The sequence below is a fragment of the uncultured Ruegeria sp. genome, from assembly GCF_947489545.1.
Lineage (GTDB): Bacteria > Pseudomonadota > Alphaproteobacteria > Rhodobacterales > Rhodobacteraceae > Ruegeria.
Genome location: NZ_CANLDZ010000004.1, coordinates 168,102 through 223,254, shown reverse-complemented (window position 1 = coordinate 223,254; position 55,153 = coordinate 168,102). Strand labels below are relative to the sequence as shown.

The 55,153-nt window shown below is 57.2% G+C and carries 61 protein-coding genes (2 of these 61 only partly in view); 37 read left to right on the top strand and 24 right to left on the bottom strand.

Annotated elements, in window-relative coordinates; genetic code table 11:
• From Q1B13_RS08190 to smpB, 5 genes are all read left to right on the top strand, one after another.
• On the top strand, positions 1-306 hold the 3' end of the coding sequence (locus tag Q1B13_RS08190) for an SDR family oxidoreductase (RefSeq protein ID WP_299079310.1). The gene continues 441 nt to the left of window position 1, outside the view; the window shows 306 of its 747 coding nt (coding positions 442-747); its start codon lies off the left edge, out of view; the stop codon is at positions 304-306.
• Positions 307-330: 24 nt separating this feature from the next.
• Positions 331-1,347: a P1 family peptidase gene (locus Q1B13_RS08185; RefSeq protein ID WP_299079307.1), complete on the top strand. Its 1,017-nt coding sequence runs from the start codon at positions 331-333 to the stop codon at positions 1,345-1,347.
• A 113-nt stretch (positions 1,348-1,460) separates the two neighbouring features.
• Positions 1,461-1,874: a c-type cytochrome gene (locus tag Q1B13_RS08180; RefSeq protein ID WP_298934220.1), complete on the top strand. Its 414-nt coding sequence runs from the start codon at positions 1,461-1,463 to the stop codon at positions 1,872-1,874.
• A gap of 206 nt (positions 1,875-2,080) precedes the next feature.
• Positions 2,081-2,623, top strand: coding sequence for an isopentenyl-diphosphate delta-isomerase (locus Q1B13_RS08175; RefSeq protein ID WP_299079304.1), 543 nt, complete (start codon positions 2,081-2,083; stop codon positions 2,621-2,623).
• Positions 2,624-2,681: 58 nt separating this feature from the next.
• On the top strand, positions 2,682-3,158 hold the full coding sequence (gene smpB / locus Q1B13_RS08170) for an SsrA-binding protein SmpB (RefSeq protein ID WP_299079301.1): 477 nt from the start codon (positions 2,682-2,684) through the stop codon (positions 3,156-3,158).
• Positions 3,159-3,188: 30 nt separating this feature from the next.
• On the opposite strand, the gene glpK is transcribed toward smpB, so the two are convergent.
• The 3 genes from glpK to panB all read right to left on the bottom strand — a co-directional run bounded on the left by glpK (position 3,189) and on the right by panB (position 6,426).
• The gene (gene glpK / locus Q1B13_RS08165) at positions 3,189-4,667 is read right to left on the bottom strand and encodes a glycerol kinase GlpK (protein WP_299079298.1); all 1,479 of its coding nucleotides are present in this window, start codon (positions 4,665-4,667) and stop codon (positions 3,189-3,191) included.
• Between the two features lie 71 nt (positions 4,668-4,738).
• Entirely contained in the window at positions 4,739-5,590 is an 852-nt protein-coding gene (panC, locus tag Q1B13_RS08160; protein WP_299079295.1) for a pantoate--beta-alanine ligase, read from the bottom strand.
• On the bottom strand, positions 5,587-6,426 hold the full coding sequence (gene panB / locus Q1B13_RS08155; RefSeq protein WP_299079292.1) for a 3-methyl-2-oxobutanoate hydroxymethyltransferase: 840 nt from the start codon (positions 6,424-6,426) through the stop codon (positions 5,587-5,589). The genes panC and panB overlap by 4 nt, the downstream gene beginning before the upstream one ends.
• A gap of 170 nt (positions 6,427-6,596) precedes the next feature.
• On the opposite strand from panB, the gene Q1B13_RS08150 reads away from it, so the two are divergent.
• The 6 genes from Q1B13_RS08150 to Q1B13_RS08125 are packed head-to-tail and all read left to right on the top strand — an operon-like array spanning position 6,597 to position 14,008.
• Positions 6,597-8,084 carry an ABC transporter substrate-binding protein gene (locus tag Q1B13_RS08150; protein ID WP_299079289.1) on the top strand — a complete coding sequence of 496 codons (1,488 nt, stop codon included), beginning with the start codon at positions 6,597-6,599 and terminating at the stop codon, positions 8,082-8,084.
• A gap of 29 nt (positions 8,085-8,113) precedes the next feature.
• Positions 8,114-9,133: a hypothetical protein gene (locus Q1B13_RS08145; RefSeq protein ID WP_299079286.1), complete on the top strand. Its 1,020-nt coding sequence runs from the start codon at positions 8,114-8,116 to the stop codon at positions 9,131-9,133.
• Between the two features lie 40 nt (positions 9,134-9,173).
• Positions 9,174-10,121, top strand: coding sequence for an ABC transporter permease (locus Q1B13_RS08140; RefSeq protein ID WP_299079283.1), 948 nt, complete (start codon positions 9,174-9,176; stop codon positions 10,119-10,121).
• Positions 10,118-10,933: an ABC transporter permease gene (locus Q1B13_RS08135; RefSeq protein WP_298934238.1), complete on the top strand. Its 816-nt coding sequence runs from the start codon at positions 10,118-10,120 to the stop codon at positions 10,931-10,933. Before Q1B13_RS08140 ends, Q1B13_RS08135 begins: the two co-directional genes overlap by 4 nt.
• Entirely contained in the window at positions 10,930-12,522 is a 1,593-nt protein-coding gene (locus Q1B13_RS08130) for an ABC transporter ATP-binding protein (protein ID WP_299079281.1), read from the top strand. Before Q1B13_RS08135 ends, Q1B13_RS08130 begins: the two co-directional genes overlap by 4 nt.
• A 34-nt stretch (positions 12,523-12,556) precedes the next feature.
• Entirely contained in the window at positions 12,557-14,008 is a 1,452-nt protein-coding gene (locus Q1B13_RS08125; RefSeq protein ID WP_299079278.1) for an aldehyde dehydrogenase family protein, read from the top strand.
• Here the strand turns inward: Q1B13_RS08125 and pncB are convergent.
• Entirely contained in the window at positions 14,005-15,297 is a 1,293-nt protein-coding gene (gene pncB, locus Q1B13_RS08120) for a nicotinate phosphoribosyltransferase (RefSeq protein WP_299079275.1), read from the bottom strand. The two genes, Q1B13_RS08125 and pncB, sit on opposite strands and share 4 nt — an antisense overlap.
• Before the next feature lie 165 nt (positions 15,298-15,462).
• Between pncB and Q1B13_RS08115 the strand changes: the two genes are divergently transcribed.
• Entirely contained in the window at positions 15,463-15,993 is a 531-nt protein-coding gene (locus Q1B13_RS08115) for a hypothetical protein (protein WP_298934244.1), read from the top strand.
• Here the strand turns inward: Q1B13_RS08115 and pncA are convergent.
• Positions 15,990-16,583 carry a bifunctional nicotinamidase/pyrazinamidase gene (gene pncA, locus Q1B13_RS08110; protein WP_299079272.1) on the bottom strand — a complete coding sequence of 198 codons (594 nt, stop codon included), beginning with the start codon at positions 16,581-16,583 and terminating at the stop codon, positions 15,990-15,992. The two genes, Q1B13_RS08115 and pncA, sit on opposite strands and share 4 nt — an antisense overlap.
• A 96-nt stretch (positions 16,584-16,679) precedes the next feature.
• On the opposite strand from pncA, the gene Q1B13_RS08105 reads away from it, so the two are divergent.
• Both Q1B13_RS08105 and Q1B13_RS08100 read left to right on the top strand, forming a co-directional pair.
• A complete protein-coding gene (locus Q1B13_RS08105) occupies positions 16,680-17,585 on the top strand; it encodes a rhodanese-related sulfurtransferase (protein ID WP_299079269.1) in 906 nt (301 codons plus the stop codon).
• A gap of 65 nt (positions 17,586-17,650) precedes the next feature.
• Entirely contained in the window at positions 17,651-18,154 is a 504-nt protein-coding gene (locus Q1B13_RS08100; protein WP_299079266.1) for a potassium channel family protein, read from the top strand.
• Between the two features lie 5 nt (positions 18,155-18,159).
• Here the strand turns inward: Q1B13_RS08100 and Q1B13_RS08095 are convergent, their stop codons facing one another.
• Positions 18,160-18,489: a hypothetical protein gene (locus Q1B13_RS08095; RefSeq protein WP_299079263.1), complete on the bottom strand. Its 330-nt coding sequence runs from the start codon at positions 18,487-18,489 to the stop codon at positions 18,160-18,162.
• A gap of 194 nt (positions 18,490-18,683) precedes the next feature.
• Here Q1B13_RS08095 and betB point away from each other — a divergent pair, with 194 nt between their 5' ends.
• The 3 genes from betB (at position 18,684) to Q1B13_RS08080 (ending at position 24,081) form a co-directional block, all read left to right on the top strand.
• The gene (gene betB, locus Q1B13_RS08090) at positions 18,684-20,138 is read left to right on the top strand and encodes a betaine-aldehyde dehydrogenase (protein ID WP_299079260.1); all 1,455 of its coding nucleotides are present in this window, start codon (positions 18,684-18,686) and stop codon (positions 20,136-20,138) included.
• 149 nt (positions 20,139-20,287) lie between these two features.
• Positions 20,288-22,732: an FAD-dependent oxidoreductase gene (locus Q1B13_RS08085; RefSeq protein ID WP_299079257.1), complete on the top strand. Its 2,445-nt coding sequence runs from the start codon at positions 20,288-20,290 to the stop codon at positions 22,730-22,732.
• Positions 22,729-24,081: an MmgE/PrpD family protein gene (locus Q1B13_RS08080; protein WP_299079254.1), complete on the top strand. Its 1,353-nt coding sequence runs from the start codon at positions 22,729-22,731 to the stop codon at positions 24,079-24,081. The genes Q1B13_RS08085 and Q1B13_RS08080 overlap by 4 nt, the downstream gene beginning before the upstream one ends.
• A gap of 78 nt (positions 24,082-24,159) precedes the next feature.
• On the opposite strand, the gene Q1B13_RS08075 is transcribed toward Q1B13_RS08080, so the two are convergent.
• The 5 genes from Q1B13_RS08075 to fliL all read right to left on the bottom strand — a co-directional run bounded on the left by Q1B13_RS08075 (position 24,160) and on the right by fliL (position 28,803).
• On the bottom strand, positions 24,160-26,304 hold the full coding sequence (locus Q1B13_RS08075) for a hypothetical protein (protein ID WP_299079251.1): 2,145 nt from the start codon (positions 26,302-26,304) through the stop codon (positions 24,160-24,162).
• Positions 26,301-27,170, bottom strand: coding sequence for a flagellar motor stator protein MotA (gene motA / locus Q1B13_RS08070; protein WP_299079248.1), 870 nt, complete (start codon positions 27,168-27,170; stop codon positions 26,301-26,303). The genes Q1B13_RS08075 and motA overlap by 4 nt, the downstream gene beginning before the upstream one ends.
• Before the next feature lie 47 nt (positions 27,171-27,217).
• A complete protein-coding gene (locus Q1B13_RS08065) occupies positions 27,218-27,730 on the bottom strand; it encodes a hypothetical protein (protein ID WP_299799764.1) in 513 nt (170 codons plus the stop codon).
• Between the two features lie 68 nt (positions 27,731-27,798).
• The gene (locus Q1B13_RS08060) at positions 27,799-28,296 is read right to left on the bottom strand and encodes a hypothetical protein (RefSeq protein ID WP_299079242.1); all 498 of its coding nucleotides are present in this window, start codon (positions 28,294-28,296) and stop codon (positions 27,799-27,801) included.
• Between the two features lie 9 nt (positions 28,297-28,305).
• Complete coding sequence (gene fliL / locus Q1B13_RS08055; protein WP_299079239.1) at positions 28,306-28,803, bottom strand: flagellar basal body-associated FliL family protein; 498 nt, start codon at positions 28,801-28,803, stop codon at positions 28,306-28,308.
• 119 nt (positions 28,804-28,922) lie between these two features.
• Between fliL and fliF the strand changes: the two genes are divergently transcribed.
• Genes fliF through fliP form a run of 4 tightly spaced genes read left to right on the top strand, consistent with a single transcriptional unit; the run spans position 28,923 to position 32,116 of the window.
• Entirely contained in the window at positions 28,923-30,509 is a 1,587-nt protein-coding gene (gene fliF, locus Q1B13_RS08050; protein WP_299079236.1) for a flagellar basal-body MS-ring/collar protein FliF, read from the top strand.
• Positions 30,509-31,105 (top strand): ABC transporter ATP-binding protein, encoded by a 597-nt coding sequence (locus Q1B13_RS08045; protein ID WP_299079233.1) that lies wholly within the window; start codon positions 30,509-30,511, stop codon positions 31,103-31,105. Before fliF ends, Q1B13_RS08045 begins: the two co-directional genes overlap by 1 nt.
• Positions 31,098-31,385: a FliM/FliN family flagellar motor C-terminal domain-containing protein gene (locus tag Q1B13_RS08040; protein ID WP_298934270.1), complete on the top strand. Its 288-nt coding sequence runs from the start codon at positions 31,098-31,100 to the stop codon at positions 31,383-31,385. Before Q1B13_RS08045 ends, Q1B13_RS08040 begins: the two co-directional genes overlap by 8 nt.
• Positions 31,385-32,116 (top strand): flagellar type III secretion system pore protein FliP, encoded by a 732-nt coding sequence (fliP, locus tag Q1B13_RS08035; RefSeq protein WP_299079230.1) that lies wholly within the window; start codon positions 31,385-31,387, stop codon positions 32,114-32,116. Before Q1B13_RS08040 ends, fliP begins: the two co-directional genes overlap by 1 nt.
• A 106-nt stretch (positions 32,117-32,222) precedes the next feature.
• On the opposite strand, the gene Q1B13_RS08030 is transcribed toward fliP, so the two are convergent.
• Positions 32,223-32,831, bottom strand: coding sequence for a phospholipid-binding protein MlaC (locus tag Q1B13_RS08030; protein WP_299079227.1), 609 nt, complete (start codon positions 32,829-32,831; stop codon positions 32,223-32,225).
• The gene (locus Q1B13_RS08025) at positions 32,821-33,591 is read right to left on the bottom strand and encodes a VacJ family lipoprotein (RefSeq protein ID WP_298934276.1); all 771 of its coding nucleotides are present in this window, start codon (positions 33,589-33,591) and stop codon (positions 32,821-32,823) included. Before Q1B13_RS08025 ends, Q1B13_RS08030 begins: the two co-directional genes overlap by 11 nt.
• A 335-nt stretch (positions 33,592-33,926) precedes the next feature.
• Here Q1B13_RS08025 and Q1B13_RS08020 point away from each other — a divergent pair, with 335 nt between their 5' ends.
• From Q1B13_RS08020 to Q1B13_RS08005, 4 genes are read left to right on the top strand one after another with little or no spacing between them, the layout of a single operon-like run.
• Positions 33,927-34,382, top strand: a complete 456-nt coding sequence (locus tag Q1B13_RS08020; RefSeq protein ID WP_299079221.1) for a RidA family protein — start codon at positions 33,927-33,929, stop codon at positions 34,380-34,382.
• Entirely contained in the window at positions 34,379-35,146 is a 768-nt protein-coding gene (locus tag Q1B13_RS08015; RefSeq protein ID WP_299079218.1) for a glycerophosphodiester phosphodiesterase family protein, read from the top strand. Before Q1B13_RS08020 ends, Q1B13_RS08015 begins: the two co-directional genes overlap by 4 nt.
• A 45-nt stretch (positions 35,147-35,191) precedes the next feature.
• The gene (locus tag Q1B13_RS08010; protein ID WP_299079215.1) at positions 35,192-36,379 is read left to right on the top strand and encodes a GNAT family N-acetyltransferase; all 1,188 of its coding nucleotides are present in this window, start codon (positions 35,192-35,194) and stop codon (positions 36,377-36,379) included.
• Positions 36,376-36,669 (top strand): 4a-hydroxytetrahydrobiopterin dehydratase, encoded by a 294-nt coding sequence (locus Q1B13_RS08005; RefSeq protein WP_120634715.1) that lies wholly within the window; start codon positions 36,376-36,378, stop codon positions 36,667-36,669. The genes Q1B13_RS08010 and Q1B13_RS08005 overlap by 4 nt, the downstream gene beginning before the upstream one ends.
• Here the strand turns inward: Q1B13_RS08005 and Q1B13_RS08000 are convergent.
• From Q1B13_RS08000 to Q1B13_RS07985, 4 genes are all read right to left on the bottom strand, one after another.
• The gene (locus Q1B13_RS08000) at positions 36,666-36,977 is read right to left on the bottom strand and encodes a hypothetical protein (RefSeq protein WP_298934287.1); all 312 of its coding nucleotides are present in this window, start codon (positions 36,975-36,977) and stop codon (positions 36,666-36,668) included. The genes Q1B13_RS08005 and Q1B13_RS08000 overlap by 4 nt on opposite strands.
• 23 nt (positions 36,978-37,000) lie before the next feature.
• Positions 37,001-37,348, bottom strand: a complete 348-nt coding sequence (locus Q1B13_RS07995) for a hypothetical protein (protein WP_299079212.1) — start codon at positions 37,346-37,348, stop codon at positions 37,001-37,003.
• An 11-nt stretch (positions 37,349-37,359) separates the two neighbouring features.
• Positions 37,360-37,605: a glycine zipper 2TM domain-containing protein gene (locus Q1B13_RS07990; RefSeq protein ID WP_298934289.1), complete on the bottom strand. Its 246-nt coding sequence runs from the start codon at positions 37,603-37,605 to the stop codon at positions 37,360-37,362.
• Between the two features lie 103 nt (positions 37,606-37,708).
• Positions 37,709-38,194 carry a peroxiredoxin gene (locus Q1B13_RS07985; RefSeq protein ID WP_299079209.1) on the bottom strand — a complete coding sequence of 162 codons (486 nt, stop codon included), beginning with the start codon at positions 38,192-38,194 and terminating at the stop codon, positions 37,709-37,711.
• A 98-nt stretch (positions 38,195-38,292) separates the two neighbouring features.
• On the opposite strand from Q1B13_RS07985, the gene Q1B13_RS07980 reads away from it, so the two are divergent.
• From Q1B13_RS07980 to Q1B13_RS07965, 4 genes are read left to right on the top strand one after another with little or no spacing between them, the layout of a single operon-like run.
• The gene (locus Q1B13_RS07980; protein ID WP_299079206.1) at positions 38,293-39,504 is read left to right on the top strand and encodes an FAD-dependent oxidoreductase; all 1,212 of its coding nucleotides are present in this window, start codon (positions 38,293-38,295) and stop codon (positions 39,502-39,504) included.
• The gene (gene rsmD, locus Q1B13_RS07975) at positions 39,501-40,058 is read left to right on the top strand and encodes a 16S rRNA (guanine(966)-N(2))-methyltransferase RsmD (RefSeq protein WP_299079203.1); all 558 of its coding nucleotides are present in this window, start codon (positions 39,501-39,503) and stop codon (positions 40,056-40,058) included. The genes Q1B13_RS07980 and rsmD overlap by 4 nt, the downstream gene beginning before the upstream one ends.
• 1 nt (position 40,059) lies before the next feature.
• Positions 40,060-40,695, top strand: coding sequence for an HAD family phosphatase (locus Q1B13_RS07970; protein WP_299079201.1), 636 nt, complete (start codon positions 40,060-40,062; stop codon positions 40,693-40,695).
• Positions 40,696-40,718: 23 nt separating this feature from the next.
• A complete protein-coding gene (locus Q1B13_RS07965; protein WP_298934296.1) occupies positions 40,719-40,898 on the top strand; it encodes a hypothetical protein in 180 nt (59 codons plus the stop codon).
• Here the strand turns inward: Q1B13_RS07965 and map are convergent.
• Complete coding sequence (map, locus tag Q1B13_RS07960; RefSeq protein WP_299079198.1) at positions 40,886-41,698, bottom strand: type I methionyl aminopeptidase; 813 nt, start codon at positions 41,696-41,698, stop codon at positions 40,886-40,888. The two genes, Q1B13_RS07965 and map, sit on opposite strands and share 13 nt — an antisense overlap.
• Before the next feature lie 191 nt (positions 41,699-41,889).
• Here map and Q1B13_RS07955 point away from each other — a divergent pair, with 191 nt between their 5' ends.
• Complete coding sequence (locus Q1B13_RS07955) at positions 41,890-43,554, top strand: tetratricopeptide repeat-containing sulfotransferase family protein (RefSeq protein WP_299079196.1); 1,665 nt, start codon at positions 41,890-41,892, stop codon at positions 43,552-43,554.
• Positions 43,555-43,919: 365 nt separating this feature from the next.
• Here the strand turns inward: Q1B13_RS07955 and sfsA are convergent, their stop codons facing one another.
• Positions 43,920-44,630 (bottom strand): DNA/RNA nuclease SfsA, encoded by a 711-nt coding sequence (gene sfsA / locus Q1B13_RS07950; RefSeq protein WP_299079194.1) that lies wholly within the window; start codon positions 44,628-44,630, stop codon positions 43,920-43,922.
• A gap of 39 nt (positions 44,631-44,669) precedes the next feature.
• The gene (locus tag Q1B13_RS07945; RefSeq protein ID WP_299079193.1) at positions 44,670-45,425 is read right to left on the bottom strand and encodes an SDR family NAD(P)-dependent oxidoreductase; all 756 of its coding nucleotides are present in this window, start codon (positions 45,423-45,425) and stop codon (positions 44,670-44,672) included.
• A 100-nt stretch (positions 45,426-45,525) separates the two neighbouring features.
• Between Q1B13_RS07945 and Q1B13_RS07940 the strand changes: the two genes are divergently transcribed.
• From Q1B13_RS07940 to Q1B13_RS07920, 5 genes are all read left to right on the top strand, one after another.
• A complete protein-coding gene (locus tag Q1B13_RS07940) occupies positions 45,526-46,089 on the top strand; it encodes a TetR/AcrR family transcriptional regulator (protein WP_299079192.1) in 564 nt (187 codons plus the stop codon).
• Positions 46,090-46,158: 69 nt separating this feature from the next.
• A complete protein-coding gene (locus Q1B13_RS07935) occupies positions 46,159-46,881 on the top strand; it encodes a molybdopterin-binding protein (RefSeq protein ID WP_299079191.1) in 723 nt (240 codons plus the stop codon).
• Positions 46,878-47,684, top strand: coding sequence for a GNAT family N-acetyltransferase (locus Q1B13_RS07930; RefSeq protein ID WP_299079190.1), 807 nt, complete (start codon positions 46,878-46,880; stop codon positions 47,682-47,684). The genes Q1B13_RS07935 and Q1B13_RS07930 overlap by 4 nt, the downstream gene beginning before the upstream one ends.
• Positions 47,605-48,177 (top strand): peroxidase-related enzyme, encoded by a 573-nt coding sequence (locus tag Q1B13_RS07925; protein ID WP_299079189.1) that lies wholly within the window; start codon positions 47,605-47,607, stop codon positions 48,175-48,177. Before Q1B13_RS07930 ends, Q1B13_RS07925 begins: the two co-directional genes overlap by 80 nt.
• Entirely contained in the window at positions 48,174-49,076 is a 903-nt protein-coding gene (locus tag Q1B13_RS07920) for an OmpA family protein (protein ID WP_299079188.1), read from the top strand. Before Q1B13_RS07925 ends, Q1B13_RS07920 begins: the two co-directional genes overlap by 4 nt.
• Before the next feature lie 66 nt (positions 49,077-49,142).
• Here the strand turns inward: Q1B13_RS07920 and Q1B13_RS07915 are convergent, their stop codons facing one another.
• A complete protein-coding gene (locus Q1B13_RS07915) occupies positions 49,143-50,048 on the bottom strand; it encodes a LysR family transcriptional regulator (protein ID WP_120634856.1) in 906 nt (301 codons plus the stop codon).
• 227 nt (positions 50,049-50,275) lie between these two features.
• On the opposite strand from Q1B13_RS07915, the gene Q1B13_RS07910 reads away from it, so the two are divergent.
• Positions 50,276-50,716, top strand: coding sequence for a DUF4399 domain-containing protein (locus Q1B13_RS07910; protein ID WP_299079187.1), 441 nt, complete (start codon positions 50,276-50,278; stop codon positions 50,714-50,716).
• 3 nt (positions 50,717-50,719) lie between these two features.
• On the opposite strand, the gene Q1B13_RS07905 is transcribed toward Q1B13_RS07910, so the two are convergent.
• Positions 50,720-51,400, bottom strand: a complete 681-nt coding sequence (locus Q1B13_RS07905; protein WP_299079186.1) for a helix-turn-helix transcriptional regulator — start codon at positions 51,398-51,400, stop codon at positions 50,720-50,722.
• Positions 51,401-51,472: 72 nt separating this feature from the next.
• Between Q1B13_RS07905 and Q1B13_RS07900 the strand changes: the two genes are divergently transcribed.
• On the top strand, positions 51,473-51,796 hold the full coding sequence (locus Q1B13_RS07900; RefSeq protein WP_299079185.1) for an NIPSNAP family protein: 324 nt from the start codon (positions 51,473-51,475) through the stop codon (positions 51,794-51,796).
• Positions 51,797-51,805: 9 nt separating this feature from the next.
• Here the strand turns inward: Q1B13_RS07900 and Q1B13_RS07895 are convergent, their stop codons facing one another.
• Entirely contained in the window at positions 51,806-53,155 is a 1,350-nt protein-coding gene (locus tag Q1B13_RS07895; protein WP_299799761.1) for an MFS transporter, read from the bottom strand.
• A 66-nt stretch (positions 53,156-53,221) separates the two neighbouring features.
• Positions 53,222-55,153, bottom strand: the 3' portion of a protein-coding gene (locus tag Q1B13_RS07890) for an NADPH-dependent 2,4-dienoyl-CoA reductase (protein WP_299079182.1). The gene runs 96 nt beyond the window's last position; 1,932 of the gene's 2,028 nt are visible here — the last part of the coding sequence; its start codon lies beyond the right edge, outside the window; the stop codon is at positions 53,222-53,224.

Here is a 55,153-nt window from a genome sequence, read left to right as displayed (position 1 = left end):
AGCCTGAACTGGTACAACGCCTCCAAAGGCTGGATGATCACCGCGACCAAAACAATGGCCGTGGAACTGGCCCCGTCTGGTGTTCGTGTGAACGCGATCTGCCCGGTGGCAGGCGAAACGCCTTTGCTGAAGTCATTCATGGGGGAAGACACACCCGAGATACGGGCCAAATTCCTGTCCACTATTCCACTGGGCCGTTTTTCAACACCCGAAGACATGGCCAATTCCGCCTGTTTTCTATGCTCGGACGAGGCCAGTATGATCACGGGCACCGCGCTGGAAGTGGATGGTGGACGGTGCATCTGATTTGAACAAACGGACGACACTCCTATGACACCCGGACCCCGAAATCTGATCACCGATGTGCCTGGCCTGAAGGTTGGGAATGCAAAGGATGACGCGCTGAAATCCGGTGTCACTGTTCTGACCGCTGATCAGTCCTTCGCTGCGTCTGTTCACGTGATGGGGGGCGCCCCTGGCACGCGGGAAACCGATCTGCTGGCGCCAGATAAATTTGTTACACAAATCGATGCAATCGCCCTGTCAGGTGGGTCCGCTTTCGGGCTGGACGCCTGTTCCGGGGTGTCAGACGCGCTGCGATCGCGGGGCCGAGGCTACCCGGTCGGTAACACCCGGGTGCCAATCGTACCCGGCGCAATTCTGTTCGACTTGCTGAACGGAGGAGACAAGGATTGGGATGAAAACCCCTATCGTGCCTTGGGACGTGCCGCATTTGAAAACGCCACAGACACCTTTACTTTGGGCACTGCGGGTGCGGGAACCGGGGCCTTGGCGGCGATGCAGAAGGGCGGGCTTGGATCAGCTTCGCTGATGCTGGACACCGGTGTCACCGTGGGTGCACTGGTTGCCGCCAATCCGTTGGGCAGTGTGACAACACCCAGCGACCGCCACTTTTGGGCTGCGCCGTTTGAGATTGGTGGCGAGTTTGGCGGGTTGGGGCCCGATCCCTCAACCGGGTTGGGGCAGCCTTTGGTCAGTCGCAAGGCCTTGGCAATGCGACCCGCTGCTCCGGACAAAGCCAACACGACCATTGCAATCGTCGCAACCGACGCCGCCCTTTCAAAACCGCAGTGCTACCGGCTTGCGGTGGCGGCGCATGACGGTATCGCCCGTGCCATCCTTCCTGCGCATACTCCGGGCGATGGTGACCTGGTGTTTGGCATTAGTAGGGGTGCCCGACCGTTGGAAACCGAGGCAGAATTGGGCGCGATTGGACATGCGGCATCGCTGTGTCTATCGCGGGCCATTGCAAGGGCTGTCTATCTTGCCTCGCCCGCAAAGGGCGATCTTTTGCCGTGTTGGTCTAGGTTACATGACATAAGTTAAGGACGATGCCTAAACGGCAGTGACACAGTGTCCTCGCGCGGCAATCTGCGCGTTGACTCTCACCTGCACCAGCGGTCCATTCGGTGCAGCCAAATGTATCGGAGCAAAAAGCAATGAATCGCATCCTCGCTACCGCAATTGTCGGCCTTTTGGCCGTACCTGCCTACGCCGAAGGCGACGCAGAAGCCGGAAAAAAAACGTTCAACAAATGCAAATCCTGTCACATGATTGCTGACCCAGCCGGCGAAACGATTGTCAAAGGCGGAAAGACCGGCCCGAACTTGTATGGAATCGCAGGTCGCACCGCCGGAACCTACGAAGGGTTCAAATATGGCGACAGCATTGTTGCCGCAGGCGAAAACGGTCTGGTCTGGGACGAAGCAACATTTGTTGCATACTCACAGGATCCCAAAGCCTTTCTGAAAGATTACCTTGGGGAGACTTCGGCCAAGTCCAAAATGACCTTCAAACTGAAAAAAGGCGGTGAAGACGTTTACGCCTATATCGTAAGCGTGTCTGGTGAGTAACGCCTGATTGCCGCCGCGTGATACAATGAACGAAAGGCCGCAGCCCCTGCGGCCTTTCGTGCGATTGATAACCAGTTGGATCCTCGTCACTTTGGGAACAAGTGATGTGGGCTGCAATGGTGGTCGCGTCACAACGCCAAGCCGATCGGGCCGCAGCTAATATTAGAACCCCGTCGGGAAGGCGGATCGGCAGCAGGAGACGACAGATGGGAATCATGATCCCGGCTTGGGTTGATGGTGAATTGGCCCCCGTGGACAAGCTTGAGGCGCACGAAAAGGGGCTCAAGCACAAGGCGGTGTCCGTCTTCGTCGTACGGGGAACCGAGATTTTGCTACAGCGCCGTGCGATGGGAAAATACCATACGCCGGGTCTTTGGGCGAATACCTGTTGCACTCATCCGGACTGGAACGAAAAGTCATCGGTCTGTGCTGTGCGCCGCTTGCGCGAGGAACTCGGGATTACTGGTCTTTATCCGGAATATCGCCATCGGTTGGAATACCACGCCGACGTCGGCAACAATATGGTCGAAAACGAAGTGGTCGACGTGTTCCTGGCCCATGTACGTGGACCGCTGAAGATCGAGCCTAATCCGGACGAAGTCTTGGATATTCGCTGGATCGACTATCACGATCTGCTGGCCGAAGTGCAGCGGCACCCTGATCGTTTCACCCCGTGGCTCAAGATCTATCTGCACAACCACGCAGACACGATTTTTGGTCCGGACCTGATCATTTCGGCTAAATCCTGACACCCAAGGCGAAACCCTGCCTTGCATGGTCGGGGCAAGCCGCCTAAATCAACGCGTCATGGCCAAGCAAAAGACAGACCCGAATTACAAAGTGATTGCCGAAAACCGGCGTGCCCGCTTCGATTACGCAATCGAAGAGGATATCGAGTGCGGCATCATGCTGGAAGGGTCCGAGGTCAAGTCGCTGCGCTCAGGTGGCTCGAACATCGCCGAAAGCTATGCATCGGTTGATGACGGAGAGTTGTGGCTCGTCAACAGCTACATCGCGCCATACGATCAGGCAAAATCATTCAAACACGAAGAGCGTCGCCGCCGCAAACTGTTGGTCTCGCGCAAGGAATTGTCGAACCTGTGGAACGCGACCCAGCGCAAGGGCATGACGCTGGTACCGCTGGTTCTGTATTTCAATCACAAAGGTCTGGCCAAGATTAAGATCGGCATTGCCAAGGGCAAGAAGACCCATGACAAGCGTGAAACTCAAGCCAAGCGGGATTGGTCACGCCAGAAACAGCGGCTTCTGAAAGATCACAGTTAAAACGGTTCAGTTTTTTCCTAACCAACCCGGTCAAAACGCCATTGTTGCCTGAACCGCGCGCTGCCAGCGCGCATAAGCAGCGTCGCGCTCGGATTCGGGCAAGGCAGGGTCGAAGCGCTGATCCAGGCGCCACGTCTCGGCAAAGCCATCCTGATCAGGATAGATCCCGGCTTTCATTCCGGCCAGCCATGCGGCGCCCAGCGCAGTGGTTTCCTGCATTACCGGCCGGTCAACGGGCGCGCCAAGATAGTTGGCCAAGCCCTGCATGGCCCAGTCAGATGCACTCATCCCGCCGTCGACGCGCAGGATGACATTCGCATCGGCGCCCCAGTCGCCTTGCATGGCATGCCACAGATCGCGGGTCTGGAAGGCGATGCTTTCCAGCGTTGCGCGGGCAATTTCGGCCCGGCCCGAGTTTCGGCTAAGCCCGAACATGGCGCCGCGGCAATCCGGCTTCCAGTATGGCGCCCCAAGGCCGGTGAAGGCCGGAACCAGCACCACATGCTGGTTTGGATCGGCCTTGGCGGCAAGATCACCACTTTGCGGCGCTGATTCGATGATTTCCAATGCATCACGCAGCCATTGCACCGCTGCACCTGCAATAAAGATAGACCCCTCCAGCGCGTAAGTCCGCTGTCCATCCAGCTGATACCCGATGGTCGTGAGCAGGCGATTTTTGGAGGCAACCGGAGTTGCCCCCGTATTCAGCAGCGCAAAGCACCCGGTGCCATAGGTCGATTTCATCATACCCGGTTGGAAACAGGCCTGACCGATGGTGGCTGCTTGCTGGTCGCCTGCGACGCCCAGAATGGGAATGTCACCGCCCAAAAGAGATGTGCTGCCGAAATCGGTCGCACAGTCGCGCACCTCGGGCAGCATGTCCAAGGGTACATCCAGTAGATCGCAGATTTCGGGGCTCCATACGCCTTTGTGAATATCGAACAGCAGGGTTCGGGCCGCGTTGGTAGCGTCTGTAACATGGCTGCGCCCTTCGGTAAGCCGCCAGATCAGAAAACTGTCGATCGTGCCGAACATCAGCTCGCCAGCCTCGGCGCGCGCGCGGGCACCTGGCACTGTGTCCAGCAGCCATTTGACTTTGGTGCCCGAGAAATAGGGGTCCAACAGCAAACCTGTTTGCGCGGTGACGTCATCCTCGCACCCCGCCTGACGGTAGCGCGCGCAGATATCGGCGGTCCGCCGGTCCTGCCAGACGATGGCGTTGTGGATGGCCTTACCGGTCGCGCGATCCCAAACGACGGTGGTCTCACGTTGGTTGGTGATGCCGATCCCTGCGATCTGAGCGGCAGAGGCTCCGACGGTTGCCATAACCTCGCGGCAGACCGTCAGAACACTGTTCCAAATGTCTTCCACATCATGTTCGACCCAGCCTTCCTGAGGGAAATGCTGCGGGAATTCGCGTTGCGCGGTGCCGACACGCTGCATCTGCGCGTCGAACAAAATCGCGCGTGAGGACGTGGTGCCCTGATCGATTGCCAGAATATAGGTCATGCCTGCGCTTCTCCCCCGCTTCGTTTTGCGGGACTTTAGCGCAAACAGTTGCGGTCCTGCCAGAGCAGAAATCAGGCTGGCGTGACCGGGATATTGTCGATCAGCCGAACCCCATCCGCCCAGGCAGTGATGAACAACCGGGCTGGGCGCGAGGCGCGAGGCAATTCTTCCAAACTGTCAGCACAGCGCAGGTCGATATATTCGACCTCGGTGAAACCGGCGTCGATCAGTTTGGCCTTTGCCTTTTGCACCAGCGGTGCAAAGGCTTGCCCGTTTGCCAACTCGGCAGCCAGCGCCTGCATGATTCCGCTTTTCTTCGCGGCAATGCTAAGCCCCTCGGGCGACAGCATCAGATTGCGCGATGACATGGCCAGACCCGACGGTTCTCGGATTGTCGGGCAGCCAATGACTTTGATTGGAATATCCAGATCACGCGCCATGCGGCGAACAACCAGCAGCTGTTGATAGTCTTTTTCCCCGAAATAGGCTCGATCTGCCTGGGTTTGCAGGAACAGCTTGGCCACAACTGTGGCCACCCCTTCAAAATGCCCGGGCCGGAATGGCCCCTCCATGACATCGGTCAGCCCCGAGACTGTCACCGTTGTCGAAAACCCTTCGGGATAGATCTGATCCGGGTCGGGAACATAGATCGCATCCACACCGTAAGGCGCCAGTTTTTCGGCATCTTCAATTTCAGTGCGCGGATACTTGGCCAGATCTTCGGGGTTGTTGAATTGTCTTGGGTTCACAAAGATCGTGACGATCACCCGTTCGCAGTCGGCCTTTGCGGCCTCGACCAATGACAAATGCCCCTGATGCAGCGCGCCCATTGTTGGGACAACACCAATAACCTGGCCGTTTTGGTGCCATTCGGACGTTAATACGCGCAGATCTGCCTGACGGCGCAGGATTGGTGCGGTCATGCTTTCGAGCCCTTGGACGGGGCCTGATCTGCAAAGACGTGTTCCTGAGCCGGGAAACTGCGCGCCCGAACCTCGGCCGCGTAGTCTGCAATGGCCTGTTCCGCCAATGGGCCAAGCTCGGCGTAACGTTTGACGAATTTCGGTTTGAACGCGGTGAAGAAGCCCAGCATGTCGTCGACCACCAGAATTTGCCCGTCACATCCGGCAGACGCGCCGATCCCAATCGTCGGGATTGCAATTTCAGCGGTGATCCGATCGGCGAGTGCTTGCGGAACCTTCTCTAACACGACAGAAAACGCCCCTGCATCCGCGACAGCCTGAGCATCGGCCAACACCGCCTCGGCCTGCTCATCGCGGCCCTGCACTTTGTAGCCGCCCAACGTGTTGATCGATTGCGGCGTCAAACCGATATGGGCCATCACCGGGATACCGCGCTTGACCAGAAAGCGGATGGTTTCGGCCATCTCGACGCCGCCCTCCAGCTTCACTGCGCCTGCTCCGGTTTGTGCCATCAGCCGTGCCGCGTTTTGAAAGGCTTGGGCCGGGTTTTCTTCGTAGCTGGCAAAAGGCACGTCGATGACCATCATGGCCTTTTGCAGCCCGCGGGCGACGGCCTGCCCATGCAAGATCATCATCTCCATGGTCACACCAAGGGTCGAGGGCAGACCGTGCAGCACCATGCCGACGCTGTCACCCACCAGAACAAAGTCGCAATGGTCGTCCATCAGCTGCGCCATGGGCGTCGTATAGGCAGTCAGACTAACCAGAGGTTCGCCGCCTTTTCGGGCTCGAATATCCTCGGCGTTCGGGGCTTTTTTGCGGGCGGTGGCGCTCATGCTCGCTCCTGCGGGGTTCATGTTGCAGTGCGGCATAACAGATTGAATGAGGTTATAGAAACCCCGGTTGCACGAACATTTCCTTGAATGACCTTAGGTTTAAAGGGACATTGTGGGTACGGTGACCCGCAATTCGACGGGTTAACGCGTATTAGTGGGTGGAGAATTTTATGACAAAGCAGATGTTTCGAACCGTAAGCTCAGTGTTGGCAATGAGTGTCAGCGTTCTCGCGGGCCAGGCTTTGGCAAAATCGGATATCACGATTGCCATGCAATTGGAGCCGCCGCATTTAGACCCGACAAGCGCCGCAGCGCAGGCCATCGATTCGGTTGTTTACACAAATGTATTCGAAGGGCTGACCCGATTCATGGGCGATGGATCAGTCGTGCCCGGCCTGGCCGAAATGTGGGAGATTTCCGATGACGGGACCGTCTACACATTCACGCTGAGGGATGGTGTGACCTTTCACGATGGCACCACGATGGACGCCGAAGATGTCAAATTCAGCCTTGACCGTGCCACGGCCGAAGACAGCGCGAACGCGCAGAAAGCGCTGTTTGCCGGAATTGAAACTGTCGAAGTCGTCGATTCTTTGACTGTCAAGGTCACCTTGTCAGAGCCGAATGGGAGTTTCCTGTTCAACATGGCCTGGGGAGATGCGGTCATCGTTGCGCCGGAGAGCATTGATGACATCAAGACCAACCCGGTCGGGACCGGGGCTTTCGCGTTTGGTGAATGGGTTCAGGGCGACAGCATCACGTTGAACCGGAACCCCAACTATTGGGGCAATGAGCCCGCGTTAGAGACTGCGACATTCAAGTTCATCTCGGATCCAACCGCCGCCTTTGCGGCTATGATGGCCGAGGATGTGGATGCGTTCGACAACTTCCCGGCGCCGGAAAACCTGCCTCAGTTCGAGGCTGACCCGCGTTTTAGAGTTCTTGTCGGTTCGACCGAGGGTGAGACGATTCTGTCCACCAACAACAAGCAGCCGCCATTTGACGACATTCGTGTACGCCAGGCGCTGGCCCATGCCATCGACCGGCAGGCAATCATTGATGGGGCGATGTTTGGGTATGGCACACCGATTGGATCCCATTTCGCACCACATAACCCGGCTTACGTCGATCTGACGGGCAATTCAGCCTACGACCTGGAAAAGGCCAAAGCGCTGCTGGCTGAGGCAGGTTTTGCCGATGGGTTCGAAACCACTCTGCATCTGCCGCCGCCGTCTTACGCCCGTCGTGGCGGAGAGATCATCGCCGCACAGCTGGCCGAGATTGGGATCACCGCCGAGATCATCAATGTCGAATGGGCGCAATGGCTGGAATCGGTATTCAACGGCAAAGACTTTGGACTGACCATCGTCAGCCATACCGAGCCGATGGATATCGGAATCTACGCCCGGCCTGAATATTATTTCCAGTATGAGAGTACGGACTTCCAAACCTTGATGGCGACGCTGAATTCGACCACGGCCCCTGAAGAACGGGCAAAGATTCTGGGAGAGGCGCAGCGATTGATCGCAAATGACTATGTAAACGGTTATCTCTTCCAACTGGCTAAACTGGGCGTCGCCAAGGCCGGTGTCCAAGGACTTTGGGAAAATGCCCCTACCGCTGCAATAGATTTGACGGCAATAAGCTGGAATGAATAAAAGCATCTAGCACTGAAGAGGGTCAGCGCATGTTTAGAATAGTTGTTGCCGCCCTTTTCATTGTGGCTCAGGCTGTGATCGGCTCAGCCGTTTCGGCGCAAACACCGCTTGAGAGGGCCGTTGCGCTTTGGCTGGATGGTGATGACGCAAGGGCTTTGCCGATGCTGGCTGAATTGGCGGCTAAGGGCGATGCCGAGGCCCGCTTGCTGTTGGCACGGATCGAAACCACGGATCTGGGTCCGTCACCGTTTCGGCTTGGGCTTGAGCCTGCGCAGTCTCGTGCGCTGTTCCGACAGAAGGATCTTTCGGCGTTCGGACGGTCCTGGTTGGTGGTCGAGGCGGCGGCCGGCAACGAATTGGCGCAAGCCTTGCTGCGCGCTAAACGCCCCGAACCAGATCTCGCTCTGATCTCTCGCCTGAATGCACTGGGCGAACACCAGGCGACGGACTATCCAACCAGGATAATAGCGCTGTACGGCAATGAAGACATGCGCCTTAGCCTGCTGGAAGATGATGGGCTTATGGATGACCTCAAACCGTATCTGTCCTACCTCACCCTTGATCCTGAACCGCGGGGAGACGGCCTTGCCGCCCTGCGTCACATTCAATCGGACGGCGTTGAGGCAGGTTCTGCACCTGCGCTGGGTATGGCTGGAACCTTGGCGCTTGGGCTGGGATACGGGGACCTTTCACCAGACAATCCATGGCGGCCTGCTGTAGAAAGCTGGCTGATGACCGCCCAGTCAACCGTGCCGATTGCGCAACTCTGCTCGACAAGCTGCGGAACCGAGGCACCAGCTTGCGCCTTTGCGTTCATGGCGTTGTCCGGCGGGTATTTTGAGGTCATCCGAACCGACAGCCCGCTTGAGACGGTTATTCCTCAGGACAGGTTTCTGAACAGCCCGCGCGCGCGACTGATGGTGTTGCGCCGGGCGGTTCTGGCCCGAACCGAGACCAATGTTGAATGGCTTGCCGAATCCGCACCCGTAGCAGAGTTGTCGGCCTGCGCCATAGGCCTGATCCAGGCAGAACGTCAGGCGTACCAGTAGCCGCTGGACCCGGGCGGCAAGCGCACTTAACCTGTTGCCAATGCTACGCTATGCCCTCAAACGTCTGCTCTCGCTTATCCTGAGTCTTGCCGTTGCCTCGGTTGTCATTTTCGCGGTGATCGAGATCGCGCCGGGGGATCCGGCGTCTTTCATGCTTGGGGTGAATGCGCAGGCTGACACGCTGGCCGCTTTGCGCGCGGAACTTGGCTTGGATGTGTCCAAGGTGCAGCGATACTTCAACTGGGTCAGCGGGATGCTGGTTGGCGATTTCGGCACGTCCTACACCTATCGCACCCCAGTGTCGCAGATGATTACCGACCGTCTTTGGGTGTCGCTGCCGTTGGCCCTTTATGCGCTGACCCTGTCCACCCTGATTGCCTTTCCGGCGGGCATTTACGCGGCAGCACGTCGGGGCAAGCCCGGTGATTTGGCGGTGATGGGCGCCACCCAATTGGGTGTTGCCGTGCCCAATTTCTGGTTCGCAATGATGCTGGTGCTGATCTTTGCCATCAATCTGCGATGGTTCAATGCCGGCGGGTTTTCGGGTTGGGACACAGGGATTTTGGCAGGGCTGCATTCTCTTACGTTGCCGGCCATTGCGCTGGCCTTGCCACAAGCGGCAATTCTGGCGCGTGTCATGCGGTCGGCCTTGCTAGACATTCTGGGCGAAGATTTCATGCGGACGGCGCGCGCCAAGGGGCTTAACCCCCGTCAGGCGCTCTGGCGTCATGGGGTGAGGAATGCGCTGATCCCGGTTCTGACCATCATCGGGCTGCAGTTTTCCTTCCTTCTGGCCGGATCCATCATCATCGAGCAGGTCTTCTACTTGCCGGGTTTGGGGCGATTGGTGTTCCAGGCGATTTCTGCCCGTGACCTGATCGTGGTCGAATCCGTCGTCATGCTGCTGGTTTTCGCGGTGATCACCGTGAACTTTCTTGTCGATCTCGCCTATGCCGCCGTTGACCCAAGGCTAAGGAGCAGGACATGAGCCGCAACCTGATCCTTGGCGCATGTTTGTCTTCGCTGGTTCTTTTGGCGGCTTTGGTGTCTTTTGTCTGGACGCCATACAACTATGCTGCGCTGAACATTCCCGACAAACTGCAATCGCCCAATACGCAGCATTGGTTCGGCACGGATCATTTCGGGCGCGACATATTCTCGATGATCATGGTTGGGGCGCGGACGTCGATTGCCGTCGCGTTGGTCGCCGTCGGCATCGGTATGGCGCTGGGCGTGCCCCTTGGCTTGGCGGCGGCGGCGCGAAAGGGATCTTGGCTGGACGAAGTGATCATGCGCGGCAACGATTTGGTCTTTGCCTTCCCGTCTTTGGTGATCGCCATCCTGATCACAGCGGTGTTTGGCGCAGGCGCGGTCAATGCCATAATAGCGATCGGTATCTTCAACATCCCCGTTTTCGCGCGCATTACCCGCGGCGCCGCGTTGTCCTTATGGGAGCGTGAGTTCATCCTTGCCGCCCGCGTCGCTGGCAAGGGCGCCGCGCGTATTTCAACCGAGCATATCCTACCAAATGTTGCCAACCTGCTGATCGTTCAGGGCACGATCCAGTTCAGCCTTGGTATTCTTGCCGAGGCGGGCTTGTCCTATGTTGGTTTGGGGGCACAACCTCCGACGCCCAGTTGGGGGCGGATGCTGGCCGATGCGCAGACAATGGTCAGTTTTGCCCCGCATTTGGCTCTAATTCCGGGGTTCGCCATCATCGTAACGGTGTTAGGCCTGAACCTGCTGGGGGATGGGTTGCGCGACTGGCTGGACCCTCGGATTCGGGTGGCGCGCGTATGACGTTGTTGCAGATCAAAGATCTCACGCTGGGGATCCACGGGACGAACATCCTGAGCCATATCAACCTGTCCATTGCGCCAGGGGAAATCGTGGCGGTGACCGGCGAAAGTGGCTCGGGCAAGTCGATGACTGCTTTGGCTGTGATGCAATTGTTGCCAAATGGCGCCATAGCCGAAGGGTCCATTTTGCTGGACGGGCAAGAGGTATTGAACCGCCCCGAACCAGAGATGTGTCAACTGCGCGGATCCTCCATCGGTATGGTGTTTCAGGAACCGATGACGGCCCTGAACCCGGTGAAAACAATCGGTGATCAGGTGATGGAAACCATCCTGATCCACAAAGCCATGCCCCCTAATGGCGCGCGCGAACGGGCAAAGGAGGTTTTGAACCGGGTTGGTTTACCGCCCGATAAATTTCCCCTGTCGCGCTATCCGCACGAGTTGTCCGGCGGCCAGCGGCAAAGGGTTGTGATCGCAATGGCCATCGCCTTGCGCCCCCGACTGCTGATTGCAGATGAGCCAACAACAGCGCTGGATGTCACAACGCAAGCGCAAATTCTCGACCTGCTTAAGGGGTTGGTCACGGAATACGATATGGGCCTGCTGATGATCACCCACGATCTGGCCGTTGTCGCCGATCTGGCCGACCAGATTGTGGTGATGCGCCACGGTAAGGTGGTCGAAACCGGTGCAACCGGGCATTTGCTAGAACACATGCAGCACCCGTATACCCGAATGCTGTTCGACGCGTCCGGCCATACGGTGACGCTGCCTGAACCAGTGTCATCCACGCCGCTGCTTGAGGTTACAGATGTGGTTCGAGAATACCGTCTGCCACGGCATCATCTGTTCGCGGCTCCGGCGCAGCAGCGTGCTGTGGATCACGTGAGTTTCACGCTGAACAAAGGGGAGCGATTGGGACTTGTAGGCGAATCCGGTTGCGGAAAATCGACCCTAACAAGGGCGATTTTGGGTCTTGAAGAGGTGCAACAGGGGCGAATTCTGCTAGATGGCCAACCTGTTTTTGCAGGCCACAAACCCAATTTGGCGGTGCGTCGGAAGATGCAGGTGGTGTTTCAGGACCCTTATGGCAGTTTCAATCCCCGTCACCGCGTCGCCCGATTGATCACCGAGCCGTTTCATTTACTGGATCATCCTCCTGCCGGATCCGAGCGGCAGGATCGTACTGCGGAGATCCTGACGGCCGTTGGCCTCGGCCCCGATGACGCAAACAAGTATGTACACGAGTTCTCTGGCGGCCAGCGACAGCGCATTGCGATTGCCCGAGCCTTGATCATCCGGCCCGCGCTGATCGTGTTTGACGAGGCTGTCTCGGCGCTCGACGTTTCGGTCCGGGCGCAGATTCTGGATCTTCTGGCCGAGCTTTGTGCGGCCTATGACCTGACCTATTTGTTCATCAGTCACGATCTGAGCGTCGTTCGGACAATCACAGATAGGGTGATGGTGATGCGTGCGGGTAAAATCGTGGAGCAGGGTGAGACAGAATCTGTCTTTGCGGATCCGCAGCATGGCTATACCCAAAAATTGATCGCGGCAGCACCGCGACTGCCTGAACTGAGTATCACATGAAGTCCCCTAGTTAGAGCCTAAATTGGAGTCCGACATGATCCTTCCCCTCTGGTTCGATCCCAGCCTTTGCCTGATTGGTGGGGTCTGGAGCACCCCAACGTCCCGAGATACTTTGCCTCTGATCAACCCATCGGATGGGTCCGAGATTTGCCGGATTGCGCGCGGGACGTCAGCAGACATTGATAAGGCTGTAGTGGCTGCACGGACTGCGCGAGACGGGGCGTGGGGTCGGATGACAGCATTGGAGCGTGGCCGTATCCTAAACCGGTTGGGGCAACTGGTGTTGGACCGGGTCGAAGACCTGACTCTGCTCGAGGCCATGGATGTTGGCAAACCGCTGACTCAGGCACGCGCAGATGCGGTGGCTCTGGCACGATATTGCGAGTTCTATGGGGGCGCAGCAGACAAGGTGATGGGTGAGACCATCCCGTATCTGGATGGCTATACCGTATACACTTTGCGCGAACCGTACGGTGTCACAGGCCATATCGTGCCGTGGAACTACCCGATGCAGATCATCGGGCGATCTGTTGGCGCGGCATTGGCAATGGGCAATGCCTGTGTGCTGAAGCCAGCAGAAGAGGCCTGTTTGACCGCCCTGGCCTTTGCCCATTTGGCGCAAGAGGCAGGTTTGCCAGACGGGGCGCTGAATGTGGTTCCGGGGCTGGGCGCCGAGGCAGGTGCGGCTTTGTCGGAACATCCGGGCATCAATCACATCTCGTTCACCGGATCGGTGGCGACGGGCGCGTTGGTACAGCAGACGGCTGGGCGAAACGTTGTACCAGTCACACTGGAGCTGGGCGGGAAATCTCCGCAACTTGTCTTTGATGATGCTGATCTTGATGCGGCGCTGCCCTTTCTGGTGAACGCGGGCATTCAGAATGCGGGTCAGACCTGCTCGGCCTCGTCGCGTATTCTGGTACAGCGTGGCGTCTATAGTCAGGTGAAAGAACGCATGGCAGACGCCTATGCGCAGCTGAGTGTTGGCCCGGCGCAAGACGATTTGCGAGTCGGACCGTTGATCTCTGCGCGCCAGAAAGAGGTTGTGACCGGGTTTCTGGCCAAGGGCGCAGATCTTAACATCGCGGCGCAAGGCAATATCGTCGATACGGCGCCGAAAGGCGGGGCTTATGTGCGACCCACCGTGTTCTCGGATGTGCCGCCTGACCACGTTCTGGCGCAGCAGGAAATTTTCGGTCCGGTTCAGGTTCTGATCCCGTTTGACACGGAGAGTGAGGCTCTAACTATAGCAAACAGTACCGATTATGGCCTTGTTGCCAGCGTCTGGACCCGCGATGGCGCGCGCCAGATGCGTCTGGCCAAGCGGCTAAACTCGGGGCAGGTGTTCATCAACAATTACGGGGCCGGAGGCGGGGTCGAGTTGCCCTTCGGAGGGGTCGGAAAATCGGGCCACGGCCGCGAAAAGGGGTTCGAAGCCCTGTATGGGTTTTCGCAGCTTAAGACGGTGGCGGCCTTTCACGGTTAGACGATCACCTCGATGGGCTGTTGAGCACCAACACCAAAAACCCGCTTGTAGCGGTCGATCTGATCCGCTGGGCCCATTGCCTTTTCCGGGTTGTCCGACAGCTTCACCGTCGGTCGACCATTGGCCGAGACCGCTTTGCAAACCAGCGAAAACGGGGCAAGCGCGTCATTGGGCACAAGCCCACGGAAATCATTGGTCAGTAACGTTCCCCAGCCAAAGGACACCGTTGTGCGATGGGCAAACTGGCTGTGCAATTCCTGAATTTTGTCCACGTCCAGCCCGTCGGAGAATATGATGCGCTTTTCTTGCGGATCCTCACCCCGTGACTGCCACCAGTCTATTGCGATTTCAGCGCCGGCCGCAGGGTCGCCGCTGTCAATGCGAATTCCGGTCCAGCCAGCCAGCCAGTCAGGCGCGCGATCCAGAAAGCCTTTGGTTCCATAGGTGTCCGGCAAGATGATGCGCAGGTTCCCGTCATGTTCATCATGCCAATCGCTCAGCACGTCATAAGGGGCCTGGGCCAGATCGTCATCTTTGTCGGCCAAAGCGGAATACACCATCGGAAGTTCATGGGCGTTGGTCCCAATCGCCTCAACCTCGCGACGCATTGCGATCAGACAGTTCGAGGTTCCGGTAAAGGAGTCGCCCAGCCCCTCCATCATTGCCTGAACACACCAATCCTGCCAAAGGAATGAATGCCTGCGGCGGGTCCCAAAATCTGCGATGCTCAGCCCGTTGATCGTGCTGAGCGGCTCGATCTTTTCCCAAACACGGGTCATTGCGCGGGCATAAAGCACCTGCAATTCAAAACGGCGCATGCTGTTCAGAACGGCGCGGGACCGCAGCTCCATCAACACGGCTAGCGCAGGGATTTCCCACAACATGACCTCGTGCCATTTGCCTTCGAAGGTCAGCTCGTATTGGTCGCCCTTGCGCTCCAGATGATAAGGCGGCAAGCGCAGGTTCTCGAACCATTCCATGAAATCCGAACGGAACATCTGGCGTTTGCCATAGAACATATTGCCCCGCAGCCATGTGCTTTCACCACGGCTAAGGCTAAGTGAGCGGATATGATCCAGCTGCTCGCGCAGCTCTCCTTCGTCGATCAGCCGGGCCAGCGGCACATGAAGCGATCGGTTGATCAGCGAGAACGTGACATCTGTTTGTGGTTTGTTACGAAATACGGATTGGCACATCAGAAGTTTGTAGAAATCCGTATCGATCAAAGACCGCACAATCGGGTCGATCTGCCATTTGTGATTGTAGACACGGGTCGCGATGTCGACCATGGGGAACTCCTGCGATTTCCGTTGTTAGATCAATCGTCACGCTGATTGGCAAGAGTCGCTGATTTGATGACAATGCCCGTATGACGTCACAATGCGGGCATATTCTGCGTTGTTTTCACCGATTAGTGAGGGGTCGAAACAAACTCAGAAGGCTGAACTTGGTGAATGGGTCTTAAGTACGACTTTGATATTGTCAAAAAGGCATCGGACGATTTTGATCCTGAACTGAACACCGCAGGCAGTAATCAAGGCGCCAAGGTGCGTGCGCTGTTTCGGGATATCAAAACGACAGATGCCTTGCGTGGCGCGTCCCCCAAGATCCGCGGCATGTTTTTGGACGCGGGGTTCGGGCTTGAAGCCCATGACAGCGGGATTGCGCCCGACGTTTACCCGCCTGCCGATGAGCTTGATCGGGAACGCATTCTGCGTGACCTGTTCGCAAACATCAAATCCAGAGGGATTCAGGGCGAGTATTCTGGGGAATTCGATTTCCGGCAGTTTCTGCATCATGTCAGACATGCACAACCGGTGAGCGGCGTCATCAGCGCCTCAGCTGTGTCGCAGGGCAAAGCGCATAATCCGCCTGCCGAAGTTCAAAGACGCAGTGTGCCGGGGCGAATTGGCCTGGCCCTTGGCCTGTCAGTAATTCTGATCGCTTTGTTAAAATACTTGGCCGCCGCTGGCGCGTCGCCCTAAGCCAGCACAACGCCCGACGCGCGCATTGCGTTCTCGGCCGCCGCCCGTGACCCGTCCATGTCTATTGCTTTGCAGGCTTTCATCAACACCGTGACGTCAAACCCCAGTTTCGCTGCATCCACTGCCGAGTAGTGAACGCAGAAATCTGTGGCGAGTCCCACCAGTGTCAGCCGGTCGATCCCGCGTGTGTCCAGATACCCTTTCAACCCCGTTGGCGTTTTGTGATCATTCTCAAAAAAGGCAGAATAGCTATCGATTGCAGGGCGGAACCCTTTGCGCAGGATCAGATCACCATCTGTCCGCAATGCCGGATGGAAGGCTGCGCCATGCGATCCCTGAATGCAATGATCGGGCCACAGAACCTGAGGGCCATAAAGCATCTCGATCATCTCGAACGGTGCTTTGCCCGTGTGCGAGCTTGCGAACGAAGAATGCGCGGCCGGGTGCCAGTCCTGTGTGAGGATCACGGCGTCAAATTCATCCATCATGGCATTGATCGGCGCGACGATCTCGTCCCCTCCGGCCACAGCCAAAGCCCCGCCCGGGCAAAAGTCGTTCTGGACGTCTATTACGATCAGGGCATGGGTCATGGTGGCCTCCGTTGACTGCAATATGGGTAAGGGGCCATGTGCGGGGCGTCAATCCGATCCCTTGCGACTCTGGCCCAGCGGGTTTAGACCGCGCGCATGTACACGATCGCTGCCCTATACCACTTTACCCGTTTCGCTGATCACGCCGCCCTGCGTGACCCGTTGGCAGAGCTGTGCCGTGCCAAATCGGTCAAAGGCACGCTGTTGCTGGCACGCGAAGGGATTAACGGCACCATCGCCGGACCCCGTGACGGCATCGACGCGGTGCTGGCCCACATCAAGGCTTTGCCGGGCTGCGCCGATCTGGAGTGGAAAGAGGCCGCTGCCGATCACCCGCCGTTTGGCAAAATGAAGGTGCGTCTTAAAAAAGAGATCGTCACCATGGGGCAGCCGGATGTGGACCCGCGCGCCCGCGTCGGTAACTATGTTGAACCAGACGAGTGGAACGATCTGATCCGTTCCGACGACGTGGTCGTGATCGACACCCGCAACGACTACGAAGTAGCGATTGGTACGTTTGAAGGAGCAATAGACCCTGAAACGACCAGTTTTCGTGAATTTCCAGCCTGGTGGGAAGAGAATAAGGAACGGTTCAACAACAAACGGGTCGCGATGTTCTGTACCGGCGGCATCCGCTGCGAGAAATCCACCAACTATCTGCTGGGTCAGGGGTTAGAGGATGTCTATCACCTGAAAGGTGGCATCCTGCGTTATCTTGAGGAAATGCCAGCGGAAGACAGTACCTGGCAGGGCGATTGTTTTGTTTTCGACAACCGCGTCTCAGTTGGGCACGGGCTGGTTGAAGGCCCACACAAATTGTGCCACGGGTGTCGGCGACCAATCCTGCCCGAAGACGTGAAACGCCCAGAATACGAGCACGGGGTGTCTTGCCATCGATGCATCAACGAGACGTCTGAGGCGGACAAGATGCGCTTTCGCGAGCGGCAAAAGCAGATCGTTTTGGCCCGAGCGCGTGGCGTTGAACATTTGGGTGCGGACTGAATTCGGGTTGCGTCGGCCGGTGTGACGCCGGATGGTTGTCTGACTGTCATCAAAGCGGAGTGGCCATGTCCCGCGAACCCAAAACTCTGGATGAATGGAAATCGACACTGTTTGCGGCGGCGGGGCTGGTGGTTGCAAGCTTTCTGGCCTGGTACGGGCTGTCCCGCCTCAGCGAATCTGCTGCGGGTGACACCATTGGCACATTTGCCTCGATCGGCCTTGTCATCTGGCTGATTTCGCAATCCTGGTTCTACATGACGCAGGTTAAATCGCCCCGCAGGCTTTTGTTTCTGATGGGCGTGTCGTTTATCCAGGTGGTGCCGTTCCTTTTTGCTGCCGTTTATGGCGCGTTTGGATACAGCGATCTATGCGTCGTCGGCGCCAAAGGACCTGCGGATGTGCTGTATTTCTCCTACGTGACCTTTACCACAGTAGGATACGGCGATCTGTCCCCGGCAGGGCTGTGCCGGGGTCTGGCTGCGGCCGAGGCCGTCACAGGGTATATCCTGTTGGGCCTGTTTGTAGCAGCAGCAGTCACCATATACTCACATAACCACAGCCGCAGTTGATCAACTTATTTGTTCTCGTCGATCCAGCTGGACATCCGGTGTTTATCGCGGAAACACTCGGATGGGATCGGGCGGCGTTTGCTGCGTGAAATCCGCTCGGCAAAGGCGACCTGCTTTCCGGTCGGGTAGTTGTCAAAAGGGGATGCAGCCCGGGGCTTATGTGTCGAGATCCAATCAGACAGCATCCGCCGGTCGCGCTGCGCCTCAACAGGAATTTCAAGCGCCGATTGTTCGGCAATCGCGCGGGCATAGCGCATCTGGCGGTCTGTTACCGGCAGCAGGTGGTAATCATTTGTAGGGCCGCTAGGCGCTAAAGTTCGAGCAGACTGTGCCATCGGTGTATCCTCTGACTGTGTAGAACATATATAGAACATTCGGTTAACTTTTCAAGCCTGCGCACACTGCCGAGCCCGCACTTCAGGCTGTTTGGTGAGGTTATTGACTGACCAATCAATAACCGGTAGGGGCGAATTAAGCTGCCCTTTGTGACCGAACGAGGGGCTGCGCTTGCAAAAAAGAGGACTCGGTTATGAAGTTTCAGCCCAAGGCCAGCCATTTCATCGACGGCGCCTATGTCGAGGATACCAGCGGCGCACCCATCGACGTGATCTATCCCGCAACCGGAGAAGTGATCGCACGGCTGCATTCGGCGACGCCTGCGATCGTTGATCAGGCTCTAAACAGCGCAAAAACTGCTCAGAAGGCCTGGGCTGCCATGTCTGGAACCGAGCGCGGCCGCATTCTGCGCCGTGCGTCAGACATCATGCGTGACCGCAATCGCGAGCTGTCGATCCTGGAAACCCATGACACCGGAAAACCCTTGCAGGAAACGCTGGTGGCAGACGCGACCAGCGGCGCGGACGCGTTGGAATACTTCGGAGGATTGGCCGCATCCCTGACCGGGGAACACATTCCTCTGGGCGGTGGCGATTTCGTCTATACCATCCGCGAGGCGTTGGGCGTGTGTGTTGGTATCGGTGCGTGGAACTACCCGACCCAGATCGCTTGCTGGAAAGGCGCCCCGGCGCTGGCCTGTGGCAATACGATGATCTTCAAGCCATCTGAAACCACGCCGTTGTCGGCGCTGCAGGTTGCCGAGATCCTAATCGAAGCCGGGGCGCCCAAGGGGGTCTACAATGTGCTTCAAGGCTATGGTGACGTGGGCGCATCGTTGGTCACCGATCCGCGCGTTGCCAAAGTGTCGCTGACCGGATCGGTTCCGACGGGTCGTAAGGTCTATGCCGCGGCAGCAGATGGCATGAAGCACGTGACGATGGAATTGGGCGGCAAGTCCCCGATGATCGTGTTCGACGATGCTGACATTGAAAACGCGGTATCCGGTTCGATTTTGGGCAACTTCTATTCCTCGGGGCAGGTCTGTTCGAATGGCACTCGTGTTTTTGTTCAGAAAGACATCAAAGAGGCGTTCTTGAACCGACTGTCTGAACGTCTGGCTACGACAAAAATCGGCGATCCACTGGATGAGCAAGTCAACTTTGGCCCGATGGTCAGCGAAAACCAAATGAACATCGCGTTGAGCTATGTCGAAAAAGGCAAATCCGAAGGCGCACGGCTGGTCTATGGCGGCGCACAGATTGAAGGCGAAGGCTACTACATGCAGCCAACGGTCTTTGCCGATGTCACCGACGATATGGCCATCGCGCGCGAGGAAATCTTTGGCCCGGTCATGTCAGTTCTGGATTTCGACACCGAAGAAGAGGTTTTAGCGCGCGCCAATGACACCGAGTTCGGCTTGGCAGCGGGCGTGTTCACCAACGATCTGACCCGTGCCCATCGCATCGTCGCAGGGTTTGAAGCCGGTACGTGCTATATCAACACCTACAACCTTGCCCCGGTCGAAGCGCCGTTTGGTGGATCAAAAATGTCCGGCGTCGGGCGCGAGAATTCCAAGCTGGCGATCAACCATTTCAGCGAGATGAAGACGGTTTACGTTTCGATGAACGACGTCGACGCACCATACTGATTCAACTCTGGTTGAGAATTATTCGAGCCATGAGATATCTGTTCCCGACATTTCGCGTCGGGAACAGAGCATAAGCCCATCCCGACCTGTGGCTGACTTTCCTGCAACGGAGCCGATCTGGCGGCGCCCGAAACGCAGGAGACTATCCCATGAAAACCCACGCGCAGGCCGTCGTTATCGGAGGGGGCCTTGTCGGTTGTTCGATTCTTTACCATTTGGCCAAGCTCGGTTGGACCGACGTGGTCCTGCTGGAACGGGATGAGTTGACCAGCGGTTCAACCTGGCACGCGGCGGCGAATATTCACGGGCTGCACGACAACAACAGTATCACCCGCATCCAGCATTATACCATGAATCTGTATAAAGAGCTGGAGAAGGAAACCGGGCAGGGCTGTGGTGTGTTCCAATCCGGATCGCTCTACCTGGCGCAGACTGAAGACCGGGAACACCAATTGCGACTGCAAGAGGCCAAAGCTAAGTTCTACGGTCTGAATTTTCACGAAATCAGCCGCGAACAGGCGATGGAACTGCACCCGTTGGCGCAATTTGACGATGTTCGGTGCATCATGTTCGAACCCGATGGCGGCAATGTCGATCCCTCGGGCGTGACCCATGCCTATGCTGCTGGCGCGCGGGCAATGGGGGCCACGATCGAGCGGTTTTGCCCCGTAACAGGCACTGAACAGCAACCAGATGGGTCCTGGATCGTGCGCACCAAAAAGGGTGATATCCATACACAATGGGTGGTCAATGCCGGTGGTCTTTGGGGGCGCGAAGTCGCTGCGCTTGCGGGTGTAGAACTGCCCTTGCAACCGACTGAGCATCAGTATTTTGTAACCGAGGCGATTGATGAGGTTGCCGAGCTGGGCCGCCGCCTACCGTCCATCGCCGACCGGGATGGCGAGTATTACTTCCGTCAGGAAGGCAATGGCCTGCTGATCGGGGCCTATGAGAAAGACATGCGGTTCTGGGCGGAAAACGGCACGCCATTGGATTTTGCCCACGAGCTGTTCCCCGATGATCTGGACCGGATCATGGAGAATGTGATCCGCGCGACGGAACGTGTTCCCGTCGCCGCCACCGCTGGGGTGAAACGTGTGATCAACGGGCCAATGATTTGGTCTCCGGATGCCAATGCGATCTGGGGGCCGGTGCCCGAGTTGAAGAACTATTTTTGTTGTACAGGGATTATCCCAGGTTTCTCTCAATCCGGCGGGCTGGGGCTGTTGTCCGCGCAATGGATGATCGACGGGGAGCCAGAATACGACATGTTCGCCTGGGACTTGGCCCGTTTCGGCGATTGGGCGGACAAGAAATTCACTAAAGCGCGGGTTGAAGACCAGTATTCGCATCGTTTCGCGATCCACTTCCCAAACGAAGAGCGCAGCGCCGGTCGTCCTGCCCGCACTCGTCCTGCGTATGAGATGCAACAAGAGATGGGCTGCGTCTTTGGTCTCAATTGTGGCTGGGAGCACCCGCTATGGTTCGCGGATCAGCCGGGAGCCATCGAAACTAACGGCTTCACCCGTCAAAACTGGTGGGAGCCGGTCGGTCGCGAAGCGAAGATGCTACGTGAGACTGTCGGTGTCATCGATATCTCGAACTTCGCCAATTACGTGATCAAAGGTCCAGGGGCCTACGATTGGCTGGACCGCCTGGTGGCCAACCGGGTCCCGACTGACGTAGGGCGGTCCTGTCTGACTCCACTGATCTCGGTTCGGGGCGGCGTCGCTGGCGATTTCACAATCACAAAAGTCGCAGATGATGAGTACATGATGATCGGCTCTGGCATGGCCGAGCGTTACCACCAGCGTTTCTTCAACATGGTCGATCTGCCTGAGGGCACCACGCTCGAGGTTGCAACAGATCGTATCGCGGGTTTCAACGTGGCAGGACCAAAGTCGCGCGACATGCTGCAGCGCCTGACAAATGCGGATCTGTCAAGCGAGGCCTTCCGGTTCATGCGCTCGCAGACCGTTGACGTGGGAGGGGTTACATGTCTGGCCATTCGCATCAGCTTTACCGGCGATCTAGGATGGGAGCTGCATTGCGCGGAAGAGGATCAAATCAGGCTCTATTCAGCGCTTTTGGACGCGGCAAAAGAAATGGATGGCGGCCCGGTGGGCGGCCGTGCGTTGGGCTCTCTGCGCATCGAAAAAGGTTATGGTTCGTGGGGTCGGGAGTATTCTCAGGAATACTGGCCACAAGAGGTCGGGCTGGCAGGGTTGATCAAGCTGGACAAGGAGTTTTTGCACAAAGACGCCTACCTGGCCGTCAAGGACAACGCCCCGCGTGAGGTGCTCTCGATTTTTGAGGTTGATGCGGTCGACGCCGACGCAGCGGGAGGTGAGCCGATCTTTACCCCCGATGGGAGACCAGTAGGTCGTGTGACGTCCGGCGCTTACGGCTATTCGGTCGGCAAATCACTGGCGCTCGGGTATGCCGATCCGAATGTGGCGCGGCCCGGCGAAACGGTCGAGATCTTTGTTCTCGGCAAACCTCATACTGCCCAGTTGTTGGCGAAACCGCCATTCGATCCCGACGGCCTGCGCCTGCGTGATGCTAGACCGCTCGTGATGGAAGCGGTCAAATGACAGACACCTTCGCCTGCGTTGCCAAATTTGCCCTGGGCCGTTCGGCACAGGACATGCCCATCAGCGCGCGCGAGGCTGCCGCGTTGTTGATGCTGGACACGATGGGCATTCTGATCGCATCGGGCCCAATGGAGGCCGGAGTGATCGCGCGCGATACGGCGGCGTTGCTCTATGCCAGTTCAGACCCGTCCTACAGCGCGCGCATGATGTTTGACGGGCGACAGGTCAGTATGGCCGGGGCCACCTATGCCGCTGCAACCCAGACCGACAATCTGGACGGTCATGACGGCTATAACCCGGTCAAAGGCCATATAGGCGTCGTCGTTTTGCCTGCCCTCGCGGCCCTTGCGGAACACTGTCCAGATCTGACGGGACCCGAGGCTTTGGCCGCGGTGATTATCGGTTACGAGGTCGCGGGACGTGCCGGTTTGTCGCTGCACGCAAGTGTCAGCGATTATCACACCTCTGGGGCCTGGAATGCGCTGGGCGTAGCGGCAATGGCTGCGCGCTTGCGCAGGCATACACCCGAACAATTGCGACAAGCGATGGGGATCGCTGAATTCCACGGCCCCCGCAGCCAGATGATGCGCGAGATTGCAAACCCTACGATGTTACATGACGGATCAGGCTGGGGCGCGATGGTCGGAATGTCAGCAGCAATCCTGGCCGAGCGTGGCTTTACCGGCGCCCCTGCGATCACAATCGAAGCAGCCGTGGCCGCGCCGCATTGGGCGGATCTGGGCGCGTTCTGGGTGGTCGAAAATCAATACATAAAACCTTACCCGATCTGCCGATGGGCCCATGCCGCAATCGACGGGGTAAGAGCGATACTGTCCGAGCATGATCTGACCCATGAGCAAATCGAAAGGTTGGACATCCGTAGCTTCCACGAAGCGGTTTGCCTGTTTTCCGGCCTGCCTGAAACGACGTCACAGGCGCAGTATTCCCTGGCATTTGCAGTGGCTAGCTACGCGGTGCATGGTCCGATCGGAGTGGAACAGATCACAGGCACCAGTTTGTCCGATCCGGGTGTCGCCGCTTTGATGGCGCGTATTCATGTGGCCGAAAGCGATCATCACAACGCAGGTTTCCCGCAAGGTCGCAGCGCCGATGTCCGTATCACCACCACAGACGGGCGCGTCCTGGTGTCAGGCCACGTTGACGCCCGCGGAGGCACCGAAGCACCGCTGACCAAGACTGAAGTGATCGAAAAATTCATGCAATTCGCCTCTCCCGTCGTTGGGCATGCGCGTGCCGAGGCCATTCGCCAGGCTGTTTTGGGCTGGATCGACTCAAAGACTTCCTACGCGGATGTGGCGGACCTTATTTATGACCCGCCGACGACCTGAGACCAACTGTCGAGCGCGGCCATAGCCCCTCAGGCGAACAAACTGGTTGGACCTAAGATGGCTGCCGCAACCGACGCGCTATTCGTTCTTCACCGAGTCGAGAAGCTCAGCGATCTGCTGACGCGCCTTTGCGCTGTCATCCAGTAAATTGGCCGCATCCGCCAGTGGTCTGGCTGGCAATCTGATTGGCGGTTCGGACAATGCTGTTGCCGCTGCATTTATGTCCGCGAATTTCCCTGCCGGCTCTGAACCGACCGCGGGCGGTAGTCCGGCCAGCCACAAATAGCGGTTCGCCGTCATTGTTTCTCCGAGTTCCCGCGACATCTCGCCAGCCGCCGCATAGTCTTCAACGGCGCTCATGGCCTGAACCCGCAGCGCAAATGCATTTCTCGATGCATCACTTTCCAACTCTAGCATCGCCTGATGTGGGCGACCATCCATCAGGGCAGCGCGGGCCCGTAACCGCGCCCGTTCAGATCGTCTGGTGCTGTCTTGTTGTCTGTTGGCCAAAGCAAAAGTCTGTGCCGCAAACCCAAGCGAAGCGAGGCGCCTCGATAGGACTATGGCGGTATCTGTCGACAATAGATCGGTGAGCTCTGATGGCATTGCTAATGTCTGACGTAGAAAAGTCACGTCGTCCGATCGCTCTGCGAGCAATTGAAGGTGCCGATTCAAGGTGACTGGCACCTCTTCTCCATCTGGCAAAGTCTTGATCAGATCCAGTGCGCTGTCGAATTCATGGTTCAAGCCAAGAGCGACTGCATGAGTTCGCGCCATCATAGGTCCAATTTCGGATCGTCGGAATTCCATCGCATAAGACGCGGCAAGCCCAAGCTCTTGCGATGTTACCGCACCCCGATCAACCCAGCGTTTGTCAACCAACCGGGCCAGTGCCAATGGTGCTTCCGTCAAAGCGCCCGGGCTGGAGGCGACCTCGCTGAGCAACGTTTCAGCGCGCTCGTCGTCACCTGCTGCCTCGGCGACCTTGGCCTTTACTCGCGTCACGCTGGAGTGTTCGGTCAGTTCGATGCGATTAACCGAGCGCAACACGCGCCGCGCGGCCTCTAGCTCCTGAGCATCGACCAAGATGGACGACACCCTTGGCCCGAGCGTGCGACGAAGATGTTCAGGCAGCCTGGCAAAGGCTTGTTCAATCGCCTCAACATCGGCTTCGGGTGCCAGCTCACTTTCCGATAGAACCGCCCATAGCGCCGCGTCGCTGTCACATCGCTGTAGTTTTCTGAATGGGTTTGGTCCGGACATCTGTCGATCGTCCATGATATATGCGATGGCGGAAACCCTCGTCAGTTCGGGGGTTTGCGTCTCCATCAACCCCAATACTCTGATCGCCTCTGCCCCAAATCCATAAAACGCGTAGAGCTCGGCGAGACTGACAGCGCGCTCGTCGTCCAGATGATCAAACTCCTGATACAGCCCAACCCTTAGGTCCGCCAACTGGCTGTGGAATGGGCGCGCTTCAGACCAGTGATCAAAGCCCAATTCGGTGGTCGAGAAACAGGTCGGCCTATCCCCGATCTGCAGCAATTCTGCACCAAGCAACCCGTTCAGATCGTCAAGTACACTCGACAGATGAATATTCGAACTCAGACCGGGCGGCACTGCCGTTCTCGAAACACTGGACGAATTACGAGGCGCGACAGGTGCCAGGTTCAGGTCAAGCAGGCTCCTATCCGCGCCTTGCAGCAGACGCGCAGACAACTGGTCCCTAAACTCCTGCTCGTTCATGTTCAGAGGCGGCAGCTTCAAATCCACTTTCAGACCCAGTCTTTTGGGGTGAGATTCACGGTCTGGTTCGCGCGTCGAAACTGGCGGAGGGATGTAAGTGGTCAGCGGTGGCAATGAAATGCCAGGTGCGATGTCGACCACGATCATCGAGTTTCTAAACAAAAAGGCCGACGCGCCGCAATCGCATCCGAACTCCATGTTCAATGCGGCCCCGGGCTGGGATTGCGACAGGGACGACAGACGATTGGTTGTCAGGCGTCCAAAGACCGATCTGGTTTGAAAGGTGACGTCATCCACCTCCACGGTCAGCGTTGCGCCATTTTTCTGCTGCGCCAAAACCCAACCGGTGTCTGGGGGCACGTTGAACACAAGGCGTGTGTACCCGTCATGCTCGCCAGATCGTACCGTCACTTCCTTCGACGCTGCGCCCGATGCGACCGCAATCAGGATGGAAACCACTGCACAAAATCGTGTCATGCCGCCGCCTGCTTAAGTTCCTTCAGCGCGTCCTCAAGCTCGGTAAAGCCGGGGCGGTTGTGGGTCGGTGTGTTTTGACGCCCGACTTCAATGCACATCGCCGCGTTGTGATTGTGCAGGTTGGCAACCAGAACCTCTTTGATCAGCTGGTAAAAGTGGTTGTCCTCCTCCACCACGGATTTCAACTTACCTGAAAATGGGCCGACCAACCCATACGCCAAAAAAACCCCCAGGAATGTACCGACCAAAGCGCCACCGATCAGTTTTCCCAAAACTTCGGGCGGCTGATCGATCGACCCCATTGTCTTGATCACACCCAGAACCGCGGCAACAATCCCCAGCGCAGGCAGGCCGTCTGCCACGGTCTGCAGCGCGTGGCTGGAGTGCATCGCATGGTGAAAATTAGCCTCCATCCGTTTCTCCAGAACCTCTTCGACCTGATGCGGATCGTCATAGTTCATCGAAGCCGATCGCATGGTGTCGCAAATAAGATCAACAGCTTCCTTATCAGCCTGTATCTTAGGGTACGCGGAAAAGATGCTGGAACTTTCGGGCTCTTCAATATGTTGTTCAACCTCTACCGGATTTGCACGCGCGATGCGGATTAACGAAAACAAAAGGCACAACAGGTCGCGATAATCCTCCGGTTTCCATTTTGGCCCTTTGAAGACTTTTCCCATGTCTTTGAGTGTGTGTTTTACGCCGCTCATATCGTTACTGATCAGGAACGCACCGATTGCGGCGCCGCCGATCATCATCATCTCGAACGGTAGGGACTTCATAATGATGGTCATCTTGCCGCCTGCGGCGAGATAACCGCCGAACACCATCACGAAAATGACGACAATTCCAACAATTCCAATCATTTGCGGTCTCCAGCAATATCCAGTGCAGGGTTAGGGGACACGGGCATCTACTCCTGCGGGGCGTTGGCGTTGCGCCCCGCCATCACAACACTGATCGTGTACGCCACTTCGGGGCTGAGACCGGCAAGGACTCCAGCTGCAGCGTCAGGCGGCATGCGCGACAGAAAACCTGCCGCAAAAGTCGGGTCCATGGTCTCGAACAGCGCAGCGGCATCTTTGGGCTTCATGTTCTGGTACACGTCTGTCAGGCGCGTCAGATCAGTTTCCGCAGCCTTGTCCGCCACGGCCAGCGTCGCGCGCAGGGAAGCTTCGGCCTCTTGCATCGCAATTAATCTGGTCTCAATTGCCCGGTCTGCTATCTCCAGCGCTTTTTCCCTTTCGACCAAGGCATCTTCGCGCTCCTGCACGCGTTCCTCGCGACGCAAAAGTTCGGTCAATACAACCTGAACATCCCGTGTATCTGCCGAGGCAGACTTACTTTCGATGGGCTGAGGTTCTGTCGATTTGGCCAGGGCTGGCCCGGCTTCCAACCCCACCCGAATCGCAGCTGAGCCAATCATCAAAAAAGAAATCACCGCAAGAACACCACCTCGTGGATGCCCGCGCGTCTCATTTGCCGGGCGACTTCTCATTTTGGGGTCTCGTTCTGCTTGCGGTCATGCCGGAAAAACATCACGCCTTCAGGGACTTTTGCAGAGGCATCAAGGGCTGAGGCATCTCCGGATTCAGACGAGAGAGCGAGCTCTTGCGCCGCGACCTTGATGTCCTGCGTCATTGAATCAGAAGGCAGGTCGTCTCTGGGGGAGGCATCCGATTTGGTAGCAGTTTCGACATTCTCCTCTGGGATAAGGTCATGCATAGACGCCATCATGAGTTCCAGCCGCTGAGCTACTGTCTCCGCACGTTGAGTGAGGTCTTTAAGCACATCGCCCGATTGGTCAGAGGCCGACCGCGCGCTCTCCAGCGATGTCTTCAGCTCATCCGCCTGAGAAGACAGTACGGCAACAGCGCCGCCTACGCCCTTTTCGAGATTTGTGAACCGCTTGAGCCGTCGTGACAGCACAAAGCAATAAAGACCCGCGCCCAGCGCCCCCGCAACCAGCAAAATATCCGCAACCAGCTCCAATTTCGCCTCCTAATTCAGTACAAATTCCATGACCAGAACGTCACGCACCCGGCCTTCGCCGACGACAATTCCGATGCGCCGCAGCAGGTGCCCGCGAATGCGTATCAGGGCTAGAGAATCCTCAAGATCCGAGATTTCAACGGCCCGCAGATACCCGTTCAGGACATCCATGATTCGTGGCTGCATTTTTTCCACATCGGCGATGTACGGTGCGTTAACTTCGAGCTGCGCATGAAATTTCAGATGGCGCGACTCGCCCGTATTCACAGATACGATGACAGGCGGAAGATCGACGAATCCCACATCTGCAAGTGCCTTAGCGGGCATGTCTTCCTGGGTTTTATCAATGGCGGCCTTTTCTGCCTTGGCGCCGAAGGGCAACACCCCGGACGAAGTCAGAAAATACCCAGCGGCCGCGCCTGAGATCGCCAGAATCAACCCGACAATCAACCCCATTTTCCCCTTTCTTACGGGGGCCTCCGCCTGTTCTGCAGTTGCGTCGGTCATGACGTCCTCATTCATCCAATCTGCAACTGTCATAACCCTGTATGGACTAACCGATTGTTAAGGGCATTCGGCCAAACAAGAGGGGTGCCGGGCAGAATGTCGGCGAGTCGGAGGTGAGTGTGCAGCAGATCGGAACCGTCTGGGCGGGTTTGGACAGGCGAAAACAAATTGTCGTCGCTGGTGCGGTTGTGCTGGTCTTTCTTGGTGTATTGGGGATGTCACGGCTTGTGTCCGCGCCGTCGATGACACTGCTATATGCAGGGCTGGAAAGCGGTGCCGCAGGGGACATCGTCCGTTCGCTGGATCAGCGTGGTGTGCCATACGAGATTCGTGGCGGGTCCATCTATGTTCCAGGCGCAAAGCGGGACGAATTGCGCATGATGTTGGCCAGCGAAGGCTTGCCGGCAAACAGTAACCGTGGGTACGAACTTCTAGATACACTCAGCGGTTTTGGTACCACGTCGCAGATGTTCGATGCCGCCTATTGGCGCGCGAAAGAGGGTGAGTTGGCGCGCACGATCGTCGGCGGTCGCCATATCAGCCAAGCTCGGGTTCATATTGCAAATGCATCGGCGAACCCGTTTCAGCGAAGCGTCGCTCCAACCGCCTCGGTCTATCTGGTTCCATCGGGGTCAGATATCACTGGCGATCAGGCCAAGGCGGTTCGCTTTCTTGTGTCATCCGCCGTCAGTGGTCTGGCGCCCGAGAACGTGGCTGTTATTGATTCCAACGGATCCGTAATCGGAGGGCAGGAGACGGCGGTGGCCGCTGATACGGCCGATGATAAGTCCCGCCAATTGCGCGAACGGGTTTTGCGCCTGGTCGAGGCTCGGGTTGGCACTGGCAACGCTGTGGTCGAGGTTAGCGTCGATACCGTGACCAAAACGGAATCGATCCGCGAACGGCGCTTTGATCCCAAAGGTCGCGTTGCGATTAGCACGGATGTTGAAGAGAAATCGGATAGCGCCCGCAACCAGCCGTCTGATGTAACTGTTGCGTCGAACCTGCCTGATGGTGATGGTGCAGGGGGTGATGAATCGAATTCGACGGCGACGCAAACCCGCGAACGTGTGAACTATGAAGTGTCCGAGACCGAGCTTGAGGTCCATAATGCACCTGGCGCAATCAAACGGCTGACCGTTGCCGTATTGGTCAATGGCATGCGCGCAGTTGACGCCGCCGGTGCCGAAACCTTTACACCGCTGCCGCAGACCGAGCTCGACGCGTTGGAAGAGCTTGTTGCATCTGCCGTCGGGTTTGATCCCGAACGTGGGGATGTAATCACATTGAAATCTCTGGATCTGCCAGCTGTTGAACCTCAGGGGACGTTGGTCTCGGCGTCGATGTGGCAGAAGATCCATCTGGATGCGATGTCGCTCATCCAAATGGCCGTTCTGGCGATTGTCGCTCTGGTTCTGGCGTTGTTTGTCATCCGACCGATCTTGATGAAACCCGCAATGGCCCAGGCCTTACTGCCAGCCGGCGCAGCACCTGTAGCGGACGATGCCCCGCTGCTAACGGGCGAAATTGCGGCGGCTGACGGATCGGACTTTTTGCAACTTCCGGCGCAAGCCAATGTACCGGCGCTCGGCTCCGCTGTGTCAGAAGATCCGGTGGATCGGCTTCGGTCCATGATCGGTGACAAGCAGGAGGAGACAGTGGAGATCCTTCGCAGTTGGCTTGAAGAAGGCGAGGAGCGTGCGTGATGCCCATTACCCATCTTCTTGAAGACTTCACGGTGCAGTCCGGCGGCGGCAAGATTCATTTGCTGGATGACGAAGCATTGGAAGAACAAAACCTTGCGGCCTTTGAAAAGGGGTATGGCGCCGGGTGGGAAGACGCGATGCAGGCGCAAGAACAAAGCCAAGGGCAGGTCTCGGCCGAGCTTGGCAATGCATTGCAGGACATGTCGTTCACCTACCACGAGGCAATCAACCGCATGACGCTGTCGCTGGAACCGATGTTCCAGAGCCTGACCCGCATCGTTCTGCCGGACACTATGGAGCGCGGCTTTGCGGCCCGGATGGTCGAGCAATTGTGTGGCATGGCTGGTGAACAGATTGAACAGCCGATGCAGATCAGGGTGCCCAAAGGGTGTGCCAAAGACGTCGAGGCGATGATTCCATCCGACTTATCGCCGACCCCGCGCGTGATTGAGGATGCGTCGCTGGACCCGGGCCAAGCGCGGTTGCAAGTGGGCGTTTCCCGACGCGAGATCGATTGCAGCGCTCTGCTGGCTTCGGTCGCGCACGCATTCGATTCCTATGTGTTTGAGGCAAGAGAGGCTTTGTCAAATGAGTGATACTCAGACCCCGAAATCAGATAAGCCGAACCCGTTTGATTCTGTTCCGATCGAAGTAACCGTGTCGGTTGGCCGTGCACGCCCTTTGATCAAGGACCTGTTGAACATGGGCGAGAACGCTGTGTTGACCTTGGACAAGCGGATTGAGGATCCGGTTGACCTGTATGTCGGAGACCAATTGGTTGCACGCGGTTTGCTCGAGGAAATGGAGGGCGATCAAGCCGGTCAACTGGCTGTGCGATTGACGGAAATTGCCGATCTGCAAAATGGGATCGGGTAATGCGCGCCCTGATCTGTTTGGTTTGTGCGGCTGTATTTCTAAGCCCGTCGCTTGCCGTGGCACAGGAGCTGACGCTTTCGCTGGGCGAGGGCGGGTCAATCTCGGCCCGGACCATCCAGCTGATTCTGCTGATCACCGTGCTGAGCCTTGCGCCTGGATTAGCGATCATGATCACTTGTTTTCCGTTTTTGATCACCGTTCTGGCCATCCTGAGACAAGGTATCGGGCTGCAGCAATCACCACCAAACATGTTGATCGTAAGCCTGGCTCTGTTTCTGACTTACTTTATCATGGAGCCCGTGTTTACAGAGGCTTGGACCGATGGAATCCGCCCACTGGTTGAAGAAACGATGGGTGTTGAAACAGCATTAGAACGAGCATTGGAGCCATTCAGGGTATTTATGGCCAACCGTTTGGACGTGGACACGTTCTATGCCATGGCGGCATTACGACCCGGAGGCGACGCGCTGGAACTGTCGGCCCAGGCCCCGCTTTCGGTTCTGATGCCGTCTTTTATGCTTTCCGAGATTGCCCGGGCCTTTCAGATCGGCTTTCTGATCTTTCTGCCGTTTTTGATCATCGATCTGGTGGTAGCTGCTGTTCTTATGTCCATGGGTATGATGATGGTGCCGCCCGCGATTGTTTCACTGCCGTTCAAACTGGCGTTCTTTGTGATCGCCGACGGATGGGCACTGATCGCCAGCGCCTTGGTGCGCAGTTACATGCCATGACACCTGTCAGGGTGTTCCATCAAAGGGCGCGTTTGCGGCATAACCGCCAGTTCTCAAGGACTGTGTTGAGGAACCGCAAAATAGGCAGGTTCGAACACACTCAGTCTTAACCCGTCCGGTCAAGGTCCTTGATCAGCTGGTTCAGGTTGCCTTTTCTTGCATCCAGCATTGCGCCGATTTCGGTTCGTTCGGTCAGCAGCAGGTTCACGCCTTCGATGAACATGTTGTAGAACTTGTCACGCCCCGATTTGTCGGACACAAGAAAAGTCACATCAAAAGGTGCGGAACCGCGCAGTTTCACCAGGGTTCTGACCTCGTACCCCGCTTTGATCTTTCGGGCGTTACGTACATTAACCTCGCCCCCGATGAATTCCCGGAAGCGGCGGCCGTACTTGCGCGAGATATATCCCTGAAACGCCTTGGTGAACTTTTTCAGCTGCGACGGGCTGGCGGTGCGGGCATCCACACCCAACGCATAGCGCGCCATGATCGGCACGTCGGCATATTGCACAAAGATCTTTTCGAAATCACGCAACATGGCGTTTTCCGATTTGCCCGATGCGATCACGCGATTGATTTCGGTTACCACGCTGTTCACCAGTGCCTTGGCGCTTGCCTCAGTCTGGGCAAATGCGGACACAGGTATCGCTGTCAGTGCTACACCCGCCAGGGTGGTCGCAATAAAATGGCGTCGGTTCAAGGCGTTACTCGGCATAGGGGTCCTCGTAGGGGTCTAAATAGGGGTCCCTGACTGGGTCGGTTCCGATGTCGGCATAGGGATCGGTGTAAAGGTCCAGATAGGCATCCTCGTCATCTCTTGCCAGTTCAAACCGGCGATTCTGCAAATAGATCAGACGCGCCTGCGCATAACTGTCGGCGCTGTCATACAAGATCGAATCGACCGTGTCCGAGAACCGACCCCGGTCGCCCATCCGCCGTACAACCTCGGCATAGACACCCAGATTGTCGGCCGGGCGCGTTGGCGTGAAATTGATGGGGTTCGAGAACAGGTTGACCACGACACCCACGGCATCGCGGGTGGTCGAGGGGCCATAGAACGGCAGTTCGACATAAGCACCTTCGCCAAAGCCCCAGACATGTAGTGTTTCCCCGAAATCGGTATCAACCGGAGGCAGGTTCAGTTCGTCTGCAGGGGCGGATAACCCAAATCCGCCAACTGTCATGTTGATCACGAACCGCAAAAGTGCGTTACCCATCTGCTTGGGGTTGCCCTGCAGCAGATAGTCAACCGCCTGTCCAGGCAGAGAGATATTCTCGGCGAATGTGCTAAAGCTGGTGACCATCGGGTCGGGAACGATTTTCACATAACCTTTCGAGGCCGGACGAAACAGGAACCGATCCAGGCCCAGGTTGAATTTGTGAACGGATCGGTTTGTGTCTTCATACGGGTCAAAAACCTGACCGCGGGCGGCTTGATCTGAAGGTTGTGAGGCGCACGCAGTCAATACGAACACCAGCGGAAGAACAACAAGATGTTTTAGGCGAAGTCTGCTTAACACGGTCTTTGTTACTCCAAAGCGGCCCAGCACCTTCGCGACCAGGCATTCAATCAACAATGTAGTGCTGTATCGGCACAAGTCGTTGTCACATAGATGTTTCGGGTCAAAATTGAAACACCTTGCGTTTAACCCGCCTGCCGGTCCGGGGTAAAGTGACACCGGTTCAACAGTTCGGAATAAGAGAAGTTATGCCAAGATTGCAGGCATTCCAGAAAATACTGGTTTCCGGCTTTCCCAATCCGATCTTCCCGGTTAGCGTCCGCCCGAGTCGAAAACAGGGAGGATCATAAATGAGCATCGCAGCCAATTTGGAAAGCCTGGGTGTGACCTTGCCCGATGCACCTGCACCAGCGGCAAACTATGTGCCTTTTGTGCGTGTCGGTAACATCGTCTACGTCTCAGGCCAGATATCAAAGGCAGATGACCTGATCACCGGCAAACTGGGGGATGACATGGATGTCGCAGCAGGCGCTGCGGCGGCAAAGGTTTGTGCCATCAATCTGCTTGCGCAGGTCAGGGCAGCCTGCGGTGGAGACATCGAAAAGCTGGTGCGTGTGATCAAGTTGACTGGCTTTGTGAATTCAACCGCAGATTTCACAGACCAACCACAGGTGATCAACGGGGCCTCAGATTTCCTTGTCGAGGCTTTGGGGGATGCAGGTCGTCATTCCCGTTCAGCTGTCAGCGCTGCATCATTGCCACTGGGTGTCGCTGTTGAAATCGAAGGTATTTTCGAGGTTCAATGACACCGTCTCTGCCAGCAGAGTTCCTGCAAACCCCGCTCGCACATCGGGCGCTGCATGACAAAACGCAAAACCGTCCGGAAAACAGCCGGGCGGCCATTCGTGCTGCCGTCGAGGCCGGGTATGGGATTGAGGTCGATCTTCAGCTGACCTCGGATGATCGCGCGATGGTGTTTCACGACTACGACATGGCCCGATTGACCGGGCAGTCTGGTCCAATCCGGCAGATCACCGCTACGCAGGCGTCATCCACCACGTTGCTGCACGCTGACGATGGCATTCCGACGCTGGATGAAGTGCTGGATCTGGTTGCTGGCAAGGTGCCGTTGTTGATCGAGCTCAAGGATCAGGACGGGGCGATGGGCACGGATGTCGGGGCTCTCGAACAGGATGCTGTTCGCGCGTTGCAAGGATATGATGGCCCGCTGGCGCTGATGTCTTTCAATCCAAACAGCGTGGCCGAACTGGCTCGTCTGGCGCCGGATTTGCCGCGCGGTCTAGTGACCAGTTCATATGATCCGCAGGATTGGCCCCTGTCTGAAGAAACTTGCAGCCATCTGCGCGCGATTCCCGACTTCGATCGGGTCGGCGCCAGTTTCATCAGCCACGAAGTCCACGATCTGGCCCGTCCCCGAGTCGCTGAACTCAAATCGAAGGGTGTACCGATACTGTGTTGGACGGTCCGGTCGCCCGAACAAGAAGCAGAAGCGCGCAAGGTTGCCGACAATGTGACCTTTGAGGGGTATTTGGCCGCACAACCGGGTTGATCCCGCCGCGTCCCACCACAAATACTGATCAGGTGCGGAGGGCATATGGATCAGGCACAGATCGAGGTTCAGATTCTGGGATCGCTCTCGCAGATTGCTGCGGCAGAGTGGGACAGTTGTGCTTGTCCCGATGCGGCAGATGGCGGGCGTCCGTTAGATCCGTTTACCACACATCGGTTCCTGCTGGCGCTTGAAGAAAGCGGTTCCGTCGGTCGTGGTACTGGCTGGCAACCGCAGTACCTGACCGCCTTTCTGGATGGCATGTTGATTGCGGCAGCACCGATGTATGCCAAATCCCACAGCCAGGGCGAGTATATCTTCGATCACAGCTGGGCGCATGCTTACGAAAGTGCCGGCGGACGCTATTACCCTAAATTGCAGATCACCGTGCCCTTTACCCCAGCCACCGGGCGGCGCTTTCTGGTGCGCCCCGGGTACGAAGGGATTGGCATGTCGGCGTTGGTGCAGGGCGCGGTGCAATTGGCGGCGGACAATCAGGTGTCGTCGCTGCACGCAACCTTCTGTACCCAGGATGAGGCGCTGGCGGGTGAGCAGATGGGGCTTATGGTGCGCAGCTCGCAGCAGTTTCACTGGCTCAACAATAACTATGCGGATTTCGCCTGTTTTCTCGCCGACTTGTCCTCGCGCAAACGCAAGAACATTCGCAAGGAACGCGCACAGGCGGGAGATTTCGGGGGCGAGATCCGCACCCTGACGGGATCTGATCTGAGGCCGGAGCATTGGGATGCATTCTGGGAGTTTTATCAGGACACTGGCGCGCGCAAATGGGGTTCGCCATATCTTACGCGCCAGTTCTTTGATATCGCGCAGGAAACCATGACGGACGACATGGCGCTGGTTTTGGCCGAACGTAATGGCGTTCCGATCGCAGGTGCGCTTAATTTCATTGGTCGCGAAACACTTTTTGGTCGCTATTGGGGCTGTGTTGAACACCACGCCTGCCTGCATTTTGAGCTGTGCTACTATCAGGCAATCGACTTTGCCATTGCTCATGGGCTTGCCCGTGTCGAAGCCGGTGCGCAGGGTGAACACAAGCTGGCGCGCGGCTATTTGCCCACGCTCACCCACAGCCTGCATTGGGTCGGCGATCCAGGGTTTGCAGATGCGGTAAAAAAGTATCTAGACGCCGAAGGCCGTGCAATGGGAGAAGAGATCGAGATTCTGACGGATTACGGCCCGTTTAGAAAATCGAACCCGGAGGAACAGCAATGACCGAACTTTTGTCTACTGAAACCCGCGGACCCCTGCTGGATCCGCTGTTCAACAACGGCTGGACCATGGTTGAAGGCCGGGACGCGATCACCAAGACCTTCATATTCGACAATTTCGTCGCTGCATTTGGCTGGATGACGCAAGTGGCAATCTGGGCCGAAAAGTGGAACCATCACCCCGAGTGGTCGAATGTGTACCGCACAGTCGACGTGGTGCTGTCCACCCATGACGTGGGCGGTTTGTCGTCGCTGGATGCAAAGCTTGCGCGCAAAATGGACAGCTTGCTTTAGCCTCTGTCGCTGCCTGATCCAACGCCGCCAGCCAAAGACGCCACCACACCCATCTGTTTGAATTCGGACGGTGTTACCGTGCCATCGTTGACATTGATGTTAGACGGTATCCCGGTCGTGCGGTTGCCGATGGACCGAACGCTGCGTGCGGCCGGGTTTATGTCCAGGCAGCGCGTATCATAGCAGGTCAGACCGCTGGTATTGATCTGAATACGGGGCTGGCCGTCCGCGCCGGTGACAACCGGGGCCTGAGGCACGTCACATGCCGCCAGCAGCGCAAGCGCGCTCAGGCCGATCCATTTACTCATACCATGCTCCTGTCAGAGTTGGCCTAGTCCAACTGGCTATTTCCGTCCTGATCCGCCGCATTGAAATCTAGGTTCATCTGGGCGTCGTATTCAGCTCTGGAGATAAGGCTATCTTTGTTGCGGTCAACTTGCTGGAACTGCTTGATGTCCAGAAACGGCTTGGCTTCGTCCAGACCCAGCGTGCCGTTCTTGTCGTCATCCATTTCCTGAAACGCATAGTCGGAAAAGGCGTTGAACTCGTCCTTGGACAGAAACCCATCATTGTTGGTGTCGATCGCGTTCAACTCTTTTTCATGCAACTCAGCCACGGTTTCGGCGCTGACGGCATTCGCCAGAAACATGGCAGCGACAAGGACAACTGCGCGCTTCATTCCAAACCCCCTCAGCATGAGAACCTCTGACCTTCAATGCCCCCGGCAGCGGCGCCCGCCGCAGTGAGGATTGATTTGCCAGACCCGCCCCCAAACTGGTTGCCAATGGCGCCGCCGATCAACGCGCCCCCAAGGGTTCCGCCGAGACATGCGATTTCGTGTTGCCGTGCGGCTTGTTGTTGTGGCGTGGGTGCAGGGCCGCAGGCCGCCAACAGACCCGCCCCGACAAAGATAACAGAATACAAACTAAGTTTCACAAATGAGCCCCCCAATAAGACGGGTCCAGTATTGGTCCATCGGGGGAGTGTATCAAGTTAAATACACTTCATGTGGCCCCAGCACTGCCGGGGCCAAACTGGATCAAATGACGTCCAGCAGTCCTTCGCCTGCCGAAGTTTCACAGACACCTGGGTTTTCTTCCAGGTTCAGGGCGACGACCTTGCCGTCTTCGACCAGCATAGCGTACCGCTTGGACCGTGCAATCAGGCCCACGGGTGGTGCATCAAAATCCATTCCCAGTGCCTTGGTAAATTCCGATGAGGCGTCGGACAGCATGGTCAGACCGGCCGCGCTGGCACCTGTGGATTCGCCCCAAGCGCTCATCACAAAGGGATCGTTGACCGAAATGCAGATGATCTCGTCTACACCCTTTGCGTCGAACTGATCTTTGGTCCGCATGAAGCTGGGCACGTGCGCAGTTGTGCAGGTGCCGGTATATGCCCCAGGCACAGCAAAAATGACGACCTTCCGGCCTTTTGTCTTGTCTGAAACCCGAACGCCTTCGGGGCCTTCAGCGCCCATCTGGATCAGTGTGGCATCGGGCAGAGTCTCACCGGTAGAAATCATTTTGTGCTCCTGTCGATTGGATTTGCAGAGTCAGTCCCTGCCGCAATATAGGTGGTCGGACGAAAGTGACCACGTGAATTCGACAGGGTGGGAGGAACATGAGCCATATTGTCGTGATAGGTGCCGGACAGGCGGGGGCATCGCTTGTTGCCAGGCTGCGAAAAGATGGGTTCGAAGGCGATATCACCCTGATTGGGGCCGAGCCGCATCTGCCATATCAGCGCCCGCCACTGTCCAAGGCCTACCTGCTGGGCGAGATGGAGCTGGAACGTTTATTCCTGCGCCCCGAGAGCTTTTATACCGATAACAGCATCACCCTGCGTTTGGGTCAGCGCGTGACGGGCATCGATGCCAAGGCCAAGACTGTGACGTTGGGCGATGAGGTTATTTCCTATGACGAGCTTGCCCTGACCACCGGATCAGACCCGCGTCGGTTGCCCGCTGCGATAGGCGGTGATCTGGATGGTGTGCACGTGGTGCGCGATCTGGCGCATGTGGACGATATGAGCCCCTGGGTCACCGAAGGTGCGCGCGCACTGATCGTGGGCGGCGGCTATATCGGGCTTGAGGCCGCCGCCGTCTGCGCCAAGCGCGGGGTCAAGGTAACGCTGGTTGAAATGGCGGATCGTATCCTGCAACGTGTTGCTGCTCCTGAAACCAGCGACTATTTTCGCGCCTTGCACAGCGACTACGGCGCAGACATACGCGAAGGGGTTGGGCTGGATCGTCTGGTGGGCGAGAACGGCAAGGTGACGGGCGCCGTCTTGACCGATGGATCCGAGCTTGAACTGGATTTCGTTATCGTCGGCGTCGGGATCGCGCCGGCAACCCAGCTGGCCGAGATGGCGGGGCTGACGTTGGACAACGGAATCAAGACCGATGCCCATGGCCGCACCTCTGATCCGTCAATCTGGGCGGCCGGTGATTGTGCGTCTTTCCCGCACAAGGGTGATCGCATCCGGTTGGAAAGCGTGCCCAACGCAATCGATCAGGCCGAGATCGTCGCCCAGAATATGCTCGGCGCGGCCAAGGATTATGTGGCGACGCCTTGGTTTTGGTCGGATCAATACGACGTCAAATTACAGATCGCGGGCCTGAACACGGGCTATGATCGCGTGGTGACGCGCAACGGCGAAGGGGCAACTGTTTCCTTCTGGTACTACAAGGGCGATCGGCTGATCGCCGTTGACGCAATGAACGATCCGCGTTCCTATATGGTCGGCAAGCGCTTGATCGAGATCGGGAAAACAGCCGATCCGACTGTGGTGGCTGACCCGGATGCGGACCTGAAGCCGTTGCTCAAAGCGTGAGGATTATTGCCGGAGCGTTCCGGGGTCGCGCCCTGACCTCGGTTGGCAAAGGAGATGTGGGCGCGCATCTGCGCCCCACCACCGATCGGGTGCGCGAAAGCCTGTTCAACGTTCTGAGCCATCAGATCGATTTTGACGGCTTGCGCGTACTGGACCTGTTCGCGGGCACGGGCGCTTTGGGGCTTGAGGCGCTGTCGCGCGGTGCATCCTATGTGACTTTTGTCGACGACGGTCGCGCGGCGCAGGCTCTGATCCGCAAAAATATTGACTTGACCGGCAGCAAAACCTGCACCGAGCTGATCCGCCGGGACGCAACGCGGTTGGGGGACAATCCAGGCCCGGGGTACGATCTGGTCTTCCTCGATCCGCCTTATGGTAAGGCGCTGGGCGAAAAGGCTTTGGTCAAAATCACGCAGGGTGGTTGGCTGGCTGATGACGTCCTGATCGTCTGGGAGGAAAGCGCCCCTATGACAGCGCCCGAGGGTTTCGATCTGCACGATACGCGGAAATATGGAGACACCCATATCTCATTGATGTGGTGGAAGGGGGCGTGACATGCATGATCTGGTGATTTTCGATTGCGATGGCGTTCTGGTCGATAGCGAGGTTCTGTCCAATCAGGTCATAGTCGACAATCTTGCGGGCTATGGTGTGCATCTTTCCTTGAACGAATGCATGTCGCTTTTTGTCGGCGGAACCATGACTGGTGTCCGCGACAAAGCCCGGGGGCTGGGCGCGGATTTGCCCGAGGCGTGGACCGATCAGATTTACGCTCAGACCTACGAGGTTTTGCGCGCAGGGACGCCTCTGATCGAGGGTATCCCCGAACTGTTGGCACAGCTTGATGCGCAGGGAATCCCATTCTGCGTTGCTTCAAACGGGCGGCCTGAAAAGATGCAGATCACACTGGGTCAAAACGGCTTGTGGGACCGTTTTAGCAACGTCATGTTCTCGGCCTATGTTCTGGGGGTCGGCAAACCCGACCCCACCATGTTTCGGACCGCAGCCCGGCATTTTGACGCTAAATCGCCTGTCGTCATCGAAGACAGTGAAAATGGCGTTACCGCTGCCATCAAGGCGGACATGCGCTGCCTTGGGTACGCGGCCCATGACGACGGCGCCCGGTTGGCTGCACTTGGCGCCGAGGTCTTTTCCGATATGGCGCAAGCCCCACAGCTTTTGGGGCTTTGACGCGACTATGTTATGGTTTGTAGATGGACCGCGCCATTCCCCCGCCACTCTGGGCCTTTTTGCAGGACACCGATGCCGTCACCGGTCCGCCTCCAAAACCTATGCGCACACCGATCTTCATCCATGACGCGGTCACGCCATGGGGCCCAGAGACGATGCTGCTAAAGCTATTGCGCGAGCAGGTCGCCGATCAGGACGAATAAGTCGGGTGGTACTTGCCGCCCGGTGAGAGGGTGAAAATCTCGACGCCGTCCGGCGTGACACCCACCGAATGTTCAAACTGGGCTGACAGTGATTTGTCGCGCGTCACCGCAGTCCAATCATCGGCCAGCGTTTTGGTCTCGGGGCGGCCTAAATTCACCATTGGCTCAATGGTAAAGAACATGCCTTCTTCCAGCTTTGCACCGGTGCCCGGACGCCCATAATGCAGAACGTTCGGCGGCGCGTGGAACACCCGGCCCAACCCATGGCCGCAGAAGTCGCGCACAACGCTCATCCGATGCGCTTCGACATAGGCCTGAATCGCGTGACCGATATCACCGAACGTGTTGCCCGGCTTGACCATCTCAATGCCTTTGAACAGCGCATCATGGGTCACCTGAATAAGTCGTTCGGCCTTGCGCGGCAGTTTTCCGGCCACATACATGCGCGAGGTGTCTCCGAACCAGCCATCGACAACAACGGTCACATCAACGTTCAGGATGTCGCCATCTTTCAGCTTTTTGTCGCCAGGAATACCATGGCAAACCACGTGATTGACGCTGATACAGCTGGCGTGTTGATAGCCCTTGTAGCCGATGGTCGCCGAGGTCGCGCCCGCATCCTCGACCATCTGTGTGATGATCCGATCAATCTCGCCAGTGGTTTGGCCAACAACGACATGGTCAGCGACATCATCCAGAATCCGCGCAGCCAGTTCCCCTGCCGCTTGCATTCCGGCAAAGTCACCCTGTTCATAGATGCGGATACCGTCCTTTGTCAGACGGCCACGATGTTCTTTCATCGACGCTAGGCTCCAAATGTTTCGCGCAGCACTCCTTTTACGCTGCTTGCGCAGAAAGTACCAGAGGGCGCGGCGTCGCATTGTAATGCTGTTGATCAAGTATCATATCGAAACAAATAGACCCTCGGAAATTTTTTGAGTGAACCGGGGCATGGTCTGTTCGAATTAAAGAGACAGATAGGGCTTTGAAAATGATTAATAAATTCGACCCTGTGGGTGCCGAAGTGTCTGTTATTAGTGATTTGTTAAAAAATGGTCGTCCGGACAAAGCATACAAACGGGCAACCAAAGCCGCAAAAAAATGGCCGAAAGTGTCCGCTTTGCCCAAGCTCGCGGGATTGTGTGCAGTCCAGCAACAAAAATTCAAGCTGGCGCAGACGAACTTTGAACGTGCGTGGCATTTGGATCCTGAAAATCAGGAATTGATCCAGAATTACGGGTTGAGTCTGGTACAGGGTGGAAATTCCGAAGACGCTTTGCGTTTCATCGACAAAGTTGGCACCCGGGCGGCTTTGACGCCATCCCAGCTTTACATTCAGGCGCTGGCGCTGCTGCGTGAAAACGAAGATGAATTGGCCCTGGTGGCCATAGAAAAAGTGATAAAACAGCAACCGAAGAATTTGCAGGCTCTATGCCTGAAAGCCGATATTTTGGACGAGTTGCGCGAATGGACACGTGCGATTGACTTGCTGACCACACTTGTTGAGCAAAACCCCAGATTTCACTTTGGCCGTTTGCGTCTGGCCAAGTCGCATGTCGGAATGGGGCAGATCGATGAAGCTCTAACTCATGCTCGCGTGGCCCTTGATTTGATTCCGGACCATCCCGAGACGCTTGAATTCACGGCGACACTGCCAAACCTGTCGCCGGATGATCGGTTGAAGCTGAAGGCCAAGATATCCCAGACTCTTGAAGGCAAGCGGTCCTCTGGTCGCGAAGGGGCTGCGGTCGTTCATTTTGCAGCGGCGAGCCTGGCGCGTCACGACAAGGATACCGCAGTTGAGATGCAGCACCTGTCCGAGGCCCATGGATTTCTACGCGAGGGCCTGAAGGAGTGGGACTCGCGCAACGACAAGCAATGCCGCAAGATTCTGGCCGCGTCTTTGCCAAACCCTACACCCGGACCACGAACCGATTTTCCCCGACCGATATTTGTCGTTGGTCTGCCGCGATCCGGCACAACTCTGGTCGAGCGTATCTTGTCTGCCCATAGCGGTGTTCAGGGGCTGGGTGAACTTGCGTCAGTGCATCACTGGGCCCGAAAGGCCCATGCTCAGCCGTCCGAATGGCAAGCAGCGGATAAACTGGCCGATCATTATGCCGAAAACTTGCCAAACCTGACCGAAGGCGCGGTGGCTTTTGTGGATAAGGCACCGGGGAACTACGCGTATCTCGGGGCAATTGCCCAGGCCTTCCCCGATGCTGTTATCCTGAACGTCGAACGCGATCCACGGGATGTTGCCCTGTCGATGTGGCGCACGCATTTTGGTGCGGCTGGGTTGTATTTCACACATGACCTGAAATGGATGGCGGCGGAGGCAAACCGATATCGCCGCTATGTTCTGCATTGGCAGCACCAGCTGCCGGGTCGGATTCACAACATTGGGTATGAGCATCTGGTCAGCAATCTGAAAGGCACAGTCGAAGACCTTGCCCGGATTTGCGATCTTCAGTTCCAAGAGGCTATGCTGTCGCCACATGACCTGTCCGATGCCGTCAAAACCGCAAGCAACTTGCAGGTCCGACAGCCTGTGAACACGTCTTCGGTCGGGCGTTGGAAATCCGTGGCAGACCATTTCAAACCCTTTGTCAAAGCCCTTGATAAGGACTTGTGGCCGGATCTTAAGACTTTGTGAGGTAATATGTTGGTCTGACCTGTGTTGAGAGCGCCCGTTCAAGGAATTGTCGCTTCCGGCACAGGTCAATCAGAGACTATTTTACTGGGACGGAACCCAAGCCAGCGCGCGCTGAGCCCGGACTCCTTGATTGCGATTTTCAAACGGTTAGAGAAGAAGACTCTGCTGAGAACGTTGCGATCCATCCAGAAATCCAGATCACTGGCGGCAGACGGGTTTACGGACAGCTTGTTATTCCCCTCGGGGTTGACCTGTCAAACTTCGGTGCTCTCACCAACTGCTCGTAACCCGGCGGACAGTTTTGGCTCAAAGGTCTTTCGGTAGAATTGGCAGCACTCAGTCTTCAAAGAGGTTTAAGCCTTAGTTCAAAGCAGTTTACCTGAAATCAATCGGTCGTCTATCTCAATCCCCTCGGGCGAAACCCGAGTTCCATAGATCAGCCGTTCTACGCCCTGTGCTTGTCCCGCATCAAATGCCGCCGCATAGGTCGGGTCAATGTCTGCTGCCAGTGCAAATCGATGACAATCCGTGCGTTGCACCAGATACAACATGATCGCGCGATGACCTTGCTGCGTCATCGCCTCCAGTTCCCCCAAATGCTTGGTGCCGCGGGCGGTGACGCTGTCGGGAAACTCGGCCAGACCGGGTTGGCGAGATAGGGTGACGCTTTTAACCTCAACATAGGCATCCGGCAGCCCTGGTTGGGTCAGTAGGAAATCAATGCGACTGTTTTCGCCGTATTTCACCTCGGGCCGCACGGTTTGATAGGCGGCCAGTTCGGAAACCTCACCTGTTTCAAGCGCGGAACGCAGGGCTTTGTTGGGCACGGATGTGTCGACGCCGGTGAAGTGCCCATTCTCATGATCGACCAGCCGCCAGCCGTATTTCAGCTTTTTCTTGGGGTCATCATTGGGCTCCAGCCAGATTTTCATACCTGGCTCGGCCAGTCCCAGCATTGAGCCTGGATTGGCGCAGTGGGCGGTGATCTCACGCCCGTCCTCCAGCGTGCAATCGGCCAGAAAGCGTTTGTAGCGGCGGATCAGGCGGGCGGGGACAAGAGGCGTCGGGAATCTCATACCCACTGCCATATCGCGCACCCGCCCGCAAGAAAAGGGTCAGACCAGACCCGCCATCACGCCGCCGTCGACATCCCAAACCGCCCCGGTGACCCAGGACGCGTCATCCGACAGCAGATGGGTGATTGTGTTGGCTACATCCTCGGGCCGACCGACGCGACCAATCGGGTGGAAGGCATCAAATCCGCTGGTCAGAGTGTCTTCGATCTGGTCCGGGTCGATGAACGCGCCGTAGATTGGTGTCACCACAACCGCAGGCGAAACAGCGTTGACGCGGATGCCGTGGGCCGCCAGCTCCATCGCAAGATGCTGGGTCAGTGAATGCAACCCAGCCTTGGCCATCGAATAGGCCGAGGACGGCGTCGCCCGAACCGCCTGCTTGGCCCACATAGAGCCTATGTTGACGATGCTGCCACTGCCGTTGGCCTTCATGTTCTCAGCCACGGCTTGGGTGATGAAAAACGTAGCGCGGTTTAAGTCCATGTAGCTGTCATAGTCTTCAAACCCATGCTCAAGAAACGGTTTGGGCGAGAATGTTCCAGCCGCGTTGATCAGACCCACGATGTGCTTGTCGCTTGTCTTGATCCGTTCAATCAAGGCTTCGACCTCGGCTGCATTGCGCAGGTTGACCTGCTGGGTTTCCGTAGAAGCGCCCAGCTCGGCCTTGGCGCCGTCCAGCTTGGCAGTTGACGTGCCGACAAGCGTGACATGCTGTCCCTTGGCCACGAGCTGCCTTGCTGCAGCCAGGCCCATTCCACTGGATCCACCGATGATAAGAGTTGTCGTTTGTGTCATGATCAGATTCCCTATCTACTGATAGGTAGATATATTGGAGTGGCGGTTTCCTTTTCAACCCCCTATCTAATGATAGATAGATTTCTTGGACGCGTGACCCATGGCAAAATCAGATAAACCCCTGACCGAGACGGCAACTCGTATCCTGGACGTGGCCGAGCGTATGGCGCGGCTGGGCGGGTACAACGCCTTCAGTTTCCGCGATATCGCCAGCGAAATTGGCATCAAATCAGCCAGTATTCACTACCACTTCCCCACCAAGGAAGACTTGGGGGAGGTGCTGGTCAAGCGATACACCGAGCGGTTTCTGGACGCGTTGGGCCAGCCCGATGGGGCCTCTCCCATGGAACTACTCGCGCGGTATGTGCAGGTGTACCGGTCGGCCCTGATCGAACAAGACCTGATGTGCTTGTGCGGTATGTTTGGTGCAGAGATTGCAAAACTCCCCGACCCTGTGTCCAGGCAGACGCGGGATTTTTTTGAACGCAACCTTGCGTGGCTTGAAACCGTGTTCCAAGCGGCTGAGTCAAAGGATCCAAGAGCGCGTGCCGGTGAAACCATTGCCCAACTGGAGGGAGCGATGATCTTGGCACGGTCGCTGAATGACATGGACCTTTTCAACAGGATCACCGCAAATTTGCCGACAGAATCCTTGCGTCACTAACAATGGGACCTTGCGAGGCCGGTCAGGACGGATATCTTGCCCACACGTCGCAGCAAGAAAGGACAGGCCATGTCAAACCCAACCGCAGCCATGCTGGTGATCGGGGACGAAATCCTGTCGGGTCGTACGCGTGATGCCAATATGCACTATCTGGCCGGGGAACTGACCAAACAAGGCATCGATCTGAACGAAGTTCGCATCGTAAGTGACGATGCGCCCGCGATTGAGGCGGCGGCCAAAGCATTGTCTGAAACATATGACCACGTGTTTACCAGTGGTGGCATCGGTCCGACCCACGACGATATTACCGCTGATTGCATTGCCCGCGCCTTTGGGGCGCATATCGATGTGCGCGATGATGCCCGCGCGTTGCTGCAGGCCCACTATGACAACTCCGGTCTGGAATTGAATGCCGCGCGACTGCGGATGGCCCGTATTCCGGATGGAGCGGTTTTGATCGACAATCCGGTCTCGACCGCGCCTGGTTTCACCATAGAAAATGTGCATGTCATGGCCGGGGTCCCATTGGTGTTCCAGGCGATGGTTGCCAGTGTGCTGCCAACCCTGACCGGCGGTCGTCCCTTGTTGTCTCAAACTTTGCGCGTGAATCGGGGTGAGGGCGATATCGCCGCAACCCTGTCTGTGTTGGCCGGTGCGTTCGACGACCTTTCGATCGGGTGTTATCCGTTTCAGACCAACGGAGTGTTTGGGGCCAACGTGGTTGTCCGGGGTACCGATGGTGCGCGGATTGACGCGGCCATGACCCGGTTGGCGAAAGAGTTGCAGCTGTGATCCCTAACTGGGTCGACATCGTCGACGGCACTTGGCCCGCTGCCAGTTATGAAACGCTGGGTCCGTTTCAATTGCGCCAAGGGCAGGGCGGCGGCTCACGCGTGTCAGCGGCCAATGCGCTGGGCGCTGCGACCGATGCAGACATCGACGCCGCCGAAGCAGCAATGAGTGCGATGGGGCAGAAACGCATCTTCTGCCTGCGTCCGGGTCACGAGATGCTGGATGCGCGGCTAGCCCGCCGGGGGTATGATATCCTTGATCCGGTCAATATCTATTCTTGCCCAGTGACCCGTCTGACCGACCAGCCCATCCCCCGTGTCACGGTATTTTCAATCTGGGAACCGCTTGTGATCATGCGCGAAATCTGGGCGTCAGGTGGTATAGGGCCTGAACGACTGGCGATTATGGAGCGTGCCAAAGGCCCTAAAACGGCCTTCCTTTTACGTCACAACGATCAACCCTGCGGCACCGCGTTTGTCGCGATGCACGGCGATGTCGCAATGTTGCATGCACTGGAAATCTTGCCGGATCATCGACGTCAGGGATTGGGTCAATGGACCATGCGCGCTGCGGCTTTCTGGGCGATGGACAACGGCGCCCAGACCCTTAGCGTGATCTGCACCAAAGCCAATGACGGGGCCAATGGCCTCTACCGTGCGCTCGGGATGGAGATCGTCGGAGAATACCATTACCGTCAGCGTGTCGAGAGAGAGAGAGATCGTCGTGACAAAACAAGACATGCCCACCGCGTTGGACCTGCCCATGGTCGATCCGTTGCCGCCCGAGACGCAGAAGTATTTTGACATCTGTGTCGAGAAACTGGGCATGGTGCCAAATGTGCTGAAGGCCAATGCGTTTGACATCGAAAAGCTGAACGCTTTTGCGGCAATGTATAACGATCTGATGCTGTCAGGCAGTGGTCTGTCCAAGCTTGAACGAGAAATGATCGCGGTGGTCGTTTCGTCGATCAACAAGTGCTTCTATTGTCTTGTTGCCCACGGTGCAGCGGTACGGCAGTTGTCTGGAAATCCGCAATTGGGTGAGATTCTGGTGATGAATTACCGGGTCGCACCGCTGGATGGGCGTCAGCGCGCGATGCTGGACTTTGCAGCCAAGATGACCACAGCCAGTGCTGAAATCGAAGAACCGGACCGACAACGGCTGCGTGATGTAGGATTCAGTGACCGCGACATCTGGGACATTGCCAATGTGACTGGCTTTTTCAATATGTCGAACCGCGTGGCCAGCGCCACTGCGATGGTTCCAAACGAAGAGTATCACGCGCAATTTCGATGATCCGATTTCTTGCCCTTTGCACCCTGATACTGGCCGGACCCGTTGCCGCGCAGGACCTGACGCTGCCCGCCAGTGCGCGCCAGATCAGCGAACGGATTTCACCATTGGACAGTTACGATCTGCCAACCGGTCCGTATGCCAATGGCTCGGTACCTGCCCGCACCGTAGAAGGTCGCGTGGAACGGTTTTCCTGGCGCTTGCAAGCCGGATCCAGCACCACGCTTCAGCTTTTGGCGCCCTTACGTGACCAAATAGAGGCGCAGGGGTTTGACATCCTTTTCGAATGCGAAGCTCGCACCTGCGGAGGGTTCGATTTTCGGTTCGGCACCGAGGTGATTCCGACCCCGGATATGTACGTCGCCATTCAGGACTATCGATTTCTTTCAGCCACCAAAGAGTCCGAGGTTCTGAGCCTTCTGGTCAGCCGCAACCCGCCAGACGGCTATGTCCAAATGATCCGCGTCACGCCCTTGGGGGGGCCAAGCCCGACCCCTGTTGTGATCGAGCAGACCGTTGCCGGAACGGGTGGTCTTTTGGCCGAGTTTGAACGCACCGGTCACGTGATTCTGGATGATCTTCATTTTCGCACGGGTGAAGTGGCCCTGGGCGACGGCCCATTTGCTTCTTTGACCCTTCTGGCTGGCTTCTTAGCCGAAAACCCGGGCATGCGGCTCGCTTTGGTGGGTCACACGGATGATACCGGCGATCTGCAGGCAAATACTTCCGTCAGTACCCGCCGCGCACAAGCCGTGCGGACCCGGTTAATCAACGTGCACGGCGTAGCATCCGACCGGGTCGAGGCGCAGGGTGTTGGCTATCTGGCCCCCATCACATCGAACGCAACCGCCGAAGGGCGGGATCTGAATCGCCGGGTCGAGGCGGTGTTGCTGTTGAACTGACATTTCTCAATAAGTGCAGACAAAAAAAGACCCGCACCGAAGTGCGGGCCAGTCCACCGGGAGAAATTACCAATCCATCGGGCCCTTTTCGTTGAAGGACTCTACAAGAAAATCAATGAATGCCCGTACTTTGGGCTGCGTAAAGCGACCGGGCGGGTAAACCGCATAGACGCCCTGAACCTCATCAGGCAGGGATGGCATCGCATCCAGAACCTGTCCGGATTTCAGTGCATCCGCATATAAATAGCTGGGCAGATATGCGATTCCCAATCCGGAAATCGCCGCATTCAACAGCGACTGACCGTCATTCACGCTGAGCCAACCGGCTGTGCGAACCTGCCTCTTTTCGCCGGAAGGCGCGGTCAGTTTCCAGACATTGCCTGATGATTGGCTGGAGTAATGCAGCAGCTTATGCTCGTTAAGATCATCGATCTTTTGTGGGCGCCCAAATTTTTCGATGTAAGACGGGGCCGCAACCATTCGTTTGACGGTTTCGGTCAGCTTGCGTGCGCGCAGGGTGCTGTCTTCCAGCTCGCCAATGCGCACGGCTACGTCAAACCCTTCCGAAATCAGCTCAACGTAGCGGTTATTCAGCACCATGTTCACGGTGATATCGGGATAGGCCGACAGGAAATTCGACAGGACCGGAGACAGGTGATTGACGCCAAAATCGGTCGCAACACTGATCCGCAACAGGCCAGACGGCGCTGATTGCATCGAGGTCACCAGCGAGTCTGCTTCGCCCGCGTCATTCAATACGCGACGGGCGCGGTCGTAATAGGCCAGCCCGATCTCGGTCGGCGACACGCGGCGCGTCGTCCGGTTTAGCAGACGTGCGCCAAGACGTGCCTCAAGGCTTGAGACGTGCTTGGACACGGCCGATTTGGAGATGCCCATCTTTTTGGCCGCATCGGTGAAGCCACCCTGGTCCACCACATTGGCGAAGGCTTCCATTTCGGTCAGTCGGTCCATTCTCGTACCCCAGGTCTTGCTTTCGTGACTGAACTTGGCGCTCAATCTGGGCGGAAACGGGGCAGACATGGGATAATATCAGGGTTTTGAATCGGATCGTTTGCAGATGGGAAACGCGGAAACAGTGATTTCCAACCCGCCCGGAGGTCCCATTGATGCTGGTTTTCTGGACTTTTTGCCAAACGTGCTATGCTGAGAATGGCATTTTTGTGTCCAGGGAGGAAATCATGAAAGCCATTTTCGTCGCCGTTGCCTTATGTCTGTCCACCACCTTTGCCATGGCAGGTGGATCAACCCCATCCAACCCGGACGCGCAGGTTTATTTTGTGAATCTGTCGGATGGTGACACCGTCCAATCGCCTGTAACCGTTGTTTTTGGTCTAACTGGCATGGGGGTCGCGCCGGCAGGAACCGAGAAGGAAAACACTGGCCACCATCACTTGTTGATCGACCGCCCACCGCTGGGCGAAGGGGAAGATGGTGCGGATGAGCTGGCTTATGGCTTGCCTGCAGATGACAATCACATCCATTTCGGCGGTGGTCAGACCGAGGTGACGCTGGATCTCGCCCCTGGACCACATACGTTGCAGCTTGTGTTGGGCGATGCTGGCCACGTACCCCACGCAACACCGATCGTGTCAGAGGTAATCACAATCACGGTCGAATAGTCGTCACACTCCGAATTGCTTGCCGAAAGCCTGAATGCCTGCGCGTGAAAACCGGATGATGCGGCTGTCTGGCTTTCGCGACACCCAACCGATGTCTTCCATGCGCGCCAGCATGGCACGTCCAAGCTTGCCAGCAAGATGGGTTTGGCGCTCGCTCCAGTCCAGGCAAGGTCGGCATAGGGGCGCGCGGTTTTTGCTGAGCGTATCCAGATCGATTCCAAACGCGGAACAGAACTCAGATCCGGTATCGGTCAGAACAACGGTGTCTGTGGAGACGTCCAGAAACCCACGGGTCTGCATTGAGGTAAACAACTGTACACCCTTACTGCCTGCCAGATGGTTGTAACACACACGTGCTTCGCGCATTTCGGCGTCATTGGGTCCGGTCCGCGTGCGAAGATGCCCGCGTCCCGCGGCCAGCCCCATCAGATTCTCTAGCGTCTGCGCGACATCCTCACCGGACAGGCCGTAATATTTGTGGCGCCCCTGTCCCCGCAGGTGCAACAGCCCGCCTTCCAGCAGCTTTTTCAGATGCGAGCTTGCCGTTTGCGGGCTGATCCCCGCCTCGCGCGCCAACTCTCCGGCTGTCAGGGCTTTGCCCGACATCAAAGCCGTCAGCATGTTTGCGCGCGCGGGATCACCAATCAGCGCGGCCATCTGGGCAATATCTGGTCCGTCTTTCATAGTTCGATCATAGTCGAAACATATAAGTCAGGCAAGAATGTATTCTGCTCTGGTCAATAATCGGAGCCTACAATGCTGACCTGTATCATTCGTTACCAGATCGACCCAAGCAAGAAAGCGCAGTTCAAGACTTATGCACAAAACTGGGGACAGGCGATTCCGCGCTGCGGCGCTGACCTGATCGGCTATTTCGCCCCGCACGAGGGGTCATCGACACTGGCCTACGGCATCTACAATATTTCCAGCCTCGCCGAATACGAAGCCTATCGCGTCCGCCTCAGCGCCGATCCGCTGGGGCAGGAGAACTACGCTTTTGCGCAAAAAGAACGGTTTATCCTGCGCGAGGATCGAACTTGGCTCAAATGCGCTTCAACTCCGCACGGCACCAGTTCGTGAATGACGCGATCATGTCGCGTTCTCTTTGTTCTGTGCGTTCTTTGGCTGACTCGGTTCAACAAAGGACAGAATAGCGACGACCGCAAGCAAGCTGCCCGCAGTGATTGTGGCGACCGCCCAGACAATTTCATTCATGTGGGCAATCGCCGCAAGAGCAGCGGATATGGTGACGATAGCAAGCCGCACCAGCGTTTGTGAGATTGCCTGGGCTGCGATCCGCTGGGACTTTGGAGCCACGTCCATAAAATATAGTCCCCGTGCGCTGCCCAGCCCTGTGACGGCAATCGTTACAACAAACAACGCCACAGCATGCAGGTGTACGCTGTGATCAATTCCCCAATGGTGTATCGCTACCAGGCCTGCGCCGGTGACGGCAACCATCGACGCCCCGGATAGCATAACGGCCCGATTGGAATAACTGCTGAGCGCCCGCCAAAGGGGTGCAGCCACCAGCAATGCGGCCGCCGATGAAACAACAAGCGCTGTCAGGCCCTGCGCAGACTTATGATGTGCTTCCGCGGCAAGAAGCGCATAGAAAGGGACGGACAGACCGGCAAGCACGAACGCGAGCCGGATCAGGACGTATCTCCGAAACCAGCTTTCACCCAACAGCGCTTTGGCTTCGCGCCAATACTCTTTGATTGCGTCCAGGCGAGAGATTGCGGAAGACGCAGTGTTTACAGTCCGATCGGGTGGCCTCTCCTGCACGGTCATAATGAAAACCGCGGAAAGGATAAAGCAGGTTGCACCAAGCCCGATGACCATGCTGTGTCGCGTTAAGGCAGGTGCATCCTGAAAAAGCTGATGCAGCAACAGCGCAATTGCGATCGTGGCGGCGCCGCCAAGCGCCTTTTGGGTATAGCTGATGCGCATCCTTTCCTTTGAGGGCAGATTGTCGCTGATGAAATCAATGATCATCAGGCTTTTGATTTCTTCCAGTACACCAATGACGAATATTCCGACGACAAATGCAGCTATAACCATCGGTCTAGTCCCATAGACGACGGCGAGAATGACGAGCAGAAAACAGACGGCAACCGCAAGATCGGTGCGGGCGATGGCGGCCTTCTTTTTGGGAAGCCGGGCAATCGATTGGGCGAGAAACATGTCTGACAAGGTGCCTGCAGCGTGTCGAATAGTCACCAGCAAGCCTGCCAGAAAGACGGGTAGGTCCAGTGACACCGCAAGAAACGTAAGAACAATCGCCGGGCTAGCCATGGACCAAGCCATCACCGCCAACGCGCCTTGCCCTGTCATGATTGGCAGATTTCTGCGGTGCGGTACGAATGGCTCCTGGCTCATGATCCCAACTGCTGCGAGGATTGGCTCTCGCAGCGACTTCACGACAAACTGGCCCATTAAGCAAGGACCACCAGCCGGGTGCAGCTAATACATGCAACAGACCTTTGAGGTCAGACTCTAAACCTAGAAGATAGCCGCCAGACGTGTCCCCTGATTGATCGCCCGCTTGGCATCCAATTCGGCGGCCACGTCGGCGCCGCCAATCACATGCGGGGTAATCCCGCGTTCGATCAAATCATCGGCAAGGTTGCGATCCGAGACCTGACCCGCGCATAGAACAATCGTGTCCGCTTCGATGACGGTTGGATCTGTCCGCTCTTCTCCAAAGCTGACATGCAGGCCAGTGTCGTCGATCCGCTCGTAATTCACGCCGCCGACGAAATTGACATTCTTCATCTTCAGCGTTGCTCGGTGAATCCAACCGGTGGTTTTTCCCAGACCCTTGCCATGGGTCTGTTTCTTGCGTTGCAGCAATGTAACCTGCCGCGCAGGTGCTTCGGGCTGCGGTCCTTCCGGGGCAAGGCCCGAACGGTGCTCGGCAGGGTCCGTGACGCCCCATTCCTTCATCCACAAAGGCAGATCGGTTGTCGGGCTATGGCCCTCTTCGAGCAGGAATTCGGACACGTCAAAGCCGATGCCACCTGCACCAATCACAGCGACTGACTTGCCCACCTTGGCTTTGCCGCGCAAGACATCGATGTAGTCCAGAACATTGTCGCCATCCTGCCCCGGTATCTGCGGATCGCGCGGGGTGACACCGGTGGCGATTACAACCTCGTCAAAGCCCACCAGGTCGTCTGCGCCAACTTCGCGGCCCAGTTCGATCCTGACACCCAGATCGGTGATCATGGTCCGGTACCAGTCAACCAGCCCCCAGAATTCTTCTTTACCCGGCACTTGTTTGGCCATGTTCAACTGTCCGCCAACCTCATCGGCGCGGTCGAACAAGGTAACGTCGTGGCCGCGCTGGGCTGCGGTCATCGCGGTGGAAAGCCCGGCCGGACCGGCGCCGACAATGGCCACTTTTTTCGCGGTGTCCGCTGTGCCAATAACCAGCTCGGTCTCATGACAGGCGCGAGGGTTGACCAGGCACGAGGTCAGCTTGCCGTTGAAGGTATGATCCAGACAGGCCTGATTGCAGGCAATACAAGGTGCAATCGTAGCGCCGGCTCCAGATATCGCTTTGTTGACGAATTCCGCGTCGGCCAGCATCGGGCGCGCCAGCGACACCATGTCGGCGCACCCCGTCGACAGAACCTCTTCTGCTACTTCCGGAGTATTGATCCGGTTGGACGTGATCACTGGGATCGACACCTTGCCCATCAGCTTTTTTGTCACCCAGGCGAAGGCCGCGCGTGGCACGCTGGTGGCAATCGTCGGGATCCGCGCCTCGTGCCAGCCGATGCCGGTATTGATGATGGTGGCACCGGCGTCTTCGATCCGCTGCGCCAGTTCAACAACCTCGTCATGGGTTGACCCGTTGGGCACCAGATCGATCATCGACAGGCGGTAGATGATGATGAAATCCGTGCCCACAGCCTCGCGCGTGCGTCGTACAACGTCGATGGGCAAGCGCATCCGGTTTTCGTAAGACCCGCCCCAGCGATCGGTACGCTTATTGGTGTGGGTGACGAGAAACTGGTTGAGGAAATAACCCTCGGACCCCATGATCTCGACCCCGTCATAGCCGGCTTTCTGGGCCAGAACGGCTGCGTTGACGATATCGTTGATCTGCTTTTCGATGCCGTCTTCGTCCAGCTCATGTGGCGGGAACGGAGAAATAGGAGATTTTACCGGGCTGGGCGCCACACATCTCGGACCATAGGCGTAACGACCGGCATGCAGAATCTGCATGGCGATCTTGCCGCCCGCGTCATGCACCCGCTGTGTAACGATGGAATGGTTCGCAACCTCTTTGTCGTTCGTCATCATCGAAGCGCCCGGCAGCACCGACCCTTCAAGGTTCGGGCCAATGCCCCCGGTCACCATCAGTGCGACACCCCCGCGCGCGCGATCGGCATAAAACTCGGCCACCCGGTTCCAGTCGCCAGTTTC

Excerpts from the sequence above, each read along its gene's own strand:
- Q1B13_RS08185 (WP_299079307.1), top strand. The coding sequence starts at position 331 with ATGACACCCGGACCCCGAAATCTGATCACCGATGTGCCTGGCCTGAAG.
- Q1B13_RS08180 (WP_298934220.1), top strand. The coding sequence starts at position 1,461 with ATGAATCGCATCCTCGCTACCGCAATTGTCGGCCTTTTGGCCGTACCT.
- Q1B13_RS08175 (WP_299079304.1), top strand. The coding sequence starts at position 2,081 with ATGGGAATCATGATCCCGGCTTGGGTTGATGGTGAATTGGCCCCCGTG.
- smpB (WP_299079301.1), top strand. The coding sequence starts at position 2,682 with ATGGCCAAGCAAAAGACAGACCCGAATTACAAAGTGATTGCCGAAAAC.
- glpK (WP_299079298.1), bottom strand. The coding sequence starts at position 4,667 with ATGACCTATATTCTGGCAATCGATCAGGGCACCACGTCCTCACGCGCG.
- panC (WP_299079295.1), bottom strand. The coding sequence starts at position 5,590 with ATGACCGCACCAATCCTGCGCCGTCAGGCAGATCTGCGCGTATTAACG.
- panB (WP_299079292.1), bottom strand. The coding sequence starts at position 6,426 with ATGAGCGCCACCGCCCGCAAAAAAGCCCCGAACGCCGAGGATATTCGA.
- Q1B13_RS08150 (WP_299079289.1), top strand. The coding sequence starts at position 6,597 with ATGACAAAGCAGATGTTTCGAACCGTAAGCTCAGTGTTGGCAATGAGT.
- Q1B13_RS08145 (WP_299079286.1), top strand. The coding sequence starts at position 8,114 with ATGTTTAGAATAGTTGTTGCCGCCCTTTTCATTGTGGCTCAGGCTGTG.
- Q1B13_RS08140 (WP_299079283.1), top strand. The coding sequence starts at position 9,174 with ATGCTACGCTATGCCCTCAAACGTCTGCTCTCGCTTATCCTGAGTCTT.
- Q1B13_RS08135 (WP_298934238.1), top strand. The coding sequence starts at position 10,118 with ATGAGCCGCAACCTGATCCTTGGCGCATGTTTGTCTTCGCTGGTTCTT.
- Q1B13_RS08130 (WP_299079281.1), top strand. The coding sequence starts at position 10,930 with ATGACGTTGTTGCAGATCAAAGATCTCACGCTGGGGATCCACGGGACG.
- Q1B13_RS08125 (WP_299079278.1), top strand. The coding sequence starts at position 12,557 with ATGATCCTTCCCCTCTGGTTCGATCCCAGCCTTTGCCTGATTGGTGGG.
- pncB (WP_299079275.1), bottom strand. The coding sequence starts at position 15,297 with ATGGTCGACATCGCGACCCGTGTCTACAATCACAAATGGCAGATCGAC.
- Q1B13_RS08115 (WP_298934244.1), top strand. The coding sequence starts at position 15,463 with ATGGGTCTTAAGTACGACTTTGATATTGTCAAAAAGGCATCGGACGAT.
- pncA (WP_299079272.1), bottom strand. The coding sequence starts at position 16,583 with ATGACCCATGCCCTGATCGTAATAGACGTCCAGAACGACTTTTGCCCG.
- Q1B13_RS08105 (WP_299079269.1), top strand. The coding sequence starts at position 16,680 with ATGTACACGATCGCTGCCCTATACCACTTTACCCGTTTCGCTGATCAC.
- Q1B13_RS08100 (WP_299079266.1), top strand. The coding sequence starts at position 17,651 with ATGTCCCGCGAACCCAAAACTCTGGATGAATGGAAATCGACACTGTTT.
- Q1B13_RS08095 (WP_299079263.1), bottom strand. The coding sequence starts at position 18,489 with ATGGCACAGTCTGCTCGAACTTTAGCGCCTAGCGGCCCTACAAATGAT.
- betB (WP_299079260.1), top strand. The coding sequence starts at position 18,684 with ATGAAGTTTCAGCCCAAGGCCAGCCATTTCATCGACGGCGCCTATGTC.
- Q1B13_RS08085 (WP_299079257.1), top strand. The coding sequence starts at position 20,288 with ATGAAAACCCACGCGCAGGCCGTCGTTATCGGAGGGGGCCTTGTCGGT.
- Q1B13_RS08080 (WP_299079254.1), top strand. The coding sequence starts at position 22,729 with ATGACAGACACCTTCGCCTGCGTTGCCAAATTTGCCCTGGGCCGTTCG.
- Q1B13_RS08075 (WP_299079251.1), bottom strand. The coding sequence starts at position 26,304 with ATGACACGATTTTGTGCAGTGGTTTCCATCCTGATTGCGGTCGCATCG.
- motA (WP_299079248.1), bottom strand. The coding sequence starts at position 27,170 with ATGATTGGAATTGTTGGAATTGTCGTCATTTTCGTGATGGTGTTCGGC.
- Q1B13_RS08065 (WP_299799764.1), bottom strand. The coding sequence starts at position 27,730 with ATGATTGGCTCAGCTGCGATTCGGGTGGGGTTGGAAGCCGGGCCAGCC.
- fliL (WP_299079239.1), bottom strand. The coding sequence starts at position 28,803 with ATGACCGACGCAACTGCAGAACAGGCGGAGGCCCCCGTAAGAAAGGGG.
- Q1B13_RS08045 (WP_299079233.1), top strand. The coding sequence starts at position 30,509 with ATGCCCATTACCCATCTTCTTGAAGACTTCACGGTGCAGTCCGGCGGC.
- Q1B13_RS08040 (WP_298934270.1), top strand. The coding sequence starts at position 31,098 with ATGAGTGATACTCAGACCCCGAAATCAGATAAGCCGAACCCGTTTGAT.
- fliP (WP_299079230.1), top strand. The coding sequence starts at position 31,385 with ATGCGCGCCCTGATCTGTTTGGTTTGTGCGGCTGTATTTCTAAGCCCG.
- Q1B13_RS08030 (WP_299079227.1), bottom strand. The coding sequence starts at position 32,831 with ATGCCGAGTAACGCCTTGAACCGACGCCATTTTATTGCGACCACCCTG.
- Q1B13_RS08020 (WP_299079221.1), top strand. The coding sequence starts at position 33,927 with ATGAGCATCGCAGCCAATTTGGAAAGCCTGGGTGTGACCTTGCCCGAT.
- Q1B13_RS08015 (WP_299079218.1), top strand. The coding sequence starts at position 34,379 with ATGACACCGTCTCTGCCAGCAGAGTTCCTGCAAACCCCGCTCGCACAT.
- Q1B13_RS08010 (WP_299079215.1), top strand. The coding sequence starts at position 35,192 with ATGGATCAGGCACAGATCGAGGTTCAGATTCTGGGATCGCTCTCGCAG.
- Q1B13_RS08005 (WP_120634715.1), top strand. The coding sequence starts at position 36,376 with ATGACCGAACTTTTGTCTACTGAAACCCGCGGACCCCTGCTGGATCCG.
- Q1B13_RS08000 (WP_298934287.1), bottom strand. The coding sequence starts at position 36,977 with ATGAGTAAATGGATCGGCCTGAGCGCGCTTGCGCTGCTGGCGGCATGT.
- Q1B13_RS07995 (WP_299079212.1), bottom strand. The coding sequence starts at position 37,348 with ATGAAGCGCGCAGTTGTCCTTGTCGCTGCCATGTTTCTGGCGAATGCC.
- Q1B13_RS07985 (WP_299079209.1), bottom strand. The coding sequence starts at position 38,194 with ATGATTTCTACCGGTGAGACTCTGCCCGATGCCACACTGATCCAGATG.
- Q1B13_RS07980 (WP_299079206.1), top strand. The coding sequence starts at position 38,293 with ATGAGCCATATTGTCGTGATAGGTGCCGGACAGGCGGGGGCATCGCTT.
- Q1B13_RS07970 (WP_299079201.1), top strand. The coding sequence starts at position 40,060 with ATGCATGATCTGGTGATTTTCGATTGCGATGGCGTTCTGGTCGATAGC.
- Q1B13_RS07965 (WP_298934296.1), top strand. The coding sequence starts at position 40,719 with ATGGACCGCGCCATTCCCCCGCCACTCTGGGCCTTTTTGCAGGACACC.
- map (WP_299079198.1), bottom strand. The coding sequence starts at position 41,698 with ATGAAAGAACATCGTGGCCGTCTGACAAAGGACGGTATCCGCATCTAT.
- Q1B13_RS07955 (WP_299079196.1), top strand. The coding sequence starts at position 41,890 with ATGATTAATAAATTCGACCCTGTGGGTGCCGAAGTGTCTGTTATTAGT.
- sfsA (WP_299079194.1), bottom strand. The coding sequence starts at position 44,630 with ATGAGATTCCCGACGCCTCTTGTCCCCGCCCGCCTGATCCGCCGCTAC.
- Q1B13_RS07945 (WP_299079193.1), bottom strand. The coding sequence starts at position 45,425 with ATGACACAAACGACAACTCTTATCATCGGTGGATCCAGTGGAATGGGC.
- Q1B13_RS07940 (WP_299079192.1), top strand. The coding sequence starts at position 45,526 with ATGGCAAAATCAGATAAACCCCTGACCGAGACGGCAACTCGTATCCTG.
- Q1B13_RS07935 (WP_299079191.1), top strand. The coding sequence starts at position 46,159 with ATGTCAAACCCAACCGCAGCCATGCTGGTGATCGGGGACGAAATCCTG.
- Q1B13_RS07920 (WP_299079188.1), top strand. The coding sequence starts at position 48,174 with ATGATCCGATTTCTTGCCCTTTGCACCCTGATACTGGCCGGACCCGTT.
- Q1B13_RS07915 (WP_120634856.1), bottom strand. The coding sequence starts at position 50,048 with ATGGACCGACTGACCGAAATGGAAGCCTTCGCCAATGTGGTGGACCAG.
- Q1B13_RS07910 (WP_299079187.1), top strand. The coding sequence starts at position 50,276 with ATGAAAGCCATTTTCGTCGCCGTTGCCTTATGTCTGTCCACCACCTTT.
- Q1B13_RS07905 (WP_299079186.1), bottom strand. The coding sequence starts at position 51,400 with ATGAAAGACGGACCAGATATTGCCCAGATGGCCGCGCTGATTGGTGAT.
- Q1B13_RS07900 (WP_299079185.1), top strand. The coding sequence starts at position 51,473 with ATGCTGACCTGTATCATTCGTTACCAGATCGACCCAAGCAAGAAAGCG.
- Q1B13_RS07895 (WP_299799761.1), bottom strand. The coding sequence starts at position 53,155 with ATGGGCCAGTTTGTCGTGAAGTCGCTGCGAGAGCCAATCCTCGCAGCA.